This window comes from Ruegeria sp. AL11, assembly GCF_056540865.1.
In genome coordinates this window covers 335,501-391,731 of sequence record NZ_JBQFXO010000002.1, presented here as the reverse complement: position 1 = coordinate 391,731, position 56,231 = coordinate 335,501, and the positions used below count along the sequence as shown (strand labels likewise).

The 56,231-nt window shown below is 58.8% G+C and carries 53 protein-coding genes, 1 tRNA gene and 1 pseudogene (1 of these 55 cut by a window edge); 27 read left to right on the top strand and 28 right to left on the bottom strand.

Going from position 1 to position 56,231, the window contains the following annotated elements:
- Positions 1-279: the 3' portion of a peptide-methionine (R)-S-oxide reductase MsrB gene (msrB, locus tag ACR0IP_RS05630; RefSeq protein WP_170380153.1), read on the top strand. It extends 171 nt beyond the left edge of the window; only the last 279 of its 450 coding nucleotides appear in the window; its start codon lies beyond the left edge, outside the window; its stop codon occupies positions 277-279.
- Complete coding sequence (gene msrA, locus ACR0IP_RS05625; protein ID WP_480524295.1) at positions 276-785, top strand: peptide-methionine (S)-S-oxide reductase MsrA; 510 nt, start codon at positions 276-278, stop codon at positions 783-785. The genes msrB and msrA overlap by 4 nt, the downstream gene beginning before the upstream one ends.
- Positions 786-815: 30 nt before the next feature.
- Here msrA and ACR0IP_RS05620 read toward each other — a convergent pair whose 3' ends face one another.
- The 6 genes from ACR0IP_RS05620 to ACR0IP_RS05595 form a co-directional block, all read right to left on the bottom strand.
- Positions 816-2,819, bottom strand: a complete 2,004-nt coding sequence (locus tag ACR0IP_RS05620; protein WP_480524329.1) for a hydantoinase/oxoprolinase family protein — start codon at positions 2,817-2,819, stop codon at positions 816-818.
- 71 nt (positions 2,820-2,890) lie between these two features.
- On the bottom strand, positions 2,891-3,928 hold the full coding sequence (gene queG / locus ACR0IP_RS05615; protein ID WP_170380155.1) for a tRNA epoxyqueuosine(34) reductase QueG: 1,038 nt from the start codon (positions 3,926-3,928) through the stop codon (positions 2,891-2,893).
- Between the two features lie 75 nt (positions 3,929-4,003).
- Positions 4,004-4,669: an FtsZ-binding protein FzlA gene (fzlA, locus tag ACR0IP_RS05610; protein WP_170380156.1), complete on the bottom strand. Its 666-nt coding sequence runs from the start codon at positions 4,667-4,669 to the stop codon at positions 4,004-4,006.
- A 58-nt stretch (positions 4,670-4,727) separates the two neighbouring features.
- Positions 4,728-5,468, bottom strand: a complete 741-nt coding sequence (gene mtgA / locus ACR0IP_RS05605) for a monofunctional biosynthetic peptidoglycan transglycosylase (protein ID WP_475220808.1) — start codon at positions 5,466-5,468, stop codon at positions 4,728-4,730.
- Between the two features lie 151 nt (positions 5,469-5,619).
- On the bottom strand, positions 5,620-10,152 hold the full coding sequence (gene gltB / locus ACR0IP_RS05600) for a glutamate synthase large subunit (protein WP_480524292.1): 4,533 nt from the start codon (positions 10,150-10,152) through the stop codon (positions 5,620-5,622).
- A 119-nt stretch (positions 10,153-10,271) separates the two neighbouring features.
- Entirely contained in the window at positions 10,272-11,705 is a 1,434-nt protein-coding gene (locus tag ACR0IP_RS05595) for an NAD(P)-dependent oxidoreductase (protein WP_480524290.1), read from the bottom strand.
- A 228-nt stretch (positions 11,706-11,933) separates the two neighbouring features.
- Here ACR0IP_RS05595 and ACR0IP_RS05590 point away from each other — a divergent pair, with 228 nt between their 5' ends.
- Positions 11,934-12,737: an undecaprenyl-diphosphate phosphatase gene (locus ACR0IP_RS05590; RefSeq protein ID WP_480524289.1), complete on the top strand. Its 804-nt coding sequence runs from the start codon at positions 11,934-11,936 to the stop codon at positions 12,735-12,737.
- Here ACR0IP_RS05590 and ACR0IP_RS05585 read toward each other — a convergent pair whose 3' ends face one another.
- A complete protein-coding gene (locus ACR0IP_RS05585; protein WP_480524287.1) occupies positions 12,738-13,721 on the bottom strand; it encodes a complex I NDUFA9 subunit family protein in 984 nt (327 codons plus the stop codon). It lies immediately after the preceding gene.
- 201 nt (positions 13,722-13,922) lie between these two features.
- On the opposite strand from ACR0IP_RS05585, the gene ACR0IP_RS05580 reads away from it, so the two are divergent.
- Positions 13,923-14,009 (top strand) — tRNA-Leu (locus tag ACR0IP_RS05580).
- Positions 14,010-14,262: 253 nt separating this feature from the next.
- Positions 14,263-15,240 carry a hypothetical protein gene (locus tag ACR0IP_RS05575; RefSeq protein WP_480524286.1) on the top strand — a complete coding sequence of 326 codons (978 nt, stop codon included), beginning with the start codon at positions 14,263-14,265 and terminating at the stop codon, positions 15,238-15,240.
- A 238-nt stretch (positions 15,241-15,478) separates the two neighbouring features.
- On the opposite strand, the gene ACR0IP_RS05570 is transcribed toward ACR0IP_RS05575, so the two are convergent.
- The 4 genes from ACR0IP_RS05570 to ACR0IP_RS05555 all read right to left on the bottom strand — a co-directional run bounded on the left by ACR0IP_RS05570 (position 15,479) and on the right by ACR0IP_RS05555 (position 19,580).
- Positions 15,479-15,895 carry a hypothetical protein gene (locus tag ACR0IP_RS05570; RefSeq protein WP_480524284.1) on the bottom strand — a complete coding sequence of 139 codons (417 nt, stop codon included), beginning with the start codon at positions 15,893-15,895 and terminating at the stop codon, positions 15,479-15,481.
- A 186-nt stretch (positions 15,896-16,081) separates the two neighbouring features.
- Positions 16,082-17,563, bottom strand: coding sequence for a heme biosynthesis HemY N-terminal domain-containing protein (locus ACR0IP_RS05565; protein ID WP_480524282.1), 1,482 nt, complete (start codon positions 17,561-17,563; stop codon positions 16,082-16,084).
- A 10-nt stretch (positions 17,564-17,573) separates the two neighbouring features.
- On the bottom strand, positions 17,574-18,812 hold the full coding sequence (locus ACR0IP_RS05560) for a COG4223 family protein (protein ID WP_480524280.1): 1,239 nt from the start codon (positions 18,810-18,812) through the stop codon (positions 17,574-17,576).
- Between the two features lie 54 nt (positions 18,813-18,866).
- On the bottom strand, positions 18,867-19,580 hold the full coding sequence (locus ACR0IP_RS05555) for a uroporphyrinogen-III synthase (RefSeq protein ID WP_480524278.1): 714 nt from the start codon (positions 19,578-19,580) through the stop codon (positions 18,867-18,869).
- A gap of 97 nt (positions 19,581-19,677) precedes the next feature.
- On the opposite strand from ACR0IP_RS05555, the gene tsaD reads away from it, so the two are divergent.
- The 4 genes from tsaD to ACR0IP_RS05535 are packed head-to-tail and all read left to right on the top strand — an operon-like array spanning position 19,678 to position 22,427.
- Positions 19,678-20,775: a tRNA (adenosine(37)-N6)-threonylcarbamoyltransferase complex transferase subunit TsaD gene (tsaD, locus tag ACR0IP_RS05550; protein ID WP_170720448.1), complete on the top strand. Its 1,098-nt coding sequence runs from the start codon at positions 19,678-19,680 to the stop codon at positions 20,773-20,775.
- The gene (locus ACR0IP_RS05545) at positions 20,772-21,734 is read left to right on the top strand and encodes an NAD(P)H-dependent glycerol-3-phosphate dehydrogenase (protein WP_480524276.1); all 963 of its coding nucleotides are present in this window, start codon (positions 20,772-20,774) and stop codon (positions 21,732-21,734) included. Before tsaD ends, ACR0IP_RS05545 begins: the two co-directional genes overlap by 4 nt.
- Before the next feature lies 1 nt (position 21,735).
- Positions 21,736-22,005: a YciI family protein gene (locus ACR0IP_RS05540; protein ID WP_170380168.1), complete on the top strand. Its 270-nt coding sequence runs from the start codon at positions 21,736-21,738 to the stop codon at positions 22,003-22,005.
- Positions 22,005-22,427, top strand: a complete 423-nt coding sequence (locus tag ACR0IP_RS05535; protein WP_170380169.1) for an EVE domain-containing protein — start codon at positions 22,005-22,007, stop codon at positions 22,425-22,427. Before ACR0IP_RS05540 ends, ACR0IP_RS05535 begins: the two co-directional genes overlap by 1 nt.
- Before the next feature lie 319 nt (positions 22,428-22,746).
- Here ACR0IP_RS05535 and ACR0IP_RS05530 read toward each other — a convergent pair whose 3' ends face one another.
- Together ACR0IP_RS05530 and ACR0IP_RS05525 are read right to left on the bottom strand one after the other, a co-directional pair.
- Entirely contained in the window at positions 22,747-23,088 is a 342-nt protein-coding gene (locus ACR0IP_RS05530; RefSeq protein WP_170380170.1) for a DUF2853 family protein, read from the bottom strand.
- Between the two features lie 114 nt (positions 23,089-23,202).
- Positions 23,203-24,093 (bottom strand): LysR family transcriptional regulator, encoded by an 891-nt coding sequence (locus ACR0IP_RS05525; RefSeq protein ID WP_480524274.1) that lies wholly within the window; start codon positions 24,091-24,093, stop codon positions 23,203-23,205.
- A 91-nt stretch (positions 24,094-24,184) separates the two neighbouring features.
- Here ACR0IP_RS05525 and ACR0IP_RS05520 point away from each other — a divergent pair, with 91 nt between their 5' ends.
- Positions 24,185-25,261, top strand: coding sequence for an L-dopachrome tautomerase-related protein (locus ACR0IP_RS05520; protein ID WP_170689594.1), 1,077 nt, complete (start codon positions 24,185-24,187; stop codon positions 25,259-25,261).
- A gap of 35 nt (positions 25,262-25,296) precedes the next feature.
- Here ACR0IP_RS05520 and ACR0IP_RS05515 read toward each other — a convergent pair whose 3' ends face one another.
- From ACR0IP_RS05515 to ACR0IP_RS05505, 3 genes are all read right to left on the bottom strand, one after another.
- On the bottom strand, positions 25,297-26,043 hold the full coding sequence (locus ACR0IP_RS05515; RefSeq protein ID WP_480524271.1) for an extensin-like domain-containing protein: 747 nt from the start codon (positions 26,041-26,043) through the stop codon (positions 25,297-25,299).
- A gap of 13 nt (positions 26,044-26,056) precedes the next feature.
- On the bottom strand, positions 26,057-27,445 hold the full coding sequence (gene ahcY / locus ACR0IP_RS05510; RefSeq protein ID WP_480524327.1) for an adenosylhomocysteinase: 1,389 nt from the start codon (positions 27,443-27,445) through the stop codon (positions 26,057-26,059).
- A gap of 246 nt (positions 27,446-27,691) precedes the next feature.
- The gene (locus tag ACR0IP_RS05505; protein ID WP_480524269.1) at positions 27,692-27,982 is read right to left on the bottom strand and encodes a hypothetical protein; all 291 of its coding nucleotides are present in this window, start codon (positions 27,980-27,982) and stop codon (positions 27,692-27,694) included.
- Positions 27,983-28,126: 144 nt separating this feature from the next.
- Between ACR0IP_RS05505 and ACR0IP_RS05500 the strand changes: the two genes are divergently transcribed.
- The gene (locus tag ACR0IP_RS05500; protein ID WP_480524267.1) at positions 28,127-28,723 is read left to right on the top strand and encodes an HD domain-containing protein; all 597 of its coding nucleotides are present in this window, start codon (positions 28,127-28,129) and stop codon (positions 28,721-28,723) included.
- Between the two features lie 829 nt (positions 28,724-29,552).
- Positions 29,553-30,041, top strand: coding sequence for a CHAP domain-containing protein (locus ACR0IP_RS05495; RefSeq protein WP_480524325.1), 489 nt, complete (start codon positions 29,553-29,555; stop codon positions 30,039-30,041).
- Positions 30,042-30,085: 44 nt separating this feature from the next.
- On the opposite strand, the gene ACR0IP_RS05490 is transcribed toward ACR0IP_RS05495, so the two are convergent.
- Complete coding sequence (locus ACR0IP_RS05490; protein WP_050604676.1) at positions 30,086-30,640, bottom strand: ActR/PrrA/RegA family redox response regulator transcription factor; 555 nt, start codon at positions 30,638-30,640, stop codon at positions 30,086-30,088.
- 81 nt (positions 30,641-30,721) lie between these two features.
- Complete coding sequence (locus ACR0IP_RS05485; protein WP_170689589.1) at positions 30,722-31,348, bottom strand: SCO family protein; 627 nt, start codon at positions 31,346-31,348, stop codon at positions 30,722-30,724.
- Between the two features lie 90 nt (positions 31,349-31,438).
- On the opposite strand from ACR0IP_RS05485, the gene regB reads away from it, so the two are divergent.
- The 10 genes and pseudogenes from regB to ACR0IP_RS05435 all read left to right on the top strand — a co-directional run bounded on the left by regB (position 31,439) and on the right by ACR0IP_RS05435 (position 44,040).
- Positions 31,439-32,836, top strand: a complete 1,398-nt coding sequence (gene regB, locus ACR0IP_RS05480; protein ID WP_170470634.1) for a sensor histidine kinase RegB — start codon at positions 31,439-31,441, stop codon at positions 32,834-32,836.
- Between the two features lie 66 nt (positions 32,837-32,902).
- Positions 32,903-34,411, top strand: a complete 1,509-nt coding sequence (locus ACR0IP_RS05475; protein WP_170689587.1) for a PAS-domain containing protein — start codon at positions 32,903-32,905, stop codon at positions 34,409-34,411.
- Between the two features lie 41 nt (positions 34,412-34,452).
- Positions 34,453-34,926, top strand: coding sequence for a tRNA (adenosine(37)-N6)-threonylcarbamoyltransferase complex ATPase subunit type 1 TsaE (gene tsaE / locus ACR0IP_RS05470; protein ID WP_480524264.1), 474 nt, complete (start codon positions 34,453-34,455; stop codon positions 34,924-34,926).
- The gene (locus ACR0IP_RS05465) at positions 34,923-35,927 is read left to right on the top strand and encodes an aminoglycoside phosphotransferase family protein (RefSeq protein WP_480524262.1); all 1,005 of its coding nucleotides are present in this window, start codon (positions 34,923-34,925) and stop codon (positions 35,925-35,927) included. The genes tsaE and ACR0IP_RS05465 overlap by 4 nt, the downstream gene beginning before the upstream one ends.
- Complete coding sequence (locus tag ACR0IP_RS05460) at positions 35,924-36,610, top strand: nucleotidyltransferase family protein (RefSeq protein ID WP_480524261.1); 687 nt, start codon at positions 35,924-35,926, stop codon at positions 36,608-36,610. The genes ACR0IP_RS05465 and ACR0IP_RS05460 overlap by 4 nt, the downstream gene beginning before the upstream one ends.
- Positions 36,603-39,527: a double-strand break repair protein AddB gene (gene addB / locus ACR0IP_RS05455; protein WP_480524259.1), complete on the top strand. Its 2,925-nt coding sequence runs from the start codon at positions 36,603-36,605 to the stop codon at positions 39,525-39,527. Before ACR0IP_RS05460 ends, addB begins: the two co-directional genes overlap by 8 nt.
- Positions 39,524-42,883 carry a double-strand break repair helicase AddA gene (addA, locus tag ACR0IP_RS05450; RefSeq protein ID WP_480524257.1) on the top strand — a complete coding sequence of 1,120 codons (3,360 nt, stop codon included), beginning with the start codon at positions 39,524-39,526 and terminating at the stop codon, positions 42,881-42,883. The genes addB and addA overlap by 4 nt, the downstream gene beginning before the upstream one ends.
- Before the next feature lie 39 nt (positions 42,884-42,922).
- A pseudogene (gene trxA, locus ACR0IP_RS05445) lies at positions 42,923-43,264 on the top strand (thioredoxin); the annotation flags it as partial.
- A gap of 66 nt (positions 43,265-43,330) precedes the next feature.
- Entirely contained in the window at positions 43,331-43,681 is a 351-nt protein-coding gene (locus ACR0IP_RS05440; RefSeq protein ID WP_480524255.1) for a Lin0512 family protein, read from the top strand.
- The gene (locus ACR0IP_RS05435; protein ID WP_425084050.1) at positions 43,678-44,040 is read left to right on the top strand and encodes a Lin0512 family protein; all 363 of its coding nucleotides are present in this window, start codon (positions 43,678-43,680) and stop codon (positions 44,038-44,040) included. The genes ACR0IP_RS05440 and ACR0IP_RS05435 overlap by 4 nt, the downstream gene beginning before the upstream one ends.
- A 58-nt stretch (positions 44,041-44,098) precedes the next feature.
- Here ACR0IP_RS05435 and ACR0IP_RS05430 read toward each other — a convergent pair whose 3' ends face one another.
- Positions 44,099-44,293 (bottom strand): DUF1127 domain-containing protein, encoded by a 195-nt coding sequence (locus ACR0IP_RS05430; RefSeq protein ID WP_170380185.1) that lies wholly within the window; start codon positions 44,291-44,293, stop codon positions 44,099-44,101.
- Between the two features lie 197 nt (positions 44,294-44,490).
- Between ACR0IP_RS05430 and hslV the strand changes: the two genes are divergently transcribed.
- The gene (gene hslV, locus ACR0IP_RS05425) at positions 44,491-45,042 is read left to right on the top strand and encodes an ATP-dependent protease subunit HslV (protein ID WP_480524253.1); all 552 of its coding nucleotides are present in this window, start codon (positions 44,491-44,493) and stop codon (positions 45,040-45,042) included.
- 95 nt (positions 45,043-45,137) lie between these two features.
- On the opposite strand, the gene ACR0IP_RS05420 is transcribed toward hslV, so the two are convergent.
- The gene (locus ACR0IP_RS05420; protein ID WP_480524251.1) at positions 45,138-46,379 is read right to left on the bottom strand and encodes an MFS transporter; all 1,242 of its coding nucleotides are present in this window, start codon (positions 46,377-46,379) and stop codon (positions 45,138-45,140) included.
- A gap of 105 nt (positions 46,380-46,484) precedes the next feature.
- Positions 46,485-46,886, bottom strand: a complete 402-nt coding sequence (locus ACR0IP_RS05415; RefSeq protein ID WP_480524249.1) for a DM13 domain-containing protein — start codon at positions 46,884-46,886, stop codon at positions 46,485-46,487.
- Positions 46,887-47,086: 200 nt separating this feature from the next.
- On the opposite strand from ACR0IP_RS05415, the gene hslU reads away from it, so the two are divergent.
- Positions 47,087-48,394: an ATP-dependent protease ATPase subunit HslU gene (hslU, locus tag ACR0IP_RS05410; protein ID WP_170643409.1), complete on the top strand. Its 1,308-nt coding sequence runs from the start codon at positions 47,087-47,089 to the stop codon at positions 48,392-48,394.
- A gap of 181 nt (positions 48,395-48,575) precedes the next feature.
- Positions 48,576-49,604 carry an alpha/beta hydrolase gene (locus ACR0IP_RS05405; protein ID WP_480524247.1) on the top strand — a complete coding sequence of 343 codons (1,029 nt, stop codon included), beginning with the start codon at positions 48,576-48,578 and terminating at the stop codon, positions 49,602-49,604.
- Positions 49,605-49,656: 52 nt separating this feature from the next.
- Here ACR0IP_RS05405 and ACR0IP_RS05400 read toward each other — a convergent pair whose 3' ends face one another.
- The 3 genes from ACR0IP_RS05400 to ACR0IP_RS05390 are packed head-to-tail and all read right to left on the bottom strand — an operon-like array spanning position 49,657 to position 51,937.
- A complete protein-coding gene (locus ACR0IP_RS05400; protein WP_480524245.1) occupies positions 49,657-50,244 on the bottom strand; it encodes a Smr/MutS family protein in 588 nt (195 codons plus the stop codon).
- A complete protein-coding gene (gene mltA, locus ACR0IP_RS05395; RefSeq protein ID WP_170380192.1) occupies positions 50,244-51,281 on the bottom strand; it encodes a murein transglycosylase A in 1,038 nt (345 codons plus the stop codon). Before mltA ends, ACR0IP_RS05400 begins: the two co-directional genes overlap by 1 nt.
- Entirely contained in the window at positions 51,278-51,937 is a 660-nt protein-coding gene (locus tag ACR0IP_RS05390) for a Tim44/TimA family putative adaptor protein (RefSeq protein ID WP_170380193.1), read from the bottom strand. Before ACR0IP_RS05390 ends, mltA begins: the two co-directional genes overlap by 4 nt.
- A gap of 108 nt (positions 51,938-52,045) precedes the next feature.
- Between ACR0IP_RS05390 and ACR0IP_RS05385 the strand changes: the two genes are divergently transcribed.
- Positions 52,046-52,546 (top strand): FxsA family protein, encoded by a 501-nt coding sequence (locus tag ACR0IP_RS05385; protein WP_170380194.1) that lies wholly within the window; start codon positions 52,046-52,048, stop codon positions 52,544-52,546.
- Between the two features lie 54 nt (positions 52,547-52,600).
- Positions 52,601-53,110 (top strand): protein-export chaperone SecB, encoded by a 510-nt coding sequence (gene secB, locus ACR0IP_RS05380; RefSeq protein WP_170380195.1) that lies wholly within the window; start codon positions 52,601-52,603, stop codon positions 53,108-53,110.
- Between the two features lie 27 nt (positions 53,111-53,137).
- Here secB and dnaQ read toward each other — a convergent pair whose 3' ends face one another.
- From dnaQ to ACR0IP_RS05360, 4 genes are read right to left on the bottom strand one after another with little or no spacing between them, the layout of a single operon-like run.
- Entirely contained in the window at positions 53,138-53,860 is a 723-nt protein-coding gene (gene dnaQ / locus ACR0IP_RS05375; RefSeq protein WP_170380196.1) for a DNA polymerase III subunit epsilon, read from the bottom strand.
- Positions 53,853-54,446 (bottom strand): dephospho-CoA kinase, encoded by a 594-nt coding sequence (gene coaE / locus ACR0IP_RS05370; protein WP_480524242.1) that lies wholly within the window; start codon positions 54,444-54,446, stop codon positions 53,853-53,855. Before coaE ends, dnaQ begins: the two co-directional genes overlap by 8 nt.
- Positions 54,443-55,276 (bottom strand): shikimate dehydrogenase, encoded by an 834-nt coding sequence (locus tag ACR0IP_RS05365; RefSeq protein ID WP_480524240.1) that lies wholly within the window; start codon positions 55,274-55,276, stop codon positions 54,443-54,445. Before ACR0IP_RS05365 ends, coaE begins: the two co-directional genes overlap by 4 nt.
- Complete coding sequence (locus ACR0IP_RS05360) at positions 55,273-55,872, bottom strand: nucleoside triphosphate pyrophosphatase (RefSeq protein ID WP_170720515.1); 600 nt, start codon at positions 55,870-55,872, stop codon at positions 55,273-55,275. The genes ACR0IP_RS05365 and ACR0IP_RS05360 overlap by 4 nt, the downstream gene beginning before the upstream one ends.
- Positions 55,873-56,231: the final 359 nt, after the last annotated feature.

Sequence of the window (56,231 nt, the reverse complement as noted above, 5' to 3'; positions counted from 1 at the left end):
CACAAATACGAATCCGGCTGTGGCTGGCCCAGTTTCACGAAGCCGATCATCCATGAGCATGTGGAAGAGTTTCGTGACACTACCCATGGTATGATCCGCACCGAGGTCCGCTCAAAACACGGTGACAGCCATCTTGGCCACGTCTTCCCGGACGGCCCGCGCGAACATGGTGGGCTACGCTATTGCATCAACTCTGCCGCACTGCGGTTCATCCATCGCGACGAGATGGAGGACGAAGGTTACGGCGAATACCTGATCCATGTGGAGGACATCCAATGAGTATCGAACGCGCTGTTCTGGCCGGTGGCTGCTTTTGGGGCATGCAGGACCTGATCCGCAAACTGCCCGGCGTGTCCCGCACGCGTGTCGGATATACCGGCGGCGACGTGCCGAACGCCACTTATCGCAACCACGGCACCCATGCCGAAGGGATCGATATCTTCTTTGACCCCACACAGATCACCTATCGCGAACTGCTGGAATTCTTCTTTCAGATCCACGACCCGACCACACCGAATCGTCAGGGCAATGATCTTGGCATGAGCTACCGCTCAGCGATCTACTATGTGGATGAGGCGCAAAAGCAGGTGGCTCTGGACACAATCGCGGATGTGAACGCCAGTGGATTGTGGCCCGGCAAGGTCGTCACCGAACTGGAACCCGTGGGCGACTTCTGGGACGCCGAACCCGAGCATCAGGATTATCTGGAACGCATTCCAAACGGCTATACCTGCCACTTCCCTCGCCCCGATTGGGTTCTGCCCAAACGCGACGCGGCTGAATAACGCTTGGCCCCCTTCGGGTTCCGAAGGGGGTTAACCCGTGGCGACGCGAGGGCGACCGCTGGCCTCTACGGTCAACATTGCCTCGACAAACACCTCACGCTCTTCAACACGGGCGGTTCGAATGTCGCGGTCGACAACCACTCGGATATCTTCAGCACCCGCCTCGCGCACGGCCCCTTCCGCCTCATCTCGCAGGATCTTTTCCAGCAGCGCCAAAGCCTCATCCGAGGCGTTGAAGTCCTTCGGGCCGCCTTCCAGATGAACGCGATACTGCCCTTCGGCGGGCGAGGTGATGGTCCCCGAGCGCCGCAAAGTCAGCCGCCCGACTACCGCCCCGATGGCATTGGCCACACCAGCATGTTCCGGCAAAACCATTTTGCAACGCAACCGCTCCCCAACCGCCGGATAATAGCTGGGGGCCGAGGCACCCAGACCCACCACATCTACGTTCAACGCCGCGTCCAGCGCCAGCAACCCTCGGTGCTGTACCAACCCGCGCTGGGTCAGGACATGCCGGGCAAGCTCCTTTGGCGGCAGACCGAAATCCTCTGCTTCTTCGGCAAAAGCAGTCTCTAACAAGGTCAAACTAGTCTGCTCGGTCAGTTGGTCGATGATCATCTGCGCCAGGTGTTCCGGTGTCGCTGCCAGCATGTCACCCGACCCAACCCGTTTGCGCGCCACCAGTTCCAGCGCTTTTCGTGCGGCATCTGCGTCCCATGCCTCGACCCGACCCAGAACATGGCTGGCGTCAGACGGCGTGATCCCCGAAACCTGTAGGATTCCGCGATCCACTAAGCGGGTCAGCGCTCCGTTCTCCATCCGCGTCCGCAATAGTCCGCTGAGAGGCAGGACCTGATCGCCTAACCTGTCCAGTAACGCCTCTTCCCGCGCACCGATCCCATCGACACGCACCCCCGGAACGCGGCGAGCAAACCGTGTGTCATGCTCGCCCACCGTGGTCGAGCGCAGCTGCTCGTCGAGTATCGCATGTACCACTTCGGGCGCCTCGGACGCGATCAGTGAAACCGGCAGCACCCGTCGCGGCCCAAGGAAAACGCCGCCCTTCAAGCCTTCGGTCATGACATGAACCTGGCTATCGCCGCCCAAACCGTGAGTTCGCATCGCGACGGCTTCAACCATCGTGCGAAACCCACCAACCTGCGCGCCCGCCGGATCAATCGCGGGTTTCCCATCGCGGATCAGCGCCACGTCCGTCGTCGTACCGCCAATATCCGAGACCAGAGCGTTCTCGGCCCCCGTCAGCCACCGCGCCCCTACGATCGAGGCCGCAGGACCGCTCAGAATCGTTTCAATCGGTCGCTCCCGCGCCTGTTCCGCGCTCATCAACGCGCCATCCCCGCGCACGACCATCATCGGAGCGGTAATATCCAAAGCCAGCAACTGATCCTGAGCCCGCCCGATCAGACGATCAATCATTCCGATCAGTCGAGCGTTCAAAACGGCCGTAACGGCGCGTTTTGGCCCGTTCAACTTGGCGGACAATTGGTGCGAGCAGGTAACCGGCGCTCCGGTCTTTTCGGCTATGATCCGCGCCGCTTCCAACTCGTGCGCAGGGTTACGTGTCGCGAACTGCGACGCCACGGCAAAGCCAGAAACCCCTTTGTGAGAGTCTAAAAAGGCCCCTAAAGCTTCAACATCCAGCTTTGCGACCTCACCGCCCGCATGGCTGTGTCCACCTGCCACGACAAGCGCCGGATCGCCTTTCAAAGCATCCCTCAGACCATGCTTCTCAAGATCGCTTTCCTTGAACCCGATGTAGATCAAGGCCACGCGACCACCCTGCCCCTCGACCAGAGCATTTGTGGCCAGTGTCGTCGACAGAGACGCCATCGAGATCTGATCCGGCGTCACCTGCGCCTCGTCCAAAACGGCCGAGATCGCCTTGCCGACCCCAATCGCCAGGTCCGCCCGCGTTGTCAGGGACTTGGCCGAGGCGATCACCTCACGCTCATCCCGGATCAACACCGCATCGGTATAGGTTCCGCCTGTATCTACCCCCAAAGCCAGCGCCATCGGGTCCTCCATCTGTTCGCTGCAGATGGGTGTAGCGGTTTGGACCGACACGTCCAGCCTGTTTGCGGCATTTAACCGAGCTGTTCCACCGCCCAGCGCGCTGCATCAGCCACGGTCGGATCGGGATCATCCGCCAAGCCCTGCGCCACAGCCCGCAGTTCGGCCCTGCCCGAGTTGCCAATGGCATAGAGAACATTGCGAACAAACCGGTCGCGCCCAATCCGCTTGATCGGAGAACCCGAGAATTTCGCCCGAAACGCAGCATCATCCAAAACCGCCAGATCAGCCAGGGCCGGAGCCTTCAGATCCTCCCGCGCTGCATATCGAATGTCGCTGGCCGCCACAGCAAACTTGTTCCAAGGGCACGCTGCCAGACAATCATCGCAGCCGTAAATCCGGTTTCCCAGCTTGCCACGCAAGCCTTCGTCAACCGGGCCTCTATGTTCGATGGTCAGGTAGGAAATACACCGCCGCGCATCCAGCTGATAGGGCGCGGGGAAGGCATCCGTCGGACAGACCTCCAGACAGGCCCGGCACGACCCACAATGATCCACCTCGGCCTCATCCGACGGCAGCTCCAAAGTCGTAAAAACAGACCCTATAAAGGCCCAATTGCCCCAATCCCGGCTGACAAGATTGGTGTGCTTGCCCTGCCAGCCCAACCCCGCCGCATGGCCCAACGCCTTTTCCGGCACCGGCGCGGTATCGACGAATACCTTCACCTCGCCCCCGGCCTCGGCAATCAGCCACCGCGCCAGCCGCTTGAGCCGCTTTTTGACCAGGTCATGATAATCCTTGTTCTGCGCATAGACCGAAATCGCCGCGCGGTCCGGATGCTGCAAAACTTCGGTCGGATCATGCTCGGGCGTGTAACTCTCGGCCAACATGATCACCGACCGCGCCTCGGGCCACAGTGCCGCCGGATCTCCGCGCCAATGGGTCCGTTCGGCCATCCACCCCATCTGCCCGTGATACCCGGCCTGCAAAAAGGCTTCCAAGCGCGCAGGCACCTGCGGCACATCCCATGGCCGACACACCCGGCACGAGACAAACCCCTCGGCCAAAGCCTGCGCCACCAGTTTTTCCTTTAAACCCGATCCGCTCTTCATCTGGCCAAAAATATCCTCGGGGGGAATCGCGCCTCTGGCGCGATGGGGGGCAGACAGCCCCCCTTTGCCACCCTATCAGAAATCCAGATCGGCGTAATGGGGCGGAGGTCGAAACCCCGGCACCTGATCAGCCAGAATCGACCGGAACGCCGGCCGCGATTTGATCTTGGCGTACCAATCCTTCACCGCCGCGCTGCGATTCCAATCCACGTCCGAGATATAGTCCAGCGCCGATAAATGCGCCGCGGCCGCGAAATCCGCCAGCGTCATCTGATCTCCGGCCAACCAGCGACGATGATCCAGCAACCATGCCATGTAGTCCAAGTGATACTTGATCGCCCGCGCGCCTTCCTTGACGTTCTTACTGTCCGGATAGCCCTGCCCGGTCATCTTCTTGTTGACCCGCTCATACAGAAGTTTCGAGGTCACCTCGTGATGAAACTTGTCATCGAACCAGCCCACCAAGCGCCGCACCTCATACCGCGCTTCGGCGGTCTTGGGCATCAAGGGCGGTTCTGGGCGCGTGTCCTCGATATACTCACAAATCGCCGCGCTCTCGGACATGATCTGCCCGTCTAACCGCAACACCGGCACTTTGCCAGCCGGGTTTCGGCGCAGAAAATCCGGATCTTGTTCCCAATAACGCTCTTCGACCAGCTCAACTTCGATCTTCTTCTCGGCCAGAGACAGCCGAACCTTGCGACAGTAGGGAGAGAGGGGAACGTGAAACAAACGCGCCATGGACTTCCAATCAAACCAATGAGTACCCCTCAGCTTTAGCCTTGGCAGGGCGTGGGATTCAATCCTCGAAACAATCCGCGCGACCATCTGCGCGGATGGTAGCCGCCCCTTGCAGGATGGCCGCCGCCCGCCTGCGGGTGAAAACCGACGGATCCGTCACCGAGCGTTTGCGGGGTGAGGGCAGAATCGCTGCAAGCCGTGCCGCCTGCGTCGGGGTCAGTTGCGCCGCGCTGACGCCAAAGTTCCGCTGCGCCGCGGCCTCAACCCCAAACAGGCCCGTCCCGGTTTCAGCGACATTCAGATAAACCTCAAGAATGCGCTGTTTACTCCAGAAAATCTCAACCACTGGCGTGATCGTGGTTTCCATCGCCTTGCGCACCCAGCTGCGCCCCTGCCACAGAAAGACATTCTTCACCACCTGCTGCGTGATGGTTGAGGCCCCTCGGGTCCCGCCACCCTCCAAAGCGTCACGAATGGCTTCGACGTCAAAGCCCCAGTGTAAGCAGAAATTTGCATCTTCAGCCGCCACGACCGAACGCGCCATGATCGGAGCGATCTCATCCATCGGAACCCACTCGCGCTCTACCTTTCCAAGGCGACGCCATTCGGACCAGATCGTATGCGTGATCGGAGGGTTCACGACCGAATACAGCAGCACCAAAGCCACCAGAAACGCTGCAACGCCCAGCGCTGAATAGACCATCCATCGCCGGATACGGGACCAGAGCGACCGTGTCTTTTGCCCCTTGCCTGCCTTACTTTTTCTGCCGCTTTTCTTGCGGGCTGCTTTCTTTGCCATGGTTTTGCTATACGCCGCCGCGCCGGTCTTGGGAACGGCGGAATTCCGGATCGGCGGATTGGACCGCACGACTGTGTCCGCCGCGAAATACAAAAAGACCCGCGTTCCACTTCAGAAACACGGGTCCTTCTTGTTTATCTCTGCACCCGACTTATTCGGCTGGAACAGCAGCCACTTCGTTCGTCAGAGGATGGCTGAGCTTGTTCAGCATCTCTTTCGGGCAGACCTGAAGGAAGTTCGCCTTTTCCACATCCCAATGCTGCAGGATGTCCGAGGCCTTCCGGCTGAAGGTTTCCGCCGCGTGACGCTCGATCAGGGATTTCAACTGATCTTCCCAATGATCGACGGTCACCGGACAGGTCACCAGCGTTTCCATGTTCATCAACGCCTGCGCCTTGCCCTCCGGATCATACAGATAGGCCATGCCGCCGGTCATACCCGCACCAAAATTGGCCCCGATATCACCCAGGATCACCGCGACACCGCCGGTCATGTATTCACACCCGTTCGATCCACAGCCCTCGATCACCACTTTAGCGCCCGAGTTCCGCACCGCGAACCGCTCACCTGCACGACCAGCGGCAAACAGCTGCCCATCGGTTGCGCCGTACAGAACGGTGTTACCGATGATCGTGTTGTCATCTGCCTTCAGCGGGCTGACCTGCGGTGGGCGGACAACGATCATGCCACCCGACAGACCTTTGCCGACATAGTCGTTGGCGTCACCCGACACTTCCAGCTTGAGCCCCGGAGCCGCAAAGGCCCCCAGCGACTGACCGGCCGAACCCTGCAGTTTCACATGCAGGTGGTCGTCCTGGAACGTGTTCCGCATACCGAAGTTCTGAACGATATGGCTGGAGACGCGCGTCCCCACGGTCCGGTGCGTGTTCTGGATCGCGTAAGACAGCTGCATCTTTTCACCGTCTTTCAGGAACCGCGCCGCATCGCGCACGATCTCGGCGTCCAGCGTATCAGGCACCGCGTTGCGGTCCTTGTCACGGTTGTAGACGATGTCATGCGCGCCATCGACAGTGATCAGTAGCGGGTTCAGGTCCAGATCGTCCAGATGCGCCGAGCCACGGCTGACCTGATCCAGCAGATCGGCCCGACCTATGATCTCATCAATCGAACGCGCGCCGAGGCTGGCCAGCAACTCGCGCACTTCCTGCGCGTAGAAGGTGATCAGGTTGACGACCTTATCCGCGTTGCCGGTGAACTTGGCGCGCAGGCTTTCGTCCTGCGTACACACTCCGACCGGGCAGGTGTTCGACTGGCACTGACGCACCATGATACAGCCCATCGCGATAAGCGCTGCGGTGCCGATGCCATATTCCTCGGCCCCCATCATCGCGGCCATGACGATGTCGCGACCGGTCCGCAGGCCACCATCGGTCCGCAAGGTCACACGGTCACGCAGGTTGTTCATCGCCAGAACCTGATGCGCCTCAGTTAGGCCCATCTCCCACGGAAGACCGGCATATTTGATCGAGGTCGCGGGCGATGCACCCGTACCGCCATTGTGGCCCGAAATCAGGATGATATCCGCTTTCGCCTTGGCCACACCGGCAGCAATCGTGCCCACGCCCGAGGACGCCACCAGCTTCACCGTTACCTTACAACGCGGGTTGATCTGCTTGAGATCGTAGATCAACTGCGCCAGATCCTCGATCGAGTAGATGTCGTGGTGCGGCGGCGGCGAGATCAGCGTCACACCTTTGGTCGAGTGCCGCAGACGCGCGATCAGGTCGGTGACCTTCATGCCGGGCAGCTGACCACCCTCACCGGGTTTCGCACCCTGGGCGACCTTGATCTCAAGCTCTTCACATTGGTTCAGGTATTCGGCTGTCACACCGAACCGGCCCGAGGCCACCTGCTTGATCTTGGCCGACGGGTTGTCGCCATTCGGTTCGGGCACGAAATGCGCCGGGTCTTCACCACCTTCACCCGAGTCAGACTTTGCGCCAATCCGGTTCATCGCCACGTTCAGCGTCTTGTGCGCCTCGGGCGACAGCGCGCCCAACGACATGCCCGGAGTGACAAAGCGTTTGCGGATTGAGGTGATCGATTCGACCTCTTCAATCGGCACCGGTTTGCCCAGCGGTTTGAAGTCCATCAGATCACGCAGATGGATCGGAGGGTTCGATTGCATCTTGGCCGAATACTGCTTCCACAGCTCGTATGACGCCTTGTTGCACGCCATCTGCATCATGTGCATCGAGGTCGCTTCCCAAGCATGGGTCTCGCCCGATTGCCGGGCTTTGTAGAACCCACCAATAGGCAGCACATCCAAGCCATTGTCCCACGCTTTGGCATGGATTTCCTCGACCTTGGCCTGAATACCCGTGACACCGATGCCGGAAATCCGGCTGGTCATACCGGGGAAGTACTCGGCAACCATGGCACGGCTAAGACCCACGGCCTCAAAGTTCAGACCGCCTCGATAGGATGAGATCACCGAGATGCCCATCTTGGCCATGATCTTCAGCAGACCCTGATCGATGGCCTCGCGATAGCGCGCGACGTTCTCGGTCAGCGTGCCTTCCAGCAGACCACGGTCAATCCGATCGGCCAGCGAATCCTCGGCCAGATAGGCGTTCACAACGGTTGCACCACAGCCGATCAGAACCGCAAAATAATGCGGATCAACACATTCGGCCGAACGCACGTTCAGCGAGCAGAAGGTCCGAAGTCCTTGCCGTGTCAGATGCGAGTGCACCGCGCTGGTCGCCAGGATCATCGGCATGGCCACACGGCCCTCGCCCGAGTTCATGTCCGACAGCACCAGATGCCCCGCGCCCGAGCGCACAGCCTCCTCTGCTTCTGCTCTAACACGGGCCAAGGCGGCGCTCAGCGCGCCACGACCGGGCTCAAAGCTGCAGTCGATTTCTGCCAGAGGAGAGCCGAAGGTCTCAACCAGTTTGTCCCACTGCGCGTTGCCAACAAAGGGGCTGCCCAGCACAACGATTTCGGTTTGGCTGCTATCTTCGTCCAGCACGTTTTTCAGGTTACCGAACCGGGTTTTCAGCGACATCACGCGGTATTCCCGCAGGCTGTCGATGGGCGGGTTTGTCACCTGGCTAAAGTTCTGACGGAAGAAATGGCTCAGCGGGCGGTACTGCTTGGAGAGTACAGCCGAGGGCGTGTCATCCCCCATCGAAGCCAGTGACTCCTTACCATCCTCGGCCATCGGCGCGAGGATCTGCTCCAGCTCTTCGATCGAGTATCCCGCCGCGATCTGACGCTTGCGCAGCTCTTCTCCGCGGAACATGGCTGTCTCGGTCACGCCGGCCAGGGCGTCATCCAGATCATTGATCTTATTGACCCACTCACCAAACGGCAGGGCGCGGGCCAGTTTGTCCTTGATCTGTTTGTCCCGGTAAAGCTTGCCGCGCTTCATATCCACGGCCAGCATCTGACCCGGACCCAGGGCGCCTTTTTCAGTCACGGAGGCCTCATCAATCGGCACCATTCCGGCCTCGGATCCCGCGATGACCAGACCATCGCCGGTCACCACATAGCGCATCGGGCGCAGACCATTTCGGTCGAGGCCGGCACAGACCCAGCGGCCATCGGTCATGGCCAGAGCGGCGGGACCATCCCACGGCTCCATCACCGAGTTGCAGTAGGAATACATGTCACGCCACGCCTGCGGCAGCTCAACCGCCTGCTTGGACCAGCTTTCCGGCACCAGCATGGTTTTCGCCATAGGCGCAGAGCGGCCCGCGCGCACCAGAACCTCAAAAACCGAGTCTAATGCGGCCGAATCCGACGATCCGCCTGCGATAATCGGCTTGATGTCTTCGGCATAGTCACCAAAGGTCCCGGAGGCCATACGGATCTCATGGCTCTTCATCCAGTTGATGTTGCCCTTCAGCGTGTTTATCTCACCGTTGTGTGCCAACATCCGGAACGGCTGGGCCAGCCACCATTGCGGGAAGGTGTTGGTCGAATAGCGCTGGTGATAGATCGCAAAGGCCGACTCAAAGCGTTCGTCCATCAGGTCAGGGTAGAAAACCGCAACCTGCTCGGCCAGCATCATGCCCTTGTAGATGATCGAGCGGCAGGAGAGCGACGCTAGGTAAAGCCCAGAAATCCCAGCAGCTGCAGCCGCTTTTTCGATGCGACGACGGATGACATACAGCTCACGCTCGAACGTCTCTTCGTCAACGCCCTTCGAGTTCGATATCAGGATTTGCTCGATTTCAGGACGGGTCGCGTTGGCCTTGTCGCCCAGGCAGGTGACATCAACCGGCACGTGACGCCAACCGTAGATGTAATACCCCATCCGCAGAACTTCGGTTTCCACGATGGTTCGACAGCTTTCCTGCGCGCCGAAATCGGTGCGAGGCAGGAAGACCTGACCAACGGCGATCAGCTCGTCCAGGTTGGGTTCATGGCCGGTACGGCGGATCTGGTCGTAGAAGAACGGGACCGGGATCTGAACATGGATACCCGCGCCGTCACCTGTCTTGCCATCCGCATCGACAGCGCCGCGGTGCCAGATCGCCTTGAGGGCATCGATCCCCGCATCCACGACCTTGCGCGATGGCTTACCGTCGACGGACACCACAAGGCCCACACCGCATGAGGAATGCTCTTCCTCTTCGGAATAAAGACCGTTTTCCGCCATCCACTTGCGCTTGGTTTCCTCGGCGCGCACCCAATCGGCATCAAATTTGGTCATTCGCTGTCTCCTGCTTCCAAGGGGGCACGGATTGCCGGATCCCTGGTTTTGGTCTTTGGCTGGCGTTCTGGATCGAACGCGTATCCCTTTGGGAAAATGTTGAACTTCGACGATGGCAGTTATTCGGCTGCGACCACCGCCTTGGCATTGAACCGCTCGATGATGGCATCGGCACAATCACGGCCATCCCGGATCGCCCAGACCACCAGAGAAGCGCCGCGCACGATGTCACCAATGGCGTAGACGCCATCCATCTCGGTCTCACCGGTCTGGAAGGCCGCTTTGATGGTGCCCCAGCGCGTGACCGGCAGATCGGGCTGGCCGAACAGGGTTGGTAGGTCTTCTGGCTCAAAACCCAGCGCTTTGATCACCAGATCGGCATCCTCGACATAGTCGGCACCTTCGATAACCTCAGGAGCCTGACGACCTGACGCATCCGGTTGTCCAAGGCGCATCTTCTGCACCATAACGCCGGAGACTTTGTCATCACCGACAAAACCTTTTGGCGCGCTAAGCCATTCGAACACCACGCCTTCTTCCTCGGCGTTCTGCGTTTCACGCTGCGAGCCGGGCATGTTGGCACGGTCACGGCGGTACAGACATTTGACCGAGGTCGCGCCCTGACGGATCGAGGTGCGCACACAGTCCATCGCCGTGTCGCCACCGCCGATAACGACAACCTTTTTACCTTCGGCATTCAGGCGTCCATTGTCGAAATCTTCGACCGCGTCCCCAAAGCTTTTGCGGTTCGAGGCGGTCAGGAAGTCGATCGCCTTCTCAATACCCGTCAATCCGCTGCCCGGCATGGACAGTTCGCGCGACTTGTAAACGCCGGTTGCGATGATCACGGCGTCATGCTTGGCGCGAATTTCGTCAAATTTGGCGGCGTCCACGTCGCAGTTCAAAACGAACTCTACCCCACCTTCGGCCAACAGGTCATTGCGGCGCTGGACGATGTCTTTCTCGAGCTTGAAGCCGGGGATACCATACATCAACAGGCCGCCCGCACGATCATAGCGGTCATAGACTGTGACTTGGATACCGGCACGGCGTAGCATGTCGGCTGCGGCCAGACCGCCCGGGCCTCCACCGATAATGCCCACACTTTCGCCGCGTTCAGCGGTCGGAACGACGGGCTTCACCCAGCCTTTGTCCCATGCTGTGTCGGTGATGTATTTCTCAATCGTCCCGATGGTGACCGTACCGTGACCGGACTGTTCAATCACACAATTGCCCTCGCACAAGCGGTCCTGAGGGCAGATTCGGCCACAGATCTCGGGGAATGTGTTGGTGGCCTGACTGGTCGCGTATGCCTCTTCCAGACGGCCTGTCGCAGTCAGGCGCAGCCAGTCGGGGATGTTGTTGTGCAACGGGCAATGCGATTGGCAATAGGGCACACCACATTGGCTGCAGCGACTGGCTTGTTCTGCAGCCTTGGCCGATGCGAATTCCGCGTAGATTTCGTCAAAGTCTTCTTTGCGGTCATCGGCGGCACGCTTTTCAGGCATGACACGGTCAATCTGCACAAATTTCAACATCGGTTGCTTTGCCACGGGTCCGACTCCATGAATTGGCTAGGAAGCATCTCTTTATGAGATCGCCCCGGATATGAAAAGTCATACATACTGACCTAATTAGGAAAAATATAAGCTGACGTGAAAATTCTTTCCATTTTTCTTCTATTTTTAAGTCCGATACGGACCTATCTATCATCTTTCCTTTTCGACACCACCAGAATACCCATGAACTCAAAGCAATTTGATGGCAGTGCGGCAGGGTAAATGAGTCTCTTTCACTTGATTCTCGTGGCGATCATTCAGGGGCTTACTGAATTTCTGCCTGTCTCCTCGTCCGGCCATCTGATCTTGCTGCCTAACCTGACCGGGATGCAGGATCAGGGCCAAACCATCGACGTCGCCGTTCATGTGGGCACGCTGGGCGCGGTTGTTTTGTACTTCTGGTCCGACGTCAAACAAGCAATCCGCGGGCTGCCTGCGGCGCTGGCCGGGCGCACCGACACAGCTCAGGCACGGCTGGCGCTAGGCCTGATCGTGGCAACGATTCCAACTGTCCTCGCTGGGTTGGTCCTTTACCTGACCGGCCTGACCGAGGCACTACGATCCATCGCCGTCATCGGCTGGACCATGCTACTGTTTGGGCTGCTGCTCTACTGGATGGACCAGAAAGGCCCCCAGACCAAGATCGCCGCCGATTGGAGCCTGCGTGACGCAGCAATCATGGGCCTTTGGCAGGCTATCGCCTTAATTCCGGGAACATCCCGGTCGGGCATCACCATCACCGGGGCACGGCATCTGGGTTATACGCGGGAAGAGGGCGCGCGCCTCGCCATGCTGATGTCGATCCCGACCATCATCGCCTCAGGCGTGTTGCTGTCCCTTGACGTGATCCACCAAGCCGACGCGCAACTGGCCAAAGACGGAGCGATCGCCGCCCTTTTTGCTTTTATGTCGGCCCTGCTGGCCCTCAGCCTGATGATGCGCCTGCTCCGCAGTGTCAGCTTCACGCCCTATGTCATCTATCGCGTCGTTCTGGGCGCGATCCTGCTGGTGATCGCCTATAGCTGATCAGGTCCGCAGGTTTTTGGCCGAGTTCTGAATGTCGTCATACTGACCTGAAGGTCGGAATTTCCACAGGTATTCCGGCAGAACAGCGTCCAGCGTCGTAGGCGCAATCCCCAGATCGGCAAAACCCTTGGCGCTGTCACCAACCACATTGTCCTGTCGAAGGTTCTTGAGCTGATCCCGCGTCAGGATCGGGTTCGAGAACAGCTGGAAGCTGACGAACTTCAAGATGTCCAACACGCCGGCCATGATCTTAGCGACAAAGAACGGCACGCCCAGAATCACACGGCGCCGATGAATGACCTCCAGCATTTGCTGCATCAAAGCCCGGAAGGTTTTCACCTCAGGACCGCCCAGCTCATAAATGCCCGAGGCCGCTTTCCCCAAGACACCCTGCTCGGCCGCCTGCGCCACATCATCCACATAGACCGGTTGAAACCGCGTCTCGGCCCCGACCAGAGGCAAAAACGGCCCGAACCGCGTCATCGCGGCGAACCGGTTGAAGAACTGATCCTCGGTACCAAAAATGATCGAAGGGCGCAGGATTACTGCATCGGGCATATGAGCCAGAACTCCGGCCTCACCCGCAGCTTTGGTGCGGGAATAAGCGCTGGCCGACTCGGCATCTGCACCAATGGCCGAGATATGAACCATCCGCTCCACGCCATTCTCGGACGCAAGACGCGCGATGCGTTCGGCCCCTTCGGCCTGCACTGCATCAAACCCGTTCTTGCCCAGTTCGTTCAGAACACCCACGCAATTCACAACCGCATCCGCACCTTGCATGGCCAACTGCACCGAGGCGTCATCCCGGATGTTGCAAAACACTGGCTCGACCTGACCCACAACGCCATAGGGTTTCACGAACATGGCCTCATTCGGGCGTCGCACGGCGACTCGGACACGCCACCCCTTGGCCGCCATACGGCGCGCGATGTAGCGCCCGACAAACCCTGACCCTCCGTAGATCGTGACCAGTTTCGACATTCGATGGCTCCTGCTGCGTGGCTCTGACGTAGAAGTAGCGCCCGAACCCCTTTGAAACAAGGCATCAAATCGCCGCGCGTCTTGCATCGAGACCCGCTGTGAAAAGGGGCCGAGCGGCGTGGTTCAAAAAACTTTCAAAAATCTGTCCGAATCTGGTTGACCCTCCCCGCCGCTGGGCTTAAACGCCCCCTCACGACACCTGCCCAGGTGGCGGAATTGGTAGACGCGCTAGCTTCAGGTGCTAGTGTCCGTATGGACGTGGAGGTTCGAGTCCTCTCCTGGGCACCATTTCACTGGCAGCGCTAAATTATTTTAATGAAGTTGCCAAGAATACTGTCCATTTCGCCGTTTTACTCTTGTTCCTATTTTACACCTGCCACAACTTGTCACTAGCACTCTCGCGACTGAAAGACGGCCTCTTACGGTCACCCTCCATTTGAGGATGGGTTCTTGCTATCAGCCTAGCCAAAGAGGGCGCTAGGATGATTGTATTGCCAAGATAAAAGTCCGACGCGGTTTTGACAGAAAGAAGTTGGCGCCAGTGACGAAAGTTGTGAATATCGTTTACGGAAACCATGGTGAGTTATCTTATCAGATAGATGACATTCTTCTCTATTTGATGCAGGCGATTTCCATTCAAGGCGCGCGGCCGCGTCTGTGCTCTGACCCAGTTGAACGTAGCACCAATATCATAATCGAGAACTTCAACGACTCTTTTCGGGAAAAAATAATTGTTGCCTCACGTACCCCAGGGACTCGCATCTATTGTGTCGCTACAGAGTTTCTGACCAATGGGTCGTTCAACAACTTCTCAGAAAAACCGCGTCTTTCTCGCCTTGGCCGGTATTTGGAGCGCAAAAGGGGCAAAAAGAAAAAGAATGCCCACTACATCCATCGCGAGAAGTGGGAACGGCGGTACGACAATTTCCAAAGTGTCTGTGATGTTGTTGATGGCGTTTTTTGCATCGATCAGTCCCAATTTACAGTTTACCGGGACTTCTTTGGCACTGAAGGATTTGTGTCCCACCTTCCGACAGCAGCAATTGACGAAAGAGTGGTCGATACGTTCCAAGTTCTTGAAAACAAGGACGTTGATTTCCTTTTCACTGGTTCTCTGACACCACATCGCGAAGACCTTCTAACTCAGCTCGGGCAGAAGGGCGAAGTCAAGGTTGGTCCCGCAGCTTGGTCAAGTTTGAGACGCGAGCATTTTATTTCACGTGCCAAGGTCAATCTCGATATGCGGCAGAGCGCGGAGTGGCAGTATTCCTCTTGTATGCGATTGCATGTGCTCTTGTGCGCTGGTGCTCAAGTAGCGGTCGAACGGTCTAGATTTGGATCGATTCAAGAAACTTGTCTTGGGTCGTTCGCTTCCGAAGAGTATGTGAAACGAACAGTCGCTCTCGCCAAGCAGAGCTTTGGCCTTCAAGACGCAGTCAACAATTACCAAGCATATTGGGATGCCTCTGAAGACGCGCGAAAGACAATCAATACTACCATTTCAAAGGTGTTGAGCTAATATTGGTCCCCGTCTATCAATTCCTTTTGCTATATCTGTACCAAGAATACGGACTGACGCGCACTCTGATTGCGAACAATCTGTAGATTCGAAACACTTATGCTTCGAATTGGGTGGTCGCTCTGATCAAGTCGATGACTATCGGTTTCAGGATATCGGATGTACGGCCTAACGAAAAGACATGCCTTGCGAGCCTCGCAAAATTCCCTTTTGCGCAGGCCCGGCCAGTGCCTTCGATCTATTTTGTCTGCTTTTCCAGGTTCTGCCAAAACTTCAGCTTTTCTTCGAAGGTCTTCTCCATAACCTTCGGCTTCGCTTTCGGGACGGCCTGTTGCACCACATGCGTTGCCTCGTGACCGATCAATTTCTTGGCCGCCGATGCAGTCTTGGCAGCTTTCGAAACCTGAACCAGAAGGTCTTTGTTGGCCTTTTCGTCCATACACTTTTTCTTCTTGGCAGTCGAAATGGCCTTCTGCGCAGCTTTGCCTTGCTTCATCGCCACTGCAATTGCCTTTTTCAACGGTGCCAGTGTTTTCTTCGCGACAGGAGACGCCTTTTCCGCCTGGTCGATGATTTTGGATTGCTGGACAATCGCCGCCGCGAGTTTGTCCGCCTCTTTCTCAAATTTATCCAGGCCTTTTTCATCAATTTTCATTTGGTTTCTCCTCAGTCTAAAACGCTTGGTCGATTCATCGAAAGAATGCGGCAAATGCTACCGGTAAGTCAGTGAAACCCGTCACACTGGCGTTAACCACGCCAAAACAGCGCGCCATGGGGGCGGAGCCAAAAATTTTGTCCATTGCAAGGCCGCTGTGGGCCGGAAAAGATCAGGCCGTTTGGGTCAGGCCTGCTTCTCTACGGTTTCATCCACCGTGTCGGCGTTCAGCTCGATCACTTCTGCAGACGCTTCCTGTTCAGGCTCCTCGCTAGGCGGGGTTTGATCTTCCAGCGCGCCCACAATCAAAGGCAACATATGAACGCCTGTGGCTGTGGCGATCTCGGGCGTCTGAGGCGTCTGCCAGCTGAGCGTATCGAAGCTGCCGCAATTCTGGCAGACCGGGCCCCATTCGGGCTGAATGTCGTGACAGTTCTCGCAGACCCATTGCGGCCCACGCGGTGCGGTCAAGGCCTTGGCCAGCCAACCCTGAACAACAGCGTCCGAGGCACCTTCGCCGCGCTCGATGGCCGCCATCAACGTGTATCCACGAGCATCGGCCTGTTTTTCGACCACATCGCCCAGCGCGCGACGCGCTTCGGGGAAGTCCTCGGCGACGATGTTCAATTCGGCCAGAATCAGGCGGGTTTCCATGTTCTCAGGGTGGATACGGGTCAGCGCGGTGAACCGCTTGATCCGGTCCTGAGCCGACTCGTCCGGCGCAATCTCAGCAAAAGCATGGGCGAGGTCGGGGTGGGGCTGAACCTCCCACGCTTTCTTGAGGATCTTGGTGGCCGCGCGCGGTTTGCCTTTTTCGATATAGGCCCGCGCAGCCATGGCGGCAGCAGGGACGAGATCGGGTGAGAGACGGTTGGCCTCGATGGCTTGTTCTTGTTGCTCAACGCTTGCGCCATCTTCCAGAATGCCCTTGGCCTCGGACAGGGCCAGAACCGCGTCGCGCCGTTTGAACACATCGCGCGGCAGGTATCCGGCTTTCAGCTTCGACGTCAGAGTCGACCGCGCTCCGGCCCAATCATGCGCTTTGGTCTGTAGGTTCAGCAAGACATCTTGCGTTTCCTCATGGCGCGGCTTCAGCGCCAGGGCTTTCTCAGCCAATTTGCGCGCGGTTTCGTCATCGCCCTCGGCCAGCTTCTGTTTCATGATACCGCGCACACCGACAAAGCGCGTGGCGCTATTGGTCACCAGCTTTTTGTAGGTTTCCGAGGCCTTTTTGGTGTCGCCCGTCATCTCGGCCGCTTGTGCGACCAGCAAATTGGTCAGTTCCGGCTTGTTCAGCAGCTTTTCCGCTTTGGAAGCCTTGGCCATCGCCCTGCGACCCTCGCCCGATGCCAACGCCATGAGACCGTCAGACAGCGCCTCATACCCGCGCCGTTCGCGACTGCGGTCGAAATGGCGCGACAGGGCGGTTTCATCGCCGTTGAGAAATTTCAGCGTCGCGATCAGCAGGCCCAGCAGTTTGAAGAACAACCAGACGCCAAAGACCAGCAAACCGAGCGCGATCACCGATTGCAGCGGCCCCAGCGTGTATTCTACCCCGGCGACGGTGATCTGAACCCCGCCGCTGGTTTGCATCAGGAAGTGACCACCCAAAGCCAGAAGGCCGATAATCGCAACAAAAACAAGGATCTTAAACAATGACCACAGCATGGCAGGTCCTTCAGTTCGAGTTCAGGTCGGAAGCAAGCGTATCGGCAGCTTCAACCGCCGCGACCCGGGTCTGGGCGGCTTGTTCCCAGTCGGCCATTGCGGTCTGCGCCGCCTCTGGCAGGGATTTCAACTCAGTCAGGGCAGTAGCGACATCACCATCGGCCAAGGCCGCCTGAGCACGCGACAGCACAGCATCCGGACCATCCCCATCCTGAGGGGTCACCGATCGCGCGCCGGTCTGGCGTTGCAAAAAGGCGATCACGCCCGTGCCTTTGTCCGCATCCCGCGCATCCGCCAAAGCGGTACGCGCCGCCGCAGGGAACGAGGCCCGCAAGGACGAAAGCGTCTCAACCCCTTTATCTGCAGGCATTGAGAGCGCATCAGGCACCGTCACGCCTCCCGCTTGCAGTTCGCCCAAAAGGTCCGAGTAGGGCTGACCGGCATCCAACTGTCCATGCAGGCGGGACAGAATGGCGAGATTGGTCGCGGCTTGCGCTTCGGCCGTTGCTTTCGCCTCAAGCGCCTGTGCATCGGCGACCATTTTTTCGACCTCTCCGCGCTGCGCCGCCAGTGAGTCCTGCAGCTTTTTCAGTTCTGCTTCAAAAGCAGCGGTCGCTTCGGTCGAGGTATTTGCAGCAATGGGCGCCTTCTCAAGCTCGGTCAGTCGGTCGGCCAGGGGCGCGATCTGGCCGGTCAGAAATTCGACGCTGGATTTCACGGCGGTCAGATCTGCGTCAACTGGGTCCAGCTTTTGCGATAGCGCCTGAACCTGATCCGTCAGGCCCGACACGTCTGGCGCATCCGAGAGTTGCTTCGTCAGCGCTTCGATCTGATCGGATTGTTCCGAGAGCTTCGATTCAAGCGCCGCAATCACGTCCGAGTTATCCGACCCACCAGACGAGATCAGCCCCGTTTGAGCCGCCGCGAAGCCAAGGCCCGCGGCAATCACACCACCTATCAGGGCCGGAACAAATCCGCCCCGTTGTTCCTGGGTTGGTTCAGCGGGTTTCTCATCGGCCTGCATAGGTTCCGACGGCTCGACGGACGCTTCGGCTTCGGCTTCGGCTTCGGCTTCGGCTTCGGCTTCGGCTTCGGCTTCGGCTTCGGAAATCAGGCCCTCATTCGGCGCATCTTCGTCAACAGGCGACCCTTCAGTTTCACCGCTAGGTTCAACGCTTACATCTTCGACCACATCGTCTGTTTTCGGGGTTTCTACCGGTTCCTGATCGGATTTCTTTTTGCCCGCCACCGTCAAATTCCCCTTATCGATTCTAAAATCACCAGAACTACAGACTGTTCCAAGTTAATCTGCACCCGGCTCTCTCTCAACCCGCAACGCGTGTTTCACAAGCTTTTTAACGGCCTTACGCATCTTCTTGGGCGTCGGTTCCTTGGCGATCCTCAGACGTTCATACCCCAAGGATTTAAGGGGTTCCGCCGTTGCCTCGCTGATTGCGGCCAGCCATAGCGGGGCAGTGCCCGCCCAGATGTCGGCAAATTGTCGCGCGGTGCGGGGTGAGAAAATAGGCGCGATCACTGGCCTGTCGCCCTCGGATGCGGCCTTTGCCTCGGGGCTGAGCGGCAGCAGAAGTTGCTGGTACACCGCCTGTTCGCGCGTGGTTACGCCCATCTCGGTCAGACGCTCGGCGATGTTGCCCCGGCTGTGTTCGCCGCGCAGATGCAACAGCGGGCTGGTTGGTCTGATTTGCAAAAGACCGGCCACAAGCTCTTCAGCCGTACCACCGACCATACGCGCATCCCAGCCCGCGCCTTCGGCGGTTGCAGTCGTGGTCGGACCCACGCTATAGGCAGGCAAATCCCGGCGCACACCCGCCGAGGCTGCCGCATTCACTGCATTGGAAGACGTGAATATCAACCCCTGCGTCTCAGCCGTGCAGATCGGAACCGCCAGCGGTTTGATTTCCAGAATGGGGGAATGGATGACCTCAACACGCGATCTGACGCGGGTCGGAAGCTGCGCAACAAACCTCTCCGAGGCGGCGCGAGGGCGGGTCATCAACAAATACAACTATCGGCGCCTTCGGCCTTGGGATTGTTTGCGTCCGCGCAGGGTGGTACCCCGCTTGGCAATCATGATGCAACGGATCACGCCAATGGTGCAAACACTTACCGTCCTTGGATTGGAAAGCAGCTGCGACGACACAGCCGCCGCCGTCGTGCGCCAAACCGACGGCGAAGGGGCCGAAGTGCTGTCGTCGATTGTCCATGGCCAAACCGAGCTGCACAGCGCTTATGGGGGCGTCGTCCCCGAAATCGCTGCACGTGCCCATGCGGAGAAATTGGATATCTGCGTCGTGCAGGCGCTAAAGGATGCGGGTCTAACACTAGCCGACATGGACGCCATCGCCGTCACCGCCGGGCCCGGCCTGATCGGAGGGGTCATGTCCGGCGTCATGTGCGCCAAGGGGATCAGTGCGGCGACCGGCCTGCCTCTGATCGGGGTAAACCATCTGGCCGGTCACGCTCTGACCCCGCGCCTGACAGATGGAATAGCCTTTCCGTACCTGATGCTGCTGGTCTCGGGCGGGCACTGCCAATATCTGATCGCCCACGGACCCGAGCAATTCACCCGTCTGGGCGGCACCATCGACGATGCCCCTGGTGAGGCCTTTGACAAAACCGCCCGTCTTCTGGGCCTGCCGCAACCCGGTGGACCCTCTGTCGAGGCAGAGGCGCGCAAGGGCGATCCCAAGCGGTTCCGTTTTCCCCGCCCCCTACTGGACCGGCCCGGATGTGACCTGTCTTTCTCGGGGCTGAAAACCGCGCTGATGCGGATGCGGGATCAGATCGTCGCGGAAAAAACCGGCCTAACCCGACAGGATCGCGCCGATCTATGTGCCGGGTTTCAGCAGGCTGTTGTGGACACTTTGGCCGAGAAAACACGACGCGCTATGGATATGTATCTGGCCGAGACCCCCTCGGATCCGGTGATCGCAGTCGCGGGCGGTGTGGCTGCAAACTCCGCTATTCGCATTGCGTTAGAGTCTGTTTGTGCGGAAAAAGGCGCGCGTTTCACCGCCCCGCCCCTTGCCCTTTGCACCGACAATGCCGCCATGATCGCCTATGCTGGGATGGAGCGTTTTCGCACCGGCGCGCGCGACGGTTTGGATCTGACAGCGAGACCCCGTTGGCCTTTGGACCAAACCAGCCCCGCCATGCTGGGTAGCGGTAAGAAGGGCGCAAAGGCATGAGCGTTTCGGTTCTCGGATCAGGGGCGTTCGGTACGGCACTGGCGATCTCACTGGCCGTTAACGGGCCAGTCACCCTGTGGTCGCGCAGCGCCGAGCAAGCGAAAGCCATGCAAGACAATCAGATCAACAAGAGGCGATTGCCCGATGTCGCCTTGCCCGATGCCATCACCGTCACCTCTGATATCGGAGTAGCGGCGGCAAACGATGTCCTTCTGGTGTCTGTGCCGATGCAACAGTTGCGCCATGCACTGCAGGAACACGCAGCGGTGCTGGCCGGGAAAACGCTGGTTGCGTGCTGCAAGGGGATTGAACTGTCCTCGGGCCTCGGTCCGATTTCCGTGATCCGCGCAACCATCCCGGATGCACGACCAGCGCTTCTGACTGGCCCCAGCTTTGCGGATGACATCGCGCGTGGCCTGCCGACCGCGCTGACCTTGGCCTGTGCAGATGCTGATCTGCTCGAAACACTGCAATCCGAGCTGACCACCGCCAATCTGCGCCTATACCGCACCACCGATGTGATCGGGGCGGAACTCGGCGGCGCATTGAAAAACGTTATGGCCATCGGATGTGGCGCTGCCATCGGGGCCGGTCTGGGCGATAGCGCCCGTGCTGCCCTGATGACGCGCGGATTTGTCGAAATGCAGCGCTTTGCCCTCATGCGCGGCGCACAGCCAGAGACGTTGATGGGGCTCTCTGGCCTAGGTGATCTGGTGTTGACCTGCTCGTCGGAGCTGTCCCGAAACTATCGTTTTGGCCTGTGTTTGGGTCGAAATGAGCCCTTCGACACCACAACAACCGTCGAAGGTGTCGCCACCGCCCGCGCCATGGCCGATATCGCCAAGGCCGAAGGTCTGGACATGCCCATCAGCGCCACTGTGGCCGACCTGAGCCAAGGCGCCTACAGTGTGGCGCAAGCTATCGAAACCCTGCTCAACCGACCCCTCAAGGAGGAATAACATGCTGATCGCCCTCATCGCCCGTGACAAACCCGGCGCGCTGCAAACCCGGCTGGACAACCGCTCGGCCCATTTGGCCTATATCGAAGAAACCGGCGTTGTATCGCAGGCTGGCCCGTTGCTGGACGGAGATGCGATGATCGGCTCGCTGGTTGTTCTCGATGTCGAAGATCTGGCCGCTGCACAAAGCTGGGCCGACAATGATCCCTATGCCAAGGCAGGCCTGTTCCAGTCTGTCGAACTGATCCCTTGGAAAAAGGTGATTGGCTGATGGCATACTGGCTGTTCAAATCCGAGCCATCGACCTGGAGCTGGGACCAGCAGGTTGCCAAGGGCGAGGCAGGCGAAGAATGGGACGGCGTGCGGAACTATCAGGCGCGCAATTTCATGCGGCAAATGGCAATCGGTGATCGCGGGTTCTTTTATCACTCGCAAAAGGACAAGGCGATCGTCGGCATCGTTGAGGTCTGTGCTGAGGCCCATCCCGACAGCACCACCGATGACGAACGTTGGGAATGCGTGGATATCAAGGCGGTAAGACCGTTTGAAGTTCACGTCACGCTGGATCAGATCAAAGCGGATGAACGTCTGGGTGAAATGGTGCTGGTCAAAAACTCTCGCCTGTCGGTGCAGCCGGTCACCGAGGCGGAATGGCGGGTGATCTGCGCCCTAGGCTCGACTGCGGCCGACTAGATCGCTTTGCGTTTGATTTGAATCGAATTACGCTGCCGCTCCCTGCGGTCGAACGCGCATTTCGATGACCTTGCCTAGGCCAAAACGCAAAACGCTTTAAAATAGAGGGAAGGCCCTACACGGTGCAGAACCTTCCCTACCCCACGTGCTCCCTACTCACCACACGCGTATTGGAATCTGTTGGTTCTGACCGTCCTGGCCACATAAGGACCATAGCCTGTTTTCTCAGGCCGCTTCAAACACCAAGTCCTTAAAATATAACTCAAAACAAAAACGCCCGCCGATGGGAAGGCGGGCGTTTGGGTGGAAAACGTAACGTTTAGCCGTAAACCGATTCTTTGCCGAAATGCTTGGTCAGCATGTAGTAGACCACGGCGCGGTACTTGTTGCGCTCGGACATGCCATAGGTTTCCAGAACCGAGTTGATAGCCTCCATCAGCTCGGGACCGTCAGCTAGACCCAGCTTTTTGATGAGGAAGTTGTTTTTGACAGTCTCCAGCTCTCCATCCTGGCTGGCTGCCACGGTCGACGCGTCGGCGTCATAGATCGCCGGGCCACAACCGATTGTGACCTTGGTTAGCAGGTCCATATCGGCATCCATGCCGCATTTGTTTTTCAGATCATCGGCGTATTTGGCGATCAGATCGTCGCGTTTTCCCATAAAAAGTCTCCCTATCAGCAGTCCTGGCTGCGGTTACTCAAATCCTAAAAACAGGTGCCGGAAGCCTAGCCATTCCTCTTATTCCCACAAAGGGAAAAATTCCGCGCTTTCCCCCTAAGCGGAGGAGCGCCTTTGCCGCGCGCCTTGAAAGGCTCGATCTGCAAGGTCCGAAAACGCGCGAACTTTGCGCCCCGGAGTACTGCTGCCCGCGTGAACAAAGGCAATTGGTGCAGAGGGGGATTTCAACGCACCGGGCAAAACCTCGACCAGCGTGCCCTGCTGCAACTCTCGCTGAACGGCCAGACGGGATTTGACCGCCAGCCCCAGCCCCTGCACTGCGGCTTCGGTCAACATGTCCGAGTTGGAAACGGCAATACGTCGCGTGACGGACAGTTGCCCCTCATGGGTGTCGAACCGCGTCTGCCAGGGCAAACACGCCCAACGCATCTTGCGCAGGTCTTCGACGGATTTGGGCATCTCGTATCGTGCAATGAAACCCGGCGCGGCGCAGATGATCCGGTCATTGTCGCAAAGCTTGCGCGCCTTCAGCGTGCTGTCCGGCAATTGCCCGACACGAATGGCGCAATCAACGCCCTCATCCACCAGAGAGACATAGCGGTCGACAGCTAGAAACTCGATCGTCAGGTCCGGATGATCCTCTTGGAAACTGTCCATCAACGGCATGATGAACCGGGACAAGATCCACGGCGACAGGGTTACACGCAGATGGCCGCGCAGCGCCCCCTTGCCGCTTCCGGCCTCCAATTCGGCCTCTCGCAGATCAGACAACACAGGCTCGATCCGATCCAGAAAGATCAGGCCTTCATTGGTCAGTTGCACCCGGCGGCTGTTGCGGTGAAAGAGTTTGAGGTTCAGCACCTCTTCTAACTTCCCGATCCGATGGCTGACCGTCGCTGCCGAAATGCCCAGCGCCTTTGCAGCCGATCCGACCCCTCCAGTTTTGGCGACAGAGACGAAGGTCAGAAGATCGTTCACATGGTACATTCGAGGATTCCTAACACTGGTTTCGAAATTGAGCCAGTTATCCGAGAAAATTTCAAATGGTATCTGATCGGGCACATCAGAGGAGGACCCGATGAAATCGCTCTATGCAGCTACATGCGCCTTGGCGCTGGCTTTGCCCGCGGCGGCAGCCGAATTGGAAACGTATCTTGAGTTCGAGAAGGCCATGCCTCCGGGCAATCTGGCGATTGGACCGGATGGGCGCATGTTCATGTCGGTGCATGAATTCTACGGGCCCGAGTTACGCGTGGTCGAAGTGATGCCCGACGGATCAACCAAGCCCTACCCGACCGAGGACTGGGCCCGCGCCCCACAAGATGATGCCGATGGGTTGAACGGCGTTTTGGGCCTGCGTGCAGATCGCGATGGTATTCTGTGGATGCTGGACGGTCAGGGTGAAAACCAGACCGGGCGCATTGTCGGTTGGGACACCAAAACCGAGACGCTGCACGCGATCCACTATATCGGTGCCCCGGTCGCGCGGCCGACCTCGTTCCTGAACGACCTTGCAGTCGACCGCGATCATGGGGCGATTTACATCTCGGATACGGGTGACGGTCAGAACTCGGCCATCATCGTGGTTGATCTTGAGACGGGCCGCGCGCGGCGCGTTCTGGAAGGGTCCCGATACACGATCCCCGAGGATACCCCGATGGTGATTGACGGGCGTGAGATCACGCTGGGCGGCAATCCGGCCAAAATCGGCATCAACCCAATCACTGTCGATCCGACCAATACCTGGGTCTATTTCGCCCCGATGACGGCAAGCGCGATGTACCGTATCCCCACGGCGGCATTGCTGGATGAAAGCCTATCGGATGCCGATCTTGAGGCGCAGGTCGAGCGCTATGGCGACAAGCCGATCTCGGATGGTTCGACCGTGGATACCGGTGGCAATGTCTATATCACCGCGATGACGGATAATGCACTGGGCGTCACCAAGCCGGATGGCAGCTATGAGGTTCTGTTCCAGTCAGATGACGAATTGCCGTGGCCGGACGGGTTCTCGATCGGTGCGGATGGGTATGTCTATGCCACGATTAACGAGTTGCACCGCTCACCCGTTTTGAACAATGGCGAGGATGCCTCCAAGGGGATCTACAAGATCGTCCGGTTCAAATCGCTTTCCGACGCGGTCAGCGGACGCTGATCCTGGCCCGGCCCTGTTCAGCGGGGCCGGGATACCTATCGACAATAGCCCCAACCGGGGCCTTGTAGGTGAAAATGATCCGCGTGCAGGCGGTTGAAATTGGGGCCTAAAACCACGCGGAACCAGTCACACGCCCCCTTCCCGATCCGATGTAGAAACGCGGCTTCGGGTCCCGGCGCGGACCAATCCTGCAATAGGCTGAGCGTGCGCCCATCCGCCAGTTCCACGCTGATGATATCAATCGAATCTGCTGTCGCATGGCTGCTCCAACCACTGTTTTCGCCCTGCGCGGTCCGCATCCGGCGGCAATTGTAGCTGCCCAGATGGCGCAATGTGCGTACTTGAGTACCCAACAAGTCCTGCGCGGCGGGCTGAACCACGTGATGATCCCACATCGCCAGACGCAGGGCCGTTGTACAGCGGGTCTCGACCGCGTTCATCCGGGCACTGACCAAGCGGGACAGCTCACCCCGTCCGGAGATGCCACAGTTCTGGTCGACGACCAGATCCTCCATCTCTGAGAACGCAACACCGGCCTCAGACAGTGTGGCCCGGCACTGCGCCTCATCCGCCAGCGCCCGGTTCATCTGATATTTGGTAACGGGCGTAACAGGCGCGGTCAGTGTCAGATCCCGCAAAGGATTCCAGTGGTCGGGCAGCGGTGATTTGGGATGCGACAGCAACACATACCCGGCCGACCCAACAAGAAATAGAAATACAATGATCGAAAAGAAAGACGCCGCCAGATACAAGATCCGGCGGCGTCCTGAACGTTTGGTCATACCCGATCCGCGATCAGTAGCGGTAGTGCTCGGGCTTGTAGGGGCCTTCCGGCGCAACGCCGATATAAGCCGCTTGTTCGTTGTCCATCTTGGTCAGCTTCACGCCGATACGATCCAGATGTAGGCGGGCCACTTTCTCATCCAGATGCTTGGGCAGGATGTAGACCTTGTTTTCGTACTGGTCACCTTTGGTGAACAGCTCGATCTGCGCCAAAACCTGGTTGGTGAACGAGGCCGACATCACGAAGGACGGGTGACCGGTGGCGTTGCCGAGATTCAGCAGACGGCCTTCGGACAGCAGAATGATGCGGTTGCCCGAGGGCATCTCGATCATGTCCACCTGTTCCTTGATGTTCGTCCATTTGTGGTTCTTCAGGCTGGCCACCTGAATTTCGTTGTCGAAGTGACCGATGTTGCCGACAATCGCCATATCCTTCATCTCGCGCATATGCTCGATGCGGATCACGTCCTTGTTGCCGGTGGTGGTGATGAAGATATCCGCGCTGGCAACTTCGTCTTCCAGTAGGGTGACTTCGAACCCGTCCATCGCAGCCTGAAGCGCGCAGATCGGGTCAACTTCGGTCACTTTCACACGCGCGCCAGCGCCGGACAGCGAAGCGGCCGAGCCTTTGCCCACGTCGCCGTAACCGCAGACCACGGCAACTTTACCGGCAAGCATGGTGTCAGTGGCGCGGCGGATACCGTCAACCAGCGATTCCTTGCAGCCGTATTTGTTGTCGAATTTCGACTTGGTGACCGAGTCGTTCACGTTGATCGCCGGGAACGGCAGGTGGCCGTCTTTCACCAGCTGATACAGGCGGTTCACGCCGGTGGTAGTTTCCTCGGACACGCCTTGGATCTGATCCCGCATCTTGGTGAACCAACCGGGCGAAGCTGCCATGCGCTTGGCGATCTGCTTCTTGATCACCTCTTCCTCTTCCGAACCCGGAACGGGGATAATGTCTTCACCCGCTTCAGCACGAGCGCCCAGCAGGATATACAGCGTCGCGTCGCCGCCATCGTCCAAGATCATGTTCGGGCCTTCGTCGAACAGGAAGGATTTGTCCAAGTAGTCCCAATGCTCTTCCAGCGTCTGGCCCTTGATGGCAAAGACAGGGACACCCGCCTCGGCAATCGCCGCTGCCGCGTGGTCCTGGGTCGAGAAGATGTTGCACGACGCCCAGCGCACATCCGCGCCCAGAGCAACCAGCGTCTCGATCAGAACGGCAGTCTGGATGGTCATGTGCAGCGACCCAACGATCCGCGCACCGCTCAGAGGTTTGCTTTCACCATATTCCGAACGCAGCGCCATCAGGCCCGGCATTTCAGTTTCGGCGATATCCAGTTCTTTGCGGCCAAACCCGGCCAGCGAAATGTCTTTGACGATATAGTCCCCGGCCATCAGGCGCTCCATTTTTGCGGTCAATCACAGTTCCGGCTGCCCCTAGCATCCCTTGGGGCAGGTGGCAATGTGGATGACCGAAAACGGGATGCTACGCCGCAAAAATCAGTTGGGCACACTCAATCATATCAACTGATGTCACAATCAGCTTTTGGAATTCTTGGTTTCGGAAACACGAATAGCCAGATAAGCCAAAAGAAACAAAAGAAAAAAGGTCAAGCTAACCAAACTAAAGTAGGTCATTCTTCATTCGTCCTTTTTTAACCTGATCAGCAAGTGAGCTACACCGTGTAGCCCAAGACCAAATGCAATCGCATACCAGTTCACAAACGATAGATACACCGAGACCGGTAAAGAACCCGTTAAAGATGCAACCTTTTTAGATGACTCCCAATCAAACTTGCCCCAGGTATCGACGAAGTCGTTTGGATTGACCTCCGCAAACAGCGGGGTGATCAGACCTATACCGACAATAGCTAGTGCAATCGTATTTGCTGTCGTAGAAAGCAAAGAAATATGATCATCACGTCTAGACATTGCGTTAACTTTCTTTCAAGGGTTTCCGAAATCATTTCGATAGATCAATCAACAGGTTAGTTTTAGACTGGGTTCAGACTTGAAGCTAGATGAAACAGAATTAAAGTGTCCGAATCCTAGAACCAAATTTCGAGCAACCGCAAAGTGCCAACACAACCCCGCGCATGGCAGAGGATGCTGTCGGGCCGCAGGCTGGACCTGCTGGACCCGACCCCGGTCGATATCGAGATCGAGGATATCGCCCATGGCCTGGCCTTTGTGGCGCGTTGGAACGGGCAAACGGCGGGGGACTTTGCCTATTCCGTGGCCGAGCATTCCCTTTTGGTCGAAGAGCTTTTTGGCCGTATTGCACCCAAAGCGCCCGTGAAATGGCGGCTGGCGGCTTTGCTGCACGACGCGCCGGAATACGTGATCGGAGACATGATCTCACCCGTCAAATCCGCCGTAGGCCCGGACTACGGCGCACTGGATGACCGTCTGGCGGCAGCGATCCATATTCGCTTTGGACTTCCTGCCGAGGTGCCGAAATCGGTAAAACGGCAGATCAAGAAAGCCGACAAGATCAGCGCCTGGATGGAAGCCACCCAGATCGCAGGTTTTTCCGAGGCTGAGGCGACGAAGTTCTTTGGCCGCCCGGATCGAGCGGTGATGGAGGGGTTGGAGATCAGGCTGAGGCCGCCCGTGGACGTGCGAAAGGCCTATACTGAGCGGCATTGCGAATTACTCAATTTGTTTTGCTGATTGAGGGCTAAGTAGAAAGTTGGAGAATGCTGGCTTTAGTTCGACGCCTCTTAGTCTACGGGTCCTTCATAGCGTTGAATTTCTGTTGCTTTATCATTTCAGCTGTTCTGTTTGATGGCTGCACCAAGTGCTATGTGGACTCAAACGCAGAGCGATGGTCGATGGCAGTTACAGCGATCACCATTTGGGTGTGGCCGTATCTGTTCTTGACTATTTGGATCGGAACCAAAGCTTACTCTGCGCGATGCAAGAACAGACCCCTGCTGCCGCTCTTGGCTGCCTTTTTCTTTGGCTTCGTAGTTTACTCGAGTACTTGGCTAGTCTGGACCGGAATCGCTTTGCGCTGCGGCAAGGACTGCTTTCCGCCGCATCCGCTGTCTCATGCATTTGAGACGGTTGGCAATTGGGGGTTCTTCATAGGTCTGTTGGGGTTGTTTGTCTGCTACTTAAAAGAAAAGGCAATGGAGTAACCCATATGTCGTAATCAAGTAAGCTCGCAGACTAACAGCAAGTCCAAGTTGCAAACACTAGCGCGAGTTGCGCTTCACCAAAACCAGCCGCAGTGTTCGGCGGTGCACGTTCAGGCAACGTCCAGTGATCAAAACTTCGGTTGCAGATTCGCCTAAAATCTCACCATTTTGTCTTAACGTTGTAGCAGAGAACCGGCGAAATCTTGCCGCACGCTGACAAGCCTCTTTTCACAACACATCAGGTCACCCTAAAACTTGCGTGTCTTCAAAATGGGCAGTGAAGATTCTTGAATACGGGCAAACGCAAAACGGACACCACTTGGCCGCGCCTATCCGGCGGCGCGCGAACCGCAATTGCGGTGGGGCTTTTGAGTCTAGTCTCTGCCTGCGCCCATGGCCCAACCGATGTGCAACTTGATCCGGAACGTCAGTCAATGGCGCTGCAAGAGGTCTCGCAAAAGCAGGCTCGAGGGCAACGGGTTTGGTGCGTGCCCTACGCACGTAGCCTCAGCGGTATCGAAATTCGCGGCAATGCCAAGGACTGGTGGGGCAAAGCGCGCAGTGCGTTTGAACGAGGCAACGAACCGGCTGTCGGTTCGGTCATGTCGTTTCGGGCAACGCGCGGGATGCCTCTGGGCCATGTGGCTGTCGTGTCCGATGTTGTTAGCGACCGGGTCGTCATCGTGAACCACGCCAATTGGCACCGCAACAAAGTGTCGTTGAAAATGGGCGTGAAAGATGTCTCCAAGAACAATGACTGGACACTGGTTCGGGTCGAGAGCGTGCCGGGGCAATATGGCAGTTTGTACCCGGTGAACGGGTTCATTTACCCTAAGTCTGGCGAGTAGCCTGAAAAACTACCCTCTCAACAGACGAGTGAAAGCTCTGCTTTTTACCGCGGGCTACGTTTCGCCAAGATACGCTGCAACGTCCGACGGTGCATGTTCAGGCGCCGTGCGGTTTCCGAGACGTTCCGGTCGCACAGTTCATAGACCCGCTGGATATGTTCCCACCGCACGCGGTCGGCGCTCATCGGGTTTTCAGGTGGCGGGGGCAGTTCGTCGCCCTTGGCCAGCAGCGCGTTGGTGATGTCTGTGGCGTCGGCGGGTTTGGACAGGTAGTCGGTCGCGCCGATCTTGACGGCGGCGACGGCTGTGGCGATGGCCCCGTAGCCGGTCAGCACCACGACCCGGCTGTCGGGGCGCTTTTCACGCAGCACTTCGACGACATCCAAACCGTTGCCATCCTCTAGCCGCAGGTCGACAACCGCATAAGCCGGCGGACGCGCGGTAGAAATGGCGCGGCCAGCAGCGACGGAGCCTGCGGTTTCAACCTCGAAACCGCGTTTTTCCATGGCTTTGGCAAGGCGTCTCAGGAACGGCTCGTCATCATCCACCAAAAGCAGAGATTTATCGGGGCCGATATCAAGCTGGGAACTGTCTGCCATCGTTGAGTCTTTCCGCTATTTCATGCCTTTGGCTTTACCTAGAAGTAATAGCAGCGCGGGGCCAAAGGTCAAACCGGCTTGTCAGGAGCCGGCTTGGTCCAAAAAGCAACCGACCTTGTCAGCCATTTGCTGCGCTGTGTCTTCACGTTTGAAGAACTCAAGAAACCCATCTTCGGGTGTGACCAGATAGGTGAAGGTGGAATGGTCGACCAGATAGTATTCGTCGCTTTTGTCATGGGCCTTGTAGTAGGTCTTGTAGGCTTGGCTGGCGGCCTTGACCTGCTCGGGTGAACCGGTCAGGGCGATTAGACGTTCATGCAGGTTGAAGGCGTAGTCTCCGACCACTTCAGGCGTGTCGCGATCGGGGTCGATCGAGATGAACAGAGGCGTCACGGATTGCCCGCGCTCGGCCAGAATGTCCACGGCCTCGGCGTTGCGGGACATGTCAAAGGGGCAGACATCGGGGCAGAACGTATATCCGAAATAGACGAGCGTCGGCTCGGTGATCACATCCTTGTCAGTGACCGTCTCGCCTTTACCATTGACCAGTTCGAACGGACCGCCAATCGCCGCCGTTCCGCCCGCGATCTGGCTGGACCGGCATTGGGCGTATTTGTCATCTGACCCTGACCCCATTGTCAAAAGCCACATGGCGCCAAGGCCGATAGCAAGAACGACAGCTGCGAGAATAGCAAACAGGCGGGTCATGATCGTTTTCCGTGTGCAAGGGGTTGTTGATCGTATCAGCCGGGACACCTATCAAGATGATCAGCCGATGCAACAGGACATAAGTGACCAATGGCAGAATCCAACCAGAGTTTATGGGGCGGTCAGGAACGAAGCAGCTGGATCAGGCTGCGCACCCTTATCCTACTGCGCTGGGTGGCCATCTTTGGCCAGATCACGGCTATTACGGTGGCTCAGCACAGCTATCATGTGCAGCTTGAGGTCACCCTGTGTTACTTGGCGATCGGCGTTTCGGTGATCGGCAACCTGACTGCCAGCTTCCTGTTCCCACAAAACAAACGCCTGACTGAGTTCCAGAACTTCTTGATGGTGCTATTCGACCTGTTTCAACTGGCGATCCTGCTGTATCTGACCGGCGGATTGAACAATCCCTTTGCCCTGCTGTTGCTGGGTCCGGTCACGATCTCGGCAAATGTCATGAGTACCCGCTCAACGCTGATCGTGGGGGCCGTGGCAATTGCGCTGGCCACCCTTCTGGCTGAGTTTCACCTGCCCCTGCGGACCGAGATTGGCCTGGTCCTGCAAATCCCCGACATTCTTCTGTTCGGCAACTGGGCCGCGATCATCATCGCCATTGTCTTTATCGGGGCCTACTCGCACCGGGTCAGCTCCGAGGCGCGCTCGATGTCCGAGGCGCTGGCGGCCACGCATATGGCGCTGGCGCGCGAACAGAAGCTGACCGATCTGGGAGGAGTTGTCGCCGCCGCCGCGCATGAGCTGGGGACCCCTCTGGCGACGATCAAACTGGCCAGTTCCGAATTGATCGAGGAGCTCGACGACCGCCCCGAGCTGAAAGAAGACGCTGCCCTGATCCGTGAGCAGGCGGACAGATGCCGGGACATCCTGCGCGATATGGGACGTGCCGGCAAAGACGATCTGCACCTTCGTCAAGCGCCCTTGTCCACGGTGGTGCATGAAGCGGCCGAGCCGCATATCGACCGGGGGAAGACCGTACATTTCGCCGAAGGTCCGGTGCTGGATGGCGATGTGCAACAACCTTCGATCCTGCGCAAACCCGAGATCATTCACGGTTTGCGCAACCTGATCCAGAATGCAGTGGATTTCTCCCGCGCGAATGTCTGGGTGGAGGCGGAGTGGACCTCGGACAAGATCACCGTCTGTATCATGGATGACGGGCGCGGCTACCCCTCGCATCTGATCGGGCGGATTGGTGATCCCTTGATGCGGCGAAGACGGGCCGAAACCGACCAGCGCGCGCGCCCTGAGTACGAAGGTATGGGGCTTGGCCTGTTCATCGCAAAAACCCTATTGGAGCGCAGCGGGGCGGATTTGGAATTTGCCAACGGCTCGGACCCGTATCAGCACCTCTCGGACAAGCCTGACCGCCGGGGTGCTATCGTCAAGGTCGAATGGCCGCGCAAACGCATCGACGCGCAACAGGGCGATACTCCGGTACCATCCGGGCGCAACCAGCCTATCCAGGTCTGAGTTAAGACACCGTTAACCATTCTCGCCTTAGGTTGCGTCGGGGTTCCGTAGCCGTAAGAGGAGAAGATGGCAGACTGGATCATTCTGGCCGCGATCAGCCTAGTCTCGTGCTGTTTTGCGGTCATGTGGCTGCTGCCGCGTCGTGCCCGGCGAGACAACAGCTATGGCATGTTCACGGCAAGTTCCTTGTTCGACGCCGTTTTTTTGTTCGATGGCGACCGCCTGATCAGCCACTCTGACATAGCGCTCGCCGGTTTTGAACATGTCGCGGATTGGAACGATCTTCGACGCTTGTTGCAGCGTGATTTCCCCACCTTCCCGGAAACACCCGATCTCGTGCGCGATCAGGGCAATCTGGTTGTCTCAGCCATCGACTGCACGGTTGAGCGTGAGGTTTTGTGCGAATGGATCGACGGGATCGTTCGGATTCAACTGCACGAACCGACGAGAGAAAAGAAAACCAAGCTTCGGGATCCGAATGATCCGATCCGACTGGCGATGGATCAGGCACCCTATCCGGTCTGGCTGCTGGATCAGAACGCAAGCGTGCGCTGGTGCAACGCGGCCTATGTCGCCCTTGTCCGCAAGGCGCGCGGGCTGGATGCCGACCTGACCCTGCCCCTGTTCCCGGACACCGGGGCCGAGCCGCGGCGCGGCGGGAAATCCCGCGTCTCGATCGACGTGACAGGAAGTGAAAGCAAATTGTGGTTTGATTTGACCCAGGTGGACCATGCGGAAGGCCGCCTGTTCTATGCGGTCGATATCAATGCGATTGTGCAGGCTGAAACCGCCCAGCGAAAATTCGTGCAGACGATGACCAAGACCTTTGCGCAGCTGTCGATCGGCTTGGCTATTTTCGACCGCAACCGTCAACTGGCCCTATTCAACCCGGCGCTGATCGACCTGACCACCCTGCCGCCGGATTTCCTCAGCTGCCGTCCCAATATCTCCAGCTTTTTTGACCGGCTGCGGGATCAGCACATGATGCCCGAGCCCAAAAACTATCGGTCATGGCGCAACCAGATGAACGATTTGCTCGAGGCGGCCGAGGACGGGAACTATCAGGAGACATGGTCCCTGCCCTCGGGCTCGGTCTATTCCGTCAGCGGCCGCCCGCATCCTGACGGGGCTGTTGCATTTCTGTTCGAAGACATCACCGCCGAGATCACCCTGACCCGGCGCTTTCGGTCCGAGATGGACCTAATGCAATCGATCCTCGACAAGCTGGCCGACGCAATCGCGGTCTTCTCCGAGGACGGCACATTGGCCCTGACCAACTACGCCTACCAGCGGCTTTGGGGAACCCAGGAAGAGGCCGGATTTCAAAATGAGACGGTGACCGACGTCACGCGCATCTGGCAGGATCATTGCGTCGCCACTCCGGTCCTGGGTGAGATCCGCGATTTCGTGGATATGCGCGATGACCGCACCGAATGGAGCGCCGAGATCCGGATGCGCGACGGCACCGCGCTGGACTGTACCGTCATGCCCATGCAGAACGGTGCCACGATCGTGCGCTTTGCGACGGCAAGCAATTCTCTGACCGCCGAACCCATGGCCCAGATCAGCGCCTGAACCGGGTTGCAGCCGCTGGGGCGCAGGTCCATTGTGGCGCCATGACTTCGGCACCTGCTACCCTCACCCTGCAAAGCCCTCAGGACACCGCAGATTTTGCGGCGCGTCTTGGCGCGACCCTGAGACCTGCGGATGTGTTGCTGTTGCAAGGTGAGATCGGCAGCGGCAAGACCCACTTTGCCCGTAGTCTCATCCAATCACTGATGAACCCGCCCGAGGATGTGCCCTCGCCCACCTTCACACTGGTGCAGGCCTATGACACGCAGATCGGCGAGATTTGGCATTGTGACCTCTACCGGCTGACCTCCGTGGATGAAGTTGACGAGCTAGGCCTGACCGAAGCCTTCGACACGGCGCTATGCCTTGTGGAATGGCCCGACAAACTTGGGCCGCTGACCCCCGACACCGCATTGACGCTTGCCTTCCAAACCGACCCGGTTGAAACCGAGACACGCCACCTGACCCTGTCTTGGTCTGATCCGAAATGGCTTGGAAAACTGGAGAATGCTCTATGACTGATCGTACTGTGCTGGCCGAGGCCCTGATTGCACAGACGCCATGGGCCAATGCTACGCGCGCGCCTCTGGCCGGGGATGCCTCGAACCGCAGGTATGAGCGTCTGACAGATCCGGCGACCGGTCGCACGGCGGTTCTGATGGACGCCCCGCCGGATCGCGGAGAGGATGTCGAACCCTTCGTCCGGATCGCGAACCATCTGCGCGCGGTGGGCCTCAGCGCGCCCGAGATTTACGCCGAGGACAATCAGAACGGGTTTCTGGTGCTGGAGGATCTGGGCGATGATCTGTTTTCACGCGTTCTGACCAAGGACCCGAGCCAGGAACGCCTCTTATATGAGGCAGCGACGGATGTTCTTCTGCACCTGCATGAGGCCCCGATCCTGCCCTTGCCCTCATACGATCCCACGTTGATGACTGAGCTGGCCGCTCTGGCCTTTACCAAATACGCGCAGGCCATTCTGGGCGACCACGATGCAGACGCGAGAGAGAGGTTCGAGCTACGCTTTGCCGATATCCTGCTGCAGGAGACTTCGGGCACCAAAGTCGTCGTTCAGCGGGACTACCACGCCGAAAACCTGATCTGGCTGCCAGAGCGTGACGGTGTGCAGCGCGTCGGGCTTCTGGATTTCCAACTGGCGATGCTGGGGCACCCGGCCTATGATCTGGTCTCGCTCTTGCAGGATGTGCGGCGGACCGTGCCGACCGGAATCGAAATGCAGATGGTCAATCGCTATATCGCGGCCTCTGGCATGGATGACCATGACTTCCGCACCGCCTACAGCGTTCTCGGCGCGCAACGAAACCTGCGTATTCTTGGTGTTTTTGCCCGGTTGGCCACGGATTATGGCAAGCCACATTACGTCGATCTGATCCCTGCCACATGGGCGCATCTGATGCGCGATCTGGAGCATCCCGCGCTGATCCCGGTTGCCAACATCCTGCGCGACGCCCTTCCCGAGCCAACTGCGGAAAACCTTGCAAGGCTGAAAGCATCATGAGTCAATCCCCCGATGCCGTGATGCTGTTTGCCGCCGGGTTCGGCACCCGGATGGGTGCGCTGACCAAGGACCGGCCTAAACCTCTGATCGAGGTCGCCGGGCGCCCGCTGATCGACCACGCGCTTGCGCTGGTGGATGCCGTTCATCCGTCCCGTGTGGTTGCAAACCTCCACTATCACGCCGATCAGTTGCGGGCTCACCTAGCGCCCAAAGGCATCCTACTTTCCCATGAAACGCCTGAGATTCTGGAAACTGGCGGCGGTTTGCGGGCGGCTTTGCCTCTGCTTGGTACAGGTCCGGTTTTCACTATGAACACCGATGCGATCTGGACCGGTCCCAACCCACTGAGCCTGCTGCAAGAGGCATGGGACCCGGACCGGATGGATGCGCTTTTGATGTGCGTCCCGATTGGTCAAACCATCGGGCATGCGGGCGAAGGGGATTTTACCGCTGATGCCGACGGCCGGATCACGCGCGGGCCGGGTCTGGTGTATGGCGGCGTTCAGATTCTGAAAACCGACGGGCTGCAGCACGTCGCTGAACAGGCGTTTTCGCTAAACCTGTTGTGGAACCAGATGCACGACCGCAACCGCCTGTTTGCGCTGGAGTATCCCGGTCGTTGGTGCGATGTCGGACGCCCCGAAGGGATCGCTCTGGCTGAGGGGATGCTGGCGGATGTTTGACTCCAGCGCTCATCCACGGGTGTTCGCCGTTCCTCCGGGTACGGATTTTCCCAAAGCGCTGGTTGCCGGGCTGCAGCAGCGTGCCTCTGGCCCTCCGCACGCGCTCGCCCGTGTGCAATTGGTGGTCAACACACGCCGGATGGCCCGGCGGGTGCGCGACCTGTTCGATCAGGGGCCGCCCTGCCTGTTGCCTCGACTTTCTCTGGTTACCGATCTGGGCGAAAGCGTTGATCTGGCACAGATTCCACCCGCAATCCCCCCGCTGAGAAGGCGGTTGGAGCTAACCCAGCTGATCTCAAAACTGCTCGACCAGCAGCCTGATCTGGCTGCAAGGGCCTCGCTGTTTGACCTGTCCGACAGCCTGGCCGCCTTGATTGATGAGATGCAGGGTGAGGGCGTGTCGCCCGACGCGATCCGCCAATTGGATGTCAACGATATGTCCGGCCATTGGGCTCGCGCACAGGCGTTTATCGGCATCGCGGACCATTTTGTCGATGCAAGCGATCAGGCGATGGACGCACAGGCGCGGCAACGTCGTGTGGTCGAAAACCTGATCGACCGCTGGCAGGAGGCTCCGCCACAACATCCCGTCATTTTGGCCGGTTCGACCGGATCGCGCGGTACCACGCTGATGCTGATGCAAGCTGTCGCGCGCCTGCCACAAGGGGCCTTGATCCTGCCGGGCTATGATTTCGACCAGCCGCGCGCCGTTTGGGACCGTCTGGACGAGGCGCTGACCTCTGAGGATCACCCGCAGTACCGGTTCCGCCAATTGATGCGAGAGCTGGGATTAGATCCTGACCAGATCCTGCCCTGGACGGATGAACAACCGCCCTCACCCGCGCGTAACCGGTTGGTTTCGCTCGCTTTGCGACCTGCCCCCATCACCGACGCGTGGATGTCCGAAGGTCCACGTCTGACCGAGTTGGACCAGGCCACGCGCGACCTGACACTGGTCGAGGCGGACTCACCCCGGTCCGAGGCCCTCGCCATCGCTCTTCGACTACGGCAGGCGACTGAAACGGGCCAGACCGCCGCCCTGATCACACCTGACCGAATGCTGACCCGGCAGGTCAGCGCGGCATTGGATCGCTGGAACATCCTACCCGATGATAGCGCTGGTCTGCCGCTGCAACTGTCTCCACCCGGCCGGTTTCTGCGGCATGTCGCGGGCCTTTTTGCGCGCCGTCTGGAGGGCGAGGCGCTGCTGACCCTGCTGAAACATCCTCTGTGCCATGACGGGGGAGAACGCGGGGCCCATCTGCTGCATACCCGCGATCTGGAACTGGACCTGCGCCGCCATGGCCCTCCATTCCCGGACCAAACCAGCCTGACCGCTTCCGCGATCCGCACCGAAGCGCCCGAAGGATGGGTAAGCTGGGTCAGCGCGCATTTCTGCGATCAGCACATCACCGGGGAACTCCCCCTGTCCGAATGGGTTGACCGATTGCTGTCTCTGGCCAAGGCGATCTCGGCCGGACATTCGGGCGATCAAGGCACCTTGTGGGACAAGAACGCAGGTCTGAAGGCCCTGTCTGTCTTGACCAATCTGCGGGATGAGGCGCATCACGGCGGCCCTATGACCGCGCATGACTTCGCGGATCTGCTGGGCGCGCTTCTGGCCGGAGAAGAGGTCCGCGACCGCGACGCCCCGCACCCGCATATCATGATCTGGGGCACCCTCGAGGCGCGCGTGCAAGGTGCGGATCTGTTGGTCCTCGGCGGTTTGAACGAGGGCAGCTGGCCCGAAGCCCCAGCGCCAGACCCATGGCTGAATCGCCAGATGCGCGACAAGGCGGGATTGTTGCTGCCCGAACGGCGGATTGGGCTTTCGGCGCATGACTTCCAACAGGCCATCGGCGCGCCCGAGGTCTGGCTGACCCGCGCCACCCGCTCGGACGATGCGGAAACCGTGCCTTCGCGCTGGCTTAACCGTCTGACGAACCTGTTGCAGGGCCTGCCCGACCAAGGCGGCCAGACAGCGCTATCAGATATGCGCGCGCGGGGTCGAACCTATCTGAACTGGGCCAAAACACTGGAGCAAGCCCCTCGGATAAAGGCAGCGCATCGGCCCTCGCCCAGACCTCCGGTCACCGCTCGACCGCGCCGCCTTTCGGTCACCGAGATCAAGCGCCTGATCCGCGATCCATACGCGATTTACGCCAAACATGTGCTGCGTCTGAAACCGCTCGATCCAATGGTGCAGGCCCCCGATGACTTGCTGCGCGGGATCGTGATCCATGAAATACTAGAACATTTCGTCAAGGACAGCGTGCTGGATACCGCCTTGCTGACCCGCGAAAACTTCCTGAAACGCGCACATGACCTGCTAGAAACACACGTCGCCTGGCCGACCGCCCGCAAACTGTGGCTGGCGCGGCTGGAACGGATCGCCGACGACTTTCTGAGTGCCGAGGTCAATCGCCGGGGCGACGGTGGCCCGGTGGCGTTTGAGGCCGCGATGAAACTGGTGTTGGAGCCTCTGGATTTCACCATCGCCGGACGTGCCGACCGGATCGATTGCAACAGCCGAGGCGCGTTGCGGATTGTGGATTACAAAACCGGCGCGCCTCCGACCGAAAGCCAGCAGGCCAAGTTCGACAAACAACTGCTGATCGAAGCCGCCATGGCCGAGCAGGGCGCCATCGAAGGAATCGACCCCACCGACGTGGCCGAGGCGATCTTCATCGGTATGGGCGGCAGTTACAAAGAGGTCGAGGCTCCGCTGGCAAAAGAACCCACCGACAAGGTGCTGGCTGAGCTGAAAGAGCTGATTTCTGCTTATTTAGAGCCTGATCAGGGCTTCTCATCCCGCCGCATGCTACTCAAGGACACCGATGTCGGCGACTACGATCATCTGGCCCGGTTCGGCGAATGGGACCGCACCGCCGAAACCCTCCCTGAGGACCTGACATGAGCGCGCGGAACGACGCCACCGAGCGGCAAGTGCAGGCCGCGCGCCCCGATGCCTCGACCTGGTTGGCGGCGAATGCCGGGTCGGGCAAGACCCGCGTGCTGACCGACCGCGTGGCGCGGCTGCTGCTGAGCGGGGTGCAGCCGCAGCACATTCTCTGCCTGACCTATACCAAGGCTGCCGCCAGCGAGATGCAGAACCGGCTGTTCAAGCGGCTTGGGGAGTGGGCGATGCTGGGGGACGCGCCGTTGCTGGCGCAGCTGACGGTTCTGGGCGTCGAAGGCGCAATCGACTCGGACCGACTTGCGCAGGCCCGCACCCTGTTTGCCCGCGCGATAGAAACGCCGGGTGGGTTGAAAATCCAGACCATCCACTCTTTCTGCGCCTCACTGCTGCGCCGTTTCCCGCTTGAGGCCGGTGTCAGCCCTCAATTTGCCGAAATGGAGGACCGCGCCGCCGCATTGCTGCGCGAAGAGATCATCGAGGATTTCGCCGAGGGCCCTCAGGCCGGTTTGATCGAGGATATTGCGCGGTTCATCACTGATACCGGGTTCGACAGGCTGACCGCAGCAGTGACTCAAAAGCGGAACCTGTTCGCGCAGCCCTTGCAGCGCTCGGACCTGCTGCAGCGATTTGGCCTGCCAGAGGGCTTTGACGACGACACCCTTGCGGGGCAGGTGTTTCTAGGCGGTGAGGTTGATCTGATCCAATCCATGTTGCCTGCGCTGATCGAAAGCGGCGGCAACAACGCCAAGGCCGCCGCAAAACTCGCAGCGTTCACCGAGGCAAAACTGACCCATCTGCCAACGCTGGAAGGCGTCTTGCTTACGGGCAAAGGAGCGAAAGAGCCGTTCACCGCCAAGATCAACGGCTTCCCGACCAAAGCCCTGCGCGAAGGCACTCTGGCGGACCGCATGCCACAGCTGGAATCGCTGATGTTGCGGGTTGAGGTTGCGCGCGAACAACGGCTGGCTCTGGTCGCTGCGCAAAAAACCACCGTTTTGCATCGCTTCGCTGCAGCCTTCCTGCCGGAATATGAACGCCGTAAGCAGCTGCGAGGGTGGCTGGACTTTGACGATCTGATCCTCCGCGCGCGGCAGGTGCTGAACGACCCGGCGGTGGCCGAATGGGTTTTGTACCGGTTGGACGGCGGCATCGACCACATTCTGGTAGACGAGGCGCAGGACACCAGCCCGGACCAATGGGACGTGGTGGAAAAGCTGGCGCAAGAATTCACCAGCGGGGAAGGGGCCCGATCCGAGGTTGAGCGCACGATCTTTGTGGTCGGCGACAAGAAACAGTCGATCTATTCCTTCCAGGGCGCCGACCCTCAGGCCTTCGACCGGATGCAGGCGGAGTTTGGGCGGAAGCTGGAAGAATCAGGCTCTAAACTGTGGGATTCGACGCTTGAGTACTCATTCCGATCCTCCGGCGCGATCCTATCACTGGTTGATCTGCTGTTTGAAAATCAGGCCGAGGCTGGGTTTCACAAGGAAAGCCAGCACCGTGCGTTCAAGGCGGACCTGCCGGGACGCGTGGACCTCTGGCCCGTGGTGGAAAAGGTCGAAGATGACGAGGATGGCGATTGGACCGATCCGGTGGATCGGCCCGGGTCGCGCCATCACACAACTGTTCTGGCCGAGCAGGTGGCGCAGTCGATCAAGCGCATGATCGACACCGGGGCTACCATTCCCGAAGACGGTCAAACGCCCGGCACATTCGTGCGCCGCAGGGTGCAGCCGGGGGATTTCCTGATCCTGGTCCAGCGCCGCTCAGACCTGTTTGCCGAGATCATCCGCGCCTGCAAAGCCCTGCATCTTCCCATTGCCGGGGCCGACCGTTTGAAAGTCGGCGCCGAGCTGGCCGTGAAGGATCTGGCCGCATTGCTGAGCTTTCTGGCCACGCCCGAAGACAACCTGTCGCTGGCGACGGTCTTGAAATCCCCTCTGTTCGGTTGGTCCGAGCAGGCTCTGTTTGATCTGGCCCATCGCCGGCAAGAGAAATTCCTGTGGGCCGCGCTGCGCAATCGCTCGGACGCGTTTCCCGAAACGCTTGCGACCCTCAACGATCTGCGCGGACAGATCGACTTTCTGAGGCCCTATGACCTGATCGAACGCATCCTGACCCGCCATGACGGGCGGCGAAAGCTGTTGGGGCGGCTGGGGGCCGAGGCCGAGGATGGGATCAACGCGCTGCTCTCGCAGGCTTTGGCTTATGAGCGAACCGATATTCCCAGCCTGACCGGCTTTCTGGTCTGGATGCAGACCGACGATCTGGAGATTAAACGCCAGATGAGCGGCGTGGGTAACATGATCCGCGTGATGACCGTGCATGGCTCAAAAGGATTGGAAGCGCCGATCGTGATCCTGCCGGATACCGGCAAACGGCAGGCCCCACGCGATGCCGAGATCATGGTGGCTGATGGAACGCCCCTGTGGAAGGTTCCCGCCGATGTCTCGCCCAAGCTGATCTCAACTGCCCGCGAAGAGGCACGAAACCGCGAGGAAAATGAGCGCTTTCGACTGCTATATGTGGCTCTAACACGGGCAGAAAAGTGGTTGATCGTTGCGGCAGCTGGGGATGTCGGGAAGGATGGAACCAGCTGGTATCAGATGGTCGAGGCCGCGATGGAGCGCGCGGGCGCGATACAGATAGAGGGGTCGCTGACACGGCGACTGGCCCATGGCGATTGGGAGGGATTGCCGCTGGTTGAACGTAGCGAACGCGCCGAGCCAAGTCAGGAGCTGCCCGCGTACTTCCAGCATCCCGCCGAGGATCCGCCCTCAGAACCGGAAACCCTCAGCCCCTCAGACCTTGGTGGGGCAAAGGCGCTGCCGGGTGATGTGGGGCAGGATGAAGAGGCCGCAAAGCTGCGCGGCACCCGATTGCACTTGCTGCTGGAACATCTTCCCAGCGCGTCTCGGGAAGATTGGCCTATGCTGTGCGCTCGGGTTCTACCCGATATGCAAGATCAGGCGAGGGCCGAGTTGTTGTCTGAGGTCACCAACGTCCTGACAGCGGATCACCTGAAACCAGTCTTCGCGTCGGATGCGCTGGCCGAGGTCCCCGTTTCAGCCGAACTGAACGGAAGGCGGATGCATGGTGTCATCGACCGGCTGATCATAACGGATACCGAAGTGCATGTGATTGATTTTAAAACAAATGCCACGGTGTCCGACGAGGCTGAATCGTGCCCCGAAGGCCTGTTGCGGCAGATGGGGGCCTATGCGCAGGCGTTAAGTCAGATTTACCCGGACAAAACCATTCGTACCGCCATCCTGTGGACGCGGACGGCCGCGTTGATGTGGCTGCCACACGATCTTGTGACGCAATCGCTGACCCGCGCCCAGATATCTTGACCTTACCCAACGCGGCACCTACGTTCCTTTCCCGAGTTTACCCCATTCAGGAGACAGAATATGTCGACCGTAGCCGTTACCGACGATACCTTTGATGCCGAAGTCAAGAACTCGACCGTTCCCGTGGTTGTGGACTTCTGGGCGGAATGGTGTGGTCCTTGCAAACAGATCGGCCCCGCACTGGAAGAACTGGCCGCTGAGTATGGCGACAAGGTGAAAATCGCCAAGGTGGACGTGGACAGCAACCCGAACGCAGCCGCTGCGATGGGCGTGCGCGGCATCCCCGCACTGTTCATCTTCAAGGACGGTCAGGTTGTCTCGAACCGCGCGGGCGCTGCTCCCAAAGCCGCGCTGCAAAGCTGGATCGACGAATCCATCTGATCCGGATTGGAATGCGATTGATCAAAGGCGCCCCGAATCGGGCGCCTTTTTTGACCGGAGGCTTTGATGGCAAAAACACGAGTACTTGTGGAATTTGGTATGGGCACGTCCCTGCGGCGTGAGGCTTATACTGAGGCCGCCTTGCGCGCGATCAAGGATGCGCTGTGGCACAACTCGGTCAATATGGCTGAGCTGTTCGATTTTCCCAAAGAGGCTATGATCATTGATGCCGAGATCGGCGTGCAGCAACCCGATAAAGTGGACCGCGAGGCGCTGAAGGCCGTGTTCCCATACGGTCAGCCGAACATCACGATCACCCGCGGTGGGCTAGACATCGAGAAACCGCATGCCGAAGGCCACACGGTGATCGCAAACGCCGCCATCGTCGTCTCATTCGATATGGAGCCCGCGGCATGAGTGAGAAACGTATCATTCTTGAGATGGGCACCGGCAACGACCTCTACGGTCAGGACTATACCAAGGCCGCACAGCGGGCGGTGCAGGACGCGCTGCATCATTCCTCGATTACTCTGTTCTCGCGCTTGGGCGTGGACCACAAAGAGATGCGCGTCGTGGTGACGATTGGCGTGCATCAGCCCGAGGCCGTGGATTGCGATCTGGTTGCGCAGGATCTGCCGCGGGGCAGGGCCGAGGTGCGGGCTGTGTTTGGTGGGCTGGACGTCGAGGATAGCGATGCAGGCACCCGTCACGTTATCGCAACCGCAGCGGTTGAGGCCTATCTGCCTGATATGTCGGGGAAATACAGGCTAGTATGAAAAAGAAAAAGCCGCTCGGACGAGCGGCTCATCTTTACTACGGCTGATCTGAAACGGATCAGATGGTGATGATGTCTTTGCGGGTCAGACCGATATCTTCCAGCTGAGCGTCGCTCAGTTGCGACAACGCCTTGCGTGTCTTACGAGTTTCGTTCCACTCAACCGCTTTTTCGAAAGCCACAGTGAACGCGTCCACTACGTGCAGGATGGTAGCTGCTCCGAGCGGCGCAGTGTTTTGTGCAGTATTTGCCATTTGCGCAGTCCTTCAAACTGAAACAGCCGACCCAATGTCGGTTGTAAGCCTCATGTAGTGCAGGGGTCTGAGTCTCACAATTGCCAGTCTGGTAGACCCGATCTGCGTTTCTTGCATATCTTTTGGGCAGTTTGTGAACAGTTGCGTTGGCGCTGGCTCCGGCCCATATAGGGTCCCAGTGATGAACGGAGGCCCTGATGGCAGACAGCGATTTTCCCGGTTGGCATGGCACAACGATCATTGGCGTCAAGAAAGACGGCCAGGTGGTGATTGCCGGCGACGGACAGGTCAGCCTGGGCCAGACCGTGATCAAGGGCACCGCCCGCAAGGTCCGCCGCTTGTCACCCGGTGGATTCGAGGTCGTGGCAGGCTTTGCCGGATCGACGGCGGATGCGTTCACTCTGCTCGAGCGGCTGGAGGCCAAGCTTGAGGCCACCCCCGGCCAACTGGCCCGCGCCTCGGTCGAGCTGGCCAAGGATTGGCGAACCGACAAATACCTGCAAAAGCTCGAAGCGATGCTGATCGTCACCGATGGCAAGGACTTGCTGGTGATCACCGGGGCAGGGGACGTGCTCGAGCCGGAACACAACGTGGCCGCCATCGGATCGGGCGGCAACTTCGCCCTCGCCGCTGCGCGCGCGATGATGGACAGCGGCAAGCCCGCCGAAACGGTTGCACGCGAAGCCATGGCGATTGCCGCTGATATCTGCGTCTATACCAACGGCAACCTTACGGTCGAGACAATCTAGGGCGTTCTGAGTTTCACCAAAAAACTATATCGAAATGCGCGCTCGAACGAAAAGAGAGGCAGAGTATTTCGATTCAAATCAAACGCAATACTGCCTCAAGCTAGAAGCGCCTTGATCTCTTTCCCTTTCCAGCGGCGGTGCATTTCGATCAGGCCGAAGATCGCGGCGATGATCACGATGTAGTAGGGCACGCGGATGTCGATGCTCATCAGCCCGCCGCCGATCAGAGACATGATCCCTCCGGCCAGGCAGAAGACTGCGGTGGTCACGCCCATGACCCAACCCTGATCCGCCTCACTGACGCTGGATGAAAACAAACCCAAAAGGGTTGGGTATGAAACACCGAAAAAGAAGTAGAAGAAGAAAACCGGAATGTAACTCAACGCGCCGCTGGGGCTGAAAGCAAAGGCAAGCCCGCAGATCACCATCGTGATCAGTGAGACATAGATGATCACGTGCTTGCTGAACCTCTCTTGCGCGGGTTTCACAAGGAAGGTGCTGGAAAAGGCCAGTGCAAAGCCGATGACGACCATGGCCATGCTGCCTCCGATCACGCCATAGCCGAACCGGCTGGTCAGGAAATTGTCGACAAACACATAGAAGGTGACGTTGGCGATCATGAAGAACGAATAGACCGGCAGAATTTTCAGAACCATCGGATGGCCGCGCACGGCGATCAGGCTGTCGGTGATATCGCGCGGACGAAAAACAAAGGGCGCGCGTTCGCTACGGGTGTCCTTGAAGAAAGCCAACACGAGGAAAATGGCGATCAGCACCAGAACAAAGGCGCCATAGAAGGGTGTCCTGAGCGTGGCAAAACTACCCAACAGGGCGGAATCCGACAGTACGGCGCCGATGATCGGCCCTCCGACAAGGCCAAAGCTGACGCCGGTCACGATATACCCCATATTGCGGTCACGATCGGCAGCATCGGTGCTACCGTCAATCATCGCCGCTTGAGCGATGGGCTGATTGCCAGCCGTAAAGCCAGTGATCGACCGGCCCAGGATTAGCAGCAACAGACTGTCAAGATAGAGTGAAGCGATGGTAATGGCGTAGCCTGCCAGTGCTCCGCCGAGACAAACCAGAAGCGCGTTCTTGCGCCCGATTGAATCCGAGACCTTCGAGACGTAAACAACCCCCAGAAACCACGACAGGAAGAAACACCCGATCACCAGCCCATAATAGAAATGGCGACGTCCATCGGGTGTGCCTTCAGGCAGAAACCCGGATTTCGTCTCCATGATCAGAGAGTTGATGATCGGAAAGACAAGCCCCTGTCCGATCAGGTCCACAAACACCACAAACAACAGGGTGATTTTGGCAATCTTGGTCATGAAAAACGCCCCCGGTTCCAATAACTTGGGACGAGTGTAGCAGACAGTTGTGCTGTTACCTAACAGTGTGTCAGAGGCCGGAGAACCCGACCCCTGACGACGTGATTACTTCAGCGAAGCTACGCCCAGGGGTACTCCAGCAACCTCGCACCAGATGTATACTTCGTTGTATCCCGACACATCCATGGTCGGCGGGACTGCATAAGATTGCTTACCTGTAAGGTGCAACAGCGCGCCGAGTTTGCTGTCCGGGGCGTAAGTGCCGTCTTTCCCAAATGCGACGCGCGGGTCGGGGCCGTTGTCCAGCGAGAAGTCATCCCCCAGTTCAACGATGTAGCGGTCGCCATCCTTGACCAGTTTTACCGAACCGGTGGTGATGTGGTTCGAGCGGCCCTCGAACGTGCCTTTCTTTTTGGCTCCACCGGCCACAGCACTGGCGGTGCTAGCCAAGGTAAGGGCCGCGCCGGTGGCAGCAGCTTTCACAAAAAGAGAACGACGAGTCATCATGATGCGGTATCTCCATAAGATAGATGCGGGCCTGTGTGCCCGTCGCTATTTTTTATGCCGCACGCGACCCTCGCATGGCGATTCACATCACTACGAATATCCGTGTGTCTTCTGTGAGTTGTCGTGATGTTTTCGTGATCGGCTTGTGTTTTCGCGACGTATGATTAGGTTCCGCTTCGAAACAGACGGATAAAACACATATGACCGACCTGACCCCGCGCGAGATTGTCTCGGAACTGGACCGCTTCATCATCGGGCAAAAAGACGCCAAACGCGCCGTGGCCGTGGCTCTGCGCAACCGCTGGCGACGCAAGCAGTTGGCCGATGATATCCGGGATGAGGTCTACCCCAAGAACATCCTGATGATCGGCCCTACCGGCGTCGGAAAAACCGAAATCAGCCGCCGTCTGGCCAAACTGGCACGTGCACCCTTCATCAAGGTCGAGGCCACCAAGTTCACCGAAGTCGGATATGTCGGTCGTGACGTGGAACAGATCGTGCGCGATCTGGCTGATGCCGCGATCATCCAGACCCGCGAATACATGCGTGAAGATGTGAAAGCCCGCGCCCATCAGGCCGCGGAGGATCGCGTGATCGAAGCCATTGCTGGCACCGATGCCCGCGAAGCGACCCGTGAAATGTTCCGCAAGAAGTTAAAATCGGGTGAGCTGGACGACACAGAGATCGAGCTGGAGTTGTCTGACACCTCAAACCCGATGCCAATGTTCGACGTACCCGGCCAGCCCGGCAGCCAGATGGGTATGATGAATCTCGGCGATATCTTCGGCAAGGCCTTCGGCGGACGCACGGTGAAAAAGAAAGTAACCGTGGCCGAAAGCTATGACCTGCTGATCGGGGAAGAGGCCGACAAGCTGCTGGATGATGAAACCGTCAACCGCGTGGCGCTGGAGTCGGTCGAACAGAACGGCATCGTGTTTCTGGACGAGATCGACAAGGTTTGCGCGCGCGCGGAAGCGCGTGGCGGCGATGTCAGCCGTGAAGGGGTCCAGCGCGACCTGCTGCCTCTTATCGAGGGCACGACGGTGTCCACCAAACATGGCCCGGTGAAAACCGACCACATCCTGTTTATTGCCTCGGGTGCGTTCCACATCGCGAAACCCTCGGACCTGCTGCCGGAACTCCAGGGCCGTTTGCCGATCCGAGTGGAGCTGCGCGCGCTGACAGAAGAGGATTTCGTCCGCATCCTGACCGAAACGGACAACGCGCTGACCCTCCAATACAGCGCACTTATGGGCACCGAAGAGGTTACCGTCAGCTTCACCGATGACGGCATCGCGGCGCTGGCCAAGATCGCTGCGGATGTGAACCAGAGCGTTGAAAACATCGGCGCCCGGCGGCTTTACACAGTGATGGAACGTGTGTTCGAAGAACTCTCGTTCACCGCGCCCGATCAGGCCGGGACCGAGATCACGGTGAACGCGCAATTCGTAGATGACAATCTGGGTGAGTTGACGAAATCAACTGACCTCAGCCGTTACGTATTGTAACAAATCCAGCTGTATTTCGCCGCCGATTTGGCGGCGAATTTTCGTTCCGGCTGGACCTTGCACCAGAAACTGGTAACCGTGACTCAAACTCTGTTTCTTTGAGGGTTGAGCCGTGTTGCGTTTGAGTATTGCCTTTCTTGCTGTTGCTACACTGAGCGCTTGCGTCGACAGAACTGCGCAGGTGACAGTGCCATCCGCGTTGAATGTGGGATCCGCAGAAACCGTCTACGCGGCCACAACCCGGGGGCGGAACCCCGACGGAACGTTTAACGCCGACCGGGGCGAGCGGGTTCAGTACCACAAAATGACGGTCTCAATCCCGCCAAACCACACGCCAGGCACGTTGGAGTTTTCTTACGCAAACCCCAATCCGGAAAAGCAGTTTGTTTTGGCCAACACAACGGACCTGTCCGGCCCGCGTGAGTTGGCAAACCAGCTGCGCGGAGAAGATGATGTGTCGATCTTCGTGCACGGGTATAACTCAACCCATACCGAGACCGCGTTTCGCGCGGCGCAGTTGGCGCATGACCTTGATATTCCCGGATCGGTGCTGATTTATTCCTGGCCCAGTCAGGCGCGCGGGGCAGGGTATGCCTATGATCTGGACAGCATGTTGTTCGCCCGTGACGGGTTGGAGAAGACAATCCGCGACCTGAAATCCATCGGCGTGAAACGGGTTGTGCTGGTCGCCCACTCCATGGGCGGTGCCCTGTCGATGGAGATGATGCGTCAGGCAGAGCTACGCTCGCCCGGCTGGTCGCGGCGCAACCTTGATGGCGTATTCCTGATCTCACCCGATCTGGATATTGACGTATTTCGCTCGCAAATGGACAGCATCAAAACTCCGCCTGATCCCTTTGTCGTGATGGTATCGCAAAAGGACAAAATCCTGAATATCTCGGCCCGGATTCGCGGTACACCGGGGAGTGAACGGCTGGGCAATATCAGCACCATCGAGGCGCTGGCCGAATATCCGATCGAGGTGATCGACGCGACCGCGTTCAACAGCGATGCCGAGTCCTCGCATTTCGTTGCTGCAACCTCACCCGCCTTGCTGTCGCTGCTCAGTTCGGCCCGGCGTGTTGGAAACACCCTTGGAAACCGACGCCGGGGCATCGACTATTTGATCCCCAACAGTCAACGCAACCCCTCGGGTGCGACCGAGGTTGTTCTGTCTGAGACCGGACAGGCGCAGGTCGCTACTCATTAGGATTCAAGGGTTTGCCAGAGGGTCTCTAACTATTTCGGTCGGTGGGCGAAGCCTAGCAGACACGTCTGAGATAAACGTAGTAGGCACCATCCCCGCCGTGACTGATATGCGCAGGTGTCACCTGCATTACCGCCTGCGCCAAAGGCGGGATCGACAGCCAATGCGGCACCTGATTGCGCAACACACCGCGCGGGGTCGGGATCGGCCCTGGCTCGTCGCGGTCTTTCCCCTTGCCCGTGATCACCAGAACCAGGCGTTTACCCTGCGCTTGCGCCGTTAGCACAAAGCGCACGAGCGCCGGATGCGCGGTGTCAATCCGCATCCCATGCAGGTCAAGCTTGCCCTCGGGTTTGAGCTTACCACGCTTCATGCGGCCAAAGGCCTTTGTGTCCATCTGAACGGGGGCGGCGCGCAGCGTCTCGGTGATCGACGGCTTCAACCGGTTGGAAGAAGGCTTGGGAGGTTGGTTCTGCCCCAGCTCAAACGCCTCAATCCGCGGTTTTGGCAGTTTCTTGGGCGTGGGTTTGGGCAGAGTTGTCGGATGCACGGTCTGAGGGATCTCGGGGTGCAGCCGCTCAGCCTGTTTGGCGACCTTGCGCCACAGCTCGATCTCATCGCTGGTCAGTTTGCGCCGGGTCATCAGTAGTCATCCGTCGCCATGGCAAAGGCGCGCTGGATCGGCAGCAACACGACCATGCGACCTGGGTCCTTTAACCGACCGGCAGCTTGCCCGGCCTCATCGCCGGTTCCAAAGAAGATATCAGCGCGTTGCGCGCCCTTGATCGCCGCGCCGGTATCCTGCGCGATCATCAGGCGGCGCAAGGGCTTCTTGCCGTCTTTCTCAACCCAGACTGGAGCACCTAGCGGCGTATAGGCAGGATCGGCCGCGATGCTGCGCATGGTCGTGATTGAGCGGTTCATAGCACCTAAAGGCCCCAGTTCCGGCGCAACCCGGCTAACCTCGCGGAAGAACACGTAAGAGGGGTTGTGGAACAAGAGCTCAGCCCCAGCTTCGGGGTTCTTGCGTACCCAGGCCTGGATCATCTGCGCGCTGACCGCATGGGCGCCCAAAGCGCCGCGCCGGACCAGCTCAACCCCGATCGAGCGGTAGGGCTGCCCGTTCGCGCCGCCATATCCCACACGCAAGGCACCGCCATCAGGCAGGCGTACCCGGCCAGAACCCTGAATTTGCAGAAAGAACAGCTCAACCGGGTCATCGACCCACGCGATCTCAAGCCCGCGGCCCTGCATCACATCACTGGTCAGGATCTCGCGCCGGCTGAGCCACGGTCCGTCCCGCGCTTCGGGCGGCATCTTGTAGATCGGGTACTTGAACCGATCCGTCCGGGTTCTGGAGCCATCGAGCTCTGGCTCAAAATACCCGGTGAACAGCCCGTCGTTGCCATCCTCAACCAGAACGGGCCGGAAGAAGAGTTCAAAGAAGGATCGCGCGGCATCCCCCTCATAGGTCTGGGCGACACCGCAAAGCGCACGCCAATCCGGGTCGTTCAGATCACCGCAGGTGTTCAGAAAAACGGAAAGGGCCGCGCCGTGGTCATCCTCGGCCCAGCCCTGAAGGTCATCAAACGAAAGGACGGATCGCGTCGCCTCGGCTCCGGCGGCGCTGGCAGTGGTCATCGCACCCACCAGAATAAGCGACCGGAGCGTGGCAATCATGCGTCCGTGGCAACAAGCAGCCAGTTTGGATCGTCCTTGCCCATCACGCGGGCAAAGGTCCAGCTGTCCTTTTGGCGTTTCACGGTATTCGGGTTGCCTTCGATGATGTCACCACCGCGATCCCGTACGACTGAGGTTAGCTCACCAATGAATTTCATCGTGATTTCGGCCTCATTCGTATCCTTGTCAAAGGACACATCGGTCAGGGTGGTTTCACGCACGCCGATGAACTCGGCCTCAATCGTCAGGCCTTGATCTTCGCGCGCGGATACAACCGAGACGAAGGTTTCGAACACATCTTCGGCCAGGAAGGGCTGGATCTCATCCAAGTTGCCTTTCTCAAAACCCATCACGATCATCTCGTAGGCGCCACGGGCACCCTGAACAAATTCACTGACCGAGAAACTGGGCTCGACCCGCTTCATCGCGGCCAGGGTCTGTGCTTGCTCGCTGTCTTCGGGAACGTGGTCTGTAATGTCATGATCCGGACCGCCTTCGATCACTTCGAAATCACGACGGGACGCGCCCGCATCGGGCTGATGCGGAACAGGGGGTTTTTCGAAACCTTCACGCGTTCCCAGCACGCTTTTCAAACGCAGGATCAGGAAAACGGCAATTCCGGCCAGTACCAGCAGCTGGATCATGGGTTCGTTCATTTCATCCTCTTTTCAGAACCGAGACTTTGTGTACGCGGCCTCCTGCCACTATGTAGGTGACAGTTGGTGGCAAGTCCACAGTTCGGCCATAGGTAAAGGATAACGCAAATGTACCTGTTCTTGGCATTTTTATTGGTTCCGATCCTCGAGATCGCCCTGTTCATCCAGGTTGGCGGTCTGATCGGCTTGTGGCCAACCCTTGCCATCGTGGTTCTGACGGCGGTTCTGGGCACCACATTGGTACGGACACAAGGTCGCATGGCGCTTGGGCAATTGCAGCAATCCTTCGCCACTCTGGACGACCCGACCGAGCCCTTGGCACATGGCGCAATGATCCTTCTATCCGGCGCGTTGCTGCTGACACCCGGCTTTTTCACCGATGCCGTTGGGTTTGCACTGTTAATCCCCGGCGTGCGGATCGCCGTTTTCCGCTATCTGAAGACCAAAGTGACCGTGACCCAGTTCCAGATGGGGCCCGGCGCGGGCTTTCAACAGCCGCGCGAACCGTTTGATCAGGGCGACGTGATTGACGGCGAGTTTACCGAAGTGCGCCCACGCAAGGACCCCTCGAAACCGTCAAAATGGGTGGAAGGTCCCCACCAGCATTGAGGTGCCGCGCGCAACTTGCTAAGCAGTGTCGAATTTCATTTTTGGAGTAGATCCATGGCCGAAGAAAACGCTGCAGAAAACACTGCGGCTCAAGCCGCCCCTCAGGTTCAGATGCGCGTTCTGGGACAGTTCATTCGTGATATGTCCTTTGAAAACGTCATGGCGCAAAAAGGCGTATCCGGTGACGTACAGCCCGAGATTCAGGTTCAGGTGAACCTGGATGCGAAAAAGCGTCAGGTCGAGCATCAGTATGAAGTTTCGATCAAGCTGAAGCTGACCTCGAAAGCCAAAGGCATGGACGATGTCCTGTTCCTATGTGAGCTGGACTATTGCGGGCTGTTCCACGTGGAAGGCGTGCCAGAAGATCAGCTGCACCCGTTCCTGATGATCGAATGCCCGCGCATGCTGTTCCCGTTCCTGCGCCGTATCGTCAGCGACGTAACCCGCGATGGCGGCTATCCGCCAGTGAACCTGGACAACATTGATTTCGTTGCACTTTACCGCAACGAACTGATGCGCCGTCAGGCCGCTCAGGCGGAACAGGCCGAGCAGACCGACGCCTAAATCCCTTGAGCCCCGTGCCTGACCGGATCAGGCGCGGGTCCACAGGGCGCTTTCGCCCAGCTTCTCGACAAATGCCTTATGCGCTGCGCGCTCATCCTCGGTGATCCGGGATGGCAGGGGCGTTGCGCGCGGTGTCGGACGCCAGTCATCTGCACCCCCCGCACCGGACGCAGCCGAAGTGGACAAGCCGAAATCCGGTTGGCGTCCTCCGATCAGCTCCAGATAGACCTCGGCCAGGATCTCCGAGTCCAAGAGCGCGCCGTGCAGCACCCGGTTCGAGTTGTCGATATTGAACCGCCGGCACAGCGCATCCAACGAGGCCGGAGAGCCCGGAAACCGTTTGCGCGCAATGGCGAGCGTATCGAGCGCCTGATCCATCGGAATCGGCGGCAGGCCCATCCATTTCAGCTCGGCGTTCAGGAACTTCATGTCGAAGGAGGCGTTGTGGATCACCAGTTTCGCGTCGCCGATAAAATCCCGAAACCCTTGACCGACCTTGGCAAAGACCGGTTTGTCTTTCAGCGTCACCTCGCCCTTTTCGGGCGGGCGCGGGGTTTCCAGCAGGTCGGGGCCGATGCCATGCACGCCAAACGCCTCTTCCGGCATACCGCGTTCCGGGTTTATATAGACATGATAGGTCTCGCCCGTGGCCACATGGTTCCACAGCTCAACCGCGCCGATCTCGACAATCCGGTCACCGCTTTCAGGATCAAAGCCCGTGGTTTCGGTATCGAGTACAATCTCACGCATCAGCCATCCCCGCCCGTATCTGTCTGACCACATCCTGCACCTGCGCGCGGGCATGGTCCAGTGTGTCGGTGTCTATCACATAGTCCGAGCGCGCACATTTCTCGTCATTCGGCATCTGCTTGGCGCGGATTTGCTCAAACTGCGCCTCGGACATCGTGCCGCGTTCCATCACCCGGCGTTTTTGTTCGTCAGCCGATACCCGAACGCAGGCGACCGCATCCATCGCGGCATCACCGCCCGTTTCGAACAGAAGGGGGATGTCGAACACCAGAATATCGGCCGCGGCACTTTCGCGAAACGCGGCGCGATCTGCGGCGACCAGGGGATGAACGATCGCCTCAATCTGTTTCAACGCAGAACTGTCTTCGGAAATAATCCGTTTTAAAGCGTCGCGGCTAACTGCGCCTTCCACGAAAGCCGACGGAAAGACCTCACCCATCGGCCCAACTGCCGCGCCACCTTTGGCATAGAGACGATGCACCGCCGCATCCGCATCCCAAAGCGCGCAGCCTTCATCGACGAACATCCGCGCCGTGGTGCTTTTGCCCATCCCGATCGAGCCTGTCAGGCCAAGCGCAAACCTCATGCCAGTACGGCCACGCGCAAATCATCATTGACCTCGGGGCGCACGCCGAACCAACGTTCAAAGCCCGGAACGGCCTGATGCAGCAGCATGCCCAACCCATCGACCACGGTGCATCCGGCCTCTTCCGCTGTTTTCAGCAGGTTGGTCTTGAGCGGCGCGTAGACAAGATCGGTCACCACGGCACCCGGCTGCAACCCATCCAATGGCACCCGCAGCTCGGGCTGGCCCTGCATGCCCAGAGATGTCGTGTTGACCACAAGTTCAGCGTTTTCGATCACGTTTCCGGCCTGTACCCAATCCACAACAGTGATGCGCTGGCCGAATTCTTCTTTCAGATGATCAGCTCGGGCACGGGTCCGGTTGGTCAGCAGGATTTCTGGCACGCCCGCATCCGCCAGCGCCTGCAAAACGGCGCGCGCCGCTCCGCCCGCGCCAAAGACCACGGCGGGGCCATCCTTGGCGTTCCAATCCGGTGCCCCAGCGCGCAGGTTCTCCATGAACCCATAGCCATCGGTGTTGTCCGCATGGATCGAGCCATCCTCGCGGAAAACCAGCGTATTCGCGGCCCCGATCACGGTCGCTCGGTCCGAGACATGGTCAGCAATACGCAAAGCAGCCTCTTTATGCGGCACCGTCACGTTGGTTCCCACAAAACCGGCTTTGGGCAGGGTGCGCAAAACGGTCTCCAGATCAGCCGGGGCGACGTCCATGGGGACGTAGTGCCCCTCTAGCCCACAGGTCTCCAACCAATGCCCATGCAATTTGGGCGAACGGGAATGGCCCACCGGGTGCCCGATCACTCCGGCCAGAGGAATCTTGTGGTCCGTCATTGATCAATCACCCCTTTGACAGCCAGATAATTGAGCAGCTCCAACAGTGGCATACCCAAAACGTTAAAATAGTCGCCGTCAATGGTGGCGAACAGGCGGACGCCTTCTTCCTCAAGCTTATATGCGCCCACCGCGTGGCGGATGCTGTCCCAGTTGCGGTCGACATAGTCGCGCAGGTAGGCATCCGAGTTCATCCGCATCCGCAGGCGCACCTGGCCGACATGGCGCCAGATCGGCTCACCATTCTGATAGATCACCGCTGCGGACAGCAACATGTGCCGCTTGCCCCGCATCATCTTCAACTGGGCAAAGGCGTCTTCAGCTGTCTCAGGCTTTGACAGCAGCTGCCCGTCGAAATCCAAAACCTGATCGCAGCCCAGCACCATCGCTCCGGGCGTCTTGTCACTCACCTTGCGCGCTTTCATTTCCGCCAGCGCATCGGCAATGTCACGCGGCGAGGCGCTTTCAGCCAACAAGGCATGCTTTATGCTATCCTCGTCCACGCGGGCGATCTGAACAGAGAAAGGCACGCCTGCATTTTCCAGCAACTGCGCGCGAATGGAGGATCCTGAGGCTAGGACGATGGGGACAGACATGTGGACAACCCCGTGGGCAAATCGTTGAGCGGTCTTGGACGCTTTGTATGGTTTTCAGATTGACACGCAAGCCCCGGAATTTCGCGAAAAACTTCCCTGAGTCGCTCAAACATCATCCAATCGGGGTAAGGATAACTTGGAAACAGCGGATAACCGGGGAATCTGGATTTGTTCAAGGTGTTATCCCCAGATACATCCTCGCATCTAAATCTTAGCTATATGTTTTATATAGTTTATTTATGAAATTCACAGAATCACTCAAATCACGTGCAAAACTGTCCACCTGGGGAAAACCAATGGGTAAAAAAGTAATCCACGGATTTTACCCACTCTACAAAACCATCTTCCTTTCTTCTTTC

Coding starts and splice junctions, on each gene's coding strand:
- msrA (WP_480524295.1), top strand. CDS start 276: ATGAGTATCGAACGCGCTGTTCTGGCCGGTGGCTGCTTTTGGGGCATG.
- ACR0IP_RS05620 (WP_480524329.1), bottom strand. CDS start 2,819: ATGGCGCTGGCTTTGGGGGTAGATACAGGCGGAACCTATACCGATGCG.
- queG (WP_170380155.1), bottom strand. CDS start 3,928: ATGAAGAGCGGATCGGGTTTAAAGGAAAAACTGGTGGCGCAGGCTTTG.
- fzlA (WP_170380156.1), bottom strand. CDS start 4,669: ATGGCGCGTTTGTTTCACGTTCCCCTCTCTCCCTACTGTCGCAAGGTT.
- mtgA (WP_475220808.1), bottom strand. CDS start 5,468: ATGGCAAAGAAAGCAGCCCGCAAGAAAAGCGGCAGAAAAAGTAAGGCA.
- gltB (WP_480524292.1), bottom strand. CDS start 10,152: ATGACCAAATTTGATGCCGATTGGGTGCGCGCCGAGGAAACCAAGCGC.
- ACR0IP_RS05590 (WP_480524289.1), top strand. CDS start 11,934: ATGAGTCTCTTTCACTTGATTCTCGTGGCGATCATTCAGGGGCTTACT.
- ACR0IP_RS05585 (WP_480524287.1), bottom strand. CDS start 13,721: ATGTCGAAACTGGTCACGATCTACGGAGGGTCAGGGTTTGTCGGGCGC.
- ACR0IP_RS05570 (WP_480524284.1), bottom strand. CDS start 15,895: ATGAAAATTGATGAAAAAGGCCTGGATAAATTTGAGAAAGAGGCGGAC.
- ACR0IP_RS05565 (WP_480524282.1), bottom strand. CDS start 17,563: ATGCTGTGGTCATTGTTTAAGATCCTTGTTTTTGTTGCGATTATCGGC.
- ACR0IP_RS05555 (WP_480524278.1), bottom strand. CDS start 19,580: ATGACCCGCCCTCGCGCCGCCTCGGAGAGGTTTGTTGCGCAGCTTCCG.
- tsaD (WP_170720448.1), top strand. CDS start 19,678: ATGGTGCAAACACTTACCGTCCTTGGATTGGAAAGCAGCTGCGACGAC.
- ACR0IP_RS05545 (WP_480524276.1), top strand. CDS start 20,772: ATGAGCGTTTCGGTTCTCGGATCAGGGGCGTTCGGTACGGCACTGGCG.
- ACR0IP_RS05540 (WP_170380168.1), top strand. CDS start 21,736: ATGCTGATCGCCCTCATCGCCCGTGACAAACCCGGCGCGCTGCAAACC.
- ACR0IP_RS05535 (WP_170380169.1), top strand. CDS start 22,005: ATGGCATACTGGCTGTTCAAATCCGAGCCATCGACCTGGAGCTGGGAC.
- ACR0IP_RS05530 (WP_170380170.1), bottom strand. CDS start 23,088: ATGGGAAAACGCGACGATCTGATCGCCAAATACGCCGATGATCTGAAA.
- ACR0IP_RS05525 (WP_480524274.1), bottom strand. CDS start 24,093: ATGTACCATGTGAACGATCTTCTGACCTTCGTCTCTGTCGCCAAAACT.
- ACR0IP_RS05520 (WP_170689594.1), top strand. CDS start 24,185: ATGAAATCGCTCTATGCAGCTACATGCGCCTTGGCGCTGGCTTTGCCC.
- ACR0IP_RS05515 (WP_480524271.1), bottom strand. CDS start 26,043: ATGACCAAACGTTCAGGACGCCGCCGGATCTTGTATCTGGCGGCGTCT.
- ahcY (WP_480524327.1), bottom strand. CDS start 27,445: ATGGCCGGGGACTATATCGTCAAAGACATTTCGCTGGCCGGGTTTGGC.
- ACR0IP_RS05505 (WP_480524269.1), bottom strand. CDS start 27,982: ATGTCTAGACGTGATGATCATATTTCTTTGCTTTCTACGACAGCAAAT.
- ACR0IP_RS05490 (WP_050604676.1), bottom strand. CDS start 30,640: ATGGCAGACAGTTCCCAGCTTGATATCGGCCCCGATAAATCTCTGCTT.
- ACR0IP_RS05485 (WP_170689589.1), bottom strand. CDS start 31,348: ATGACCCGCCTGTTTGCTATTCTCGCAGCTGTCGTTCTTGCTATCGGC.
- regB (WP_170470634.1), top strand. CDS start 31,439: ATGGCAGAATCCAACCAGAGTTTATGGGGCGGTCAGGAACGAAGCAGC.
- ACR0IP_RS05475 (WP_170689587.1), top strand. CDS start 32,903: ATGGCAGACTGGATCATTCTGGCCGCGATCAGCCTAGTCTCGTGCTGT.
- tsaE (WP_480524264.1), top strand. CDS start 34,453: ATGACTTCGGCACCTGCTACCCTCACCCTGCAAAGCCCTCAGGACACC.
- ACR0IP_RS05465 (WP_480524262.1), top strand. CDS start 34,923: ATGACTGATCGTACTGTGCTGGCCGAGGCCCTGATTGCACAGACGCCA.
- ACR0IP_RS05460 (WP_480524261.1), top strand. CDS start 35,924: ATGAGTCAATCCCCCGATGCCGTGATGCTGTTTGCCGCCGGGTTCGGC.
- addB (WP_480524259.1), top strand. CDS start 36,603: ATGTTTGACTCCAGCGCTCATCCACGGGTGTTCGCCGTTCCTCCGGGT.
- addA (WP_480524257.1), top strand. CDS start 39,524: ATGAGCGCGCGGAACGACGCCACCGAGCGGCAAGTGCAGGCCGCGCGC.
- ACR0IP_RS05440 (WP_480524255.1), top strand. CDS start 43,331: ATGGCAAAAACACGAGTACTTGTGGAATTTGGTATGGGCACGTCCCTG.
- ACR0IP_RS05435 (WP_425084050.1), top strand. CDS start 43,678: ATGAGTGAGAAACGTATCATTCTTGAGATGGGCACCGGCAACGACCTC.
- ACR0IP_RS05430 (WP_170380185.1), bottom strand. CDS start 44,293: ATGGCAAATACTGCACAAAACACTGCGCCGCTCGGAGCAGCTACCATC.
- hslV (WP_480524253.1), top strand. CDS start 44,491: ATGGCAGACAGCGATTTTCCCGGTTGGCATGGCACAACGATCATTGGC.
- ACR0IP_RS05420 (WP_480524251.1), bottom strand. CDS start 46,379: ATGACCAAGATTGCCAAAATCACCCTGTTGTTTGTGGTGTTTGTGGAC.
- ACR0IP_RS05415 (WP_480524249.1), bottom strand. CDS start 46,886: ATGATGACTCGTCGTTCTCTTTTTGTGAAAGCTGCTGCCACCGGCGCG.
- hslU (WP_170643409.1), top strand. CDS start 47,087: ATGACCGACCTGACCCCGCGCGAGATTGTCTCGGAACTGGACCGCTTC.
- ACR0IP_RS05400 (WP_480524245.1), bottom strand. CDS start 50,244: ATGACCCGGCGCAAACTGACCAGCGATGAGATCGAGCTGTGGCGCAAG.
- mltA (WP_170380192.1), bottom strand. CDS start 51,281: ATGATTGCCACGCTCCGGTCGCTTATTCTGGTGGGTGCGATGACCACT.
- ACR0IP_RS05390 (WP_170380193.1), bottom strand. CDS start 51,937: ATGAACGAACCCATGATCCAGCTGCTGGTACTGGCCGGAATTGCCGTT.
- ACR0IP_RS05385 (WP_170380194.1), top strand. CDS start 52,046: ATGTACCTGTTCTTGGCATTTTTATTGGTTCCGATCCTCGAGATCGCC.
- secB (WP_170380195.1), top strand. CDS start 52,601: ATGGCCGAAGAAAACGCTGCAGAAAACACTGCGGCTCAAGCCGCCCCT.
- dnaQ (WP_170380196.1), bottom strand. CDS start 53,860: ATGCGTGAGATTGTACTCGATACCGAAACCACGGGCTTTGATCCTGAA.
- coaE (WP_480524242.1), bottom strand. CDS start 54,446: ATGAGGTTTGCGCTTGGCCTGACAGGCTCGATCGGGATGGGCAAAAGC.
- ACR0IP_RS05365 (WP_480524240.1), bottom strand. CDS start 55,276: ATGACGGACCACAAGATTCCTCTGGCCGGAGTGATCGGGCACCCGGTG.
- ACR0IP_RS05360 (WP_170720515.1), bottom strand. CDS start 55,872: ATGTCTGTCCCCATCGTCCTAGCCTCAGGATCCTCCATTCGCGCGCAG.